Source organism: Streptomyces sp. NPDC057616 (assembly GCF_042800575.1).
Taxonomy (GTDB): domain Bacteria; phylum Actinomycetota; class Actinomycetes; order Streptomycetales; family Streptomycetaceae; genus Streptomyces.
In genome coordinates, this window is sequence record NZ_JBHVGU010000010.1 from 199,909 (window position 1) to 250,308 (window position 50,400).

Below are 50,400 nucleotides of genomic sequence, written 5' to 3' on the forward strand. Positions count from 1 at the left end.
CACGACCATCGACTGGCACAGGTTGTACAGGTCGGCCGAATCGATGCCCGCGATGGCCTCCGGATACGCCTGGGACTTCGACCGGTCCATCCCGACGTACTGGGTGAACCCGGTGCCCTGCAGCCGGTCGGCGGAGATCTTGAGGTTCTGTCCGGAGATCACCATGGACTGTGCGGAGACCGCGAGGGAGACCGGGAGGGCGCCCGCGCTGACCGCCGCCAGGAGTGCCCCGGAGACCAGCAGCGTCGGCACCATCACCCAGCCGAGCCGCGGCCACCGGGTGTGCCCCGCGGGGCGGGATCCGGGTTCAGGGACCGTCATCACTGCCTCCCCGCCTCGAGCGGTGCCGGGCGGGGGCGGGACTGCACCCGCGCCGCCGGCAGCGGCCGTCGGGCCACAGCCTCATTGCACCCCCGGGCATGGGGGTCGGCAACCGGAACATCGTGGGGCGCCCCTGCGGCACGCAGCCGGAGCGGGTCGCGGGACCGTCGCGGGAGGGTGTACGCGGCGCACGGGGCTGTCGGGCGCGCGGGCCTCCGCGCCACCGGGCACTCCGCGCCACCGCGCCTCCGGGACATTGCGCCACCGCGCCACCAGGCCACCGCGCCACCGCGCCTCCGGGACATTGCGCCACCGCGCCACCAGGCAACCGCGCCTCCGGGGCATTGCGCCACAGCGCCGCCGGACCTGCGCTCCTCCGGGCCCGCTAAGCCACCAACGCCGTGTGGATCCAGCCCAGTTGACCCGTCGTCGTCGGCTGAGCCGCCCGCGCCAGCGCCCGTCGGTCGCCGTGGACACCCGGCGCGATGGCCTCCCGTACCTCGACCTCGGCCACGAGCCCGCGTGCCGTCAGCACCCGCCACACCGACGTCAGCAGCGCGTCGTCGCCGATGAACGCGGGCACCGTGCTGGGGGTGCCGCCCTCGATCCGGTAGCGCAGGCGGACCGGCTGGACGGGGACGCCCGCGTCGAGCGCGGCCTGGAAGGCGGCCCGCCGGAAAGTGCCCTGGGCGCGTCCGCACCAGGTGCTGCCCTCGGGGAAGACGCCGACGGCCTGCCCCTGGCGCAGCGCGTCCGCGATCTGGGCGACCGTCTGCGGCAGGGCGCGCAGCCGGTCGCGGTCGATGAACAGCGCACCGCTGCGCGCCGTCAGCCACCCGGCCACGGGCCAGCCGCGGATGTCGGACTTGGCGAGCATGCGGGCGGGCCGGACGGCGGCGAGCAGCGGGATGTCCAGCCAGGAGATGTGGTTGGCGACCAGGAGCAGGCCGCCGGTGGGCGCGGCGGCGCCGGTGATACGGACCTGGACCCCTGCGGCCCGCACGATCCACCGGCACCACCGCCTCACCGTCTCGGCGGGGATCCGCCCGCCGAGCGGCGTCAGTGCGATCCCGACGAGCATCAGGACCACGACTGCCGCCATCCGCAGCACGGCACGCGGTACGGCCGTGGCGGACCCCGTCGCCTCTATGCACGCCCCCGGGGTGCAGGGCGCGCTGGGCTGCCAGGCGCTCATCAGGCCGGCACGAGCGACAGGAAGTGCCGCAGATAGCGCGGGTTGACCCGGCGCATCGACAGCAGCACGTACAGGTCGGCGACCCCGAAGTCCGGGTCGTGGGCGGGCTCGGCGCACACCCAGGCGCCCAGGCGCAGGTAGCCGCGCAGCAGGGCGGGGATCTCGGTGTTCGCGGCAGGGGCGGCGGTGTCCGGCACCCAGGGCAGCAGCGGCCGTACCCGGTACTCCTCCGGGGCCAGGTGCTTGGCGCGCACCCGGTCCCAGGTCGCGGAGGCGAGCCGGCCGCCGTCGGCGAGCGGGATGGAGCAGCAGCCGGCCAGCCACTCGTGGCCGCGGTCCACCATGTAGCGGGCGATGCCGGCCCAGGTCAGGCCGATGACGGCGCCGTCGCGGTGGTCGGGGTGGACGCAGGATCGGCCGACCTCGACCAGGCCGGGGCGGATCGCGTCGAGCGGGGTGAGGTCGAACTCGCCCTCGGAGTACAGCCGTCCGGCGACGGCCGCGCGCTCCGGCGGCAGCAGCCGGTACGTGCCGACGACCTGTCCCGTGACCTCCTCGCGCACCAGCAGGTGGTCGCAGTAGGCGTCGAAGGCGTCGACGTCGTGGCCGGGCTCCGCGGTGGCCAGCAGGGCGCCCATCTCCCCGGCGAAGACGTCGTGCCGCAGCCGCTGGGCGGCACGCACGTCGTCCTCGTCGCGGGCGAGCGAGACGCTGTAGCGGGTGGGCGCCGTGGGCTGCGGGGGACGGTCGAGCGTGGATACGCCGGTCATGGCTCTCTCCTGGTCACGGGCCGGGTCGGCGGGACGGGGGCGGCTGAGCGGTGTCGTGCGATCCGCCGCCCCTGTTCTTCCGATGCCGACTGACCTTCGAGTAACCGGCGCAGAGAGAACGGGTGTGAGCTTGCTGAACGGCTCGGGCCGCCCCTGTCATTTCGCCGGCGCGCCGTGCGCCGGTCACCCGCGGGTCTCCCTCGTAGCACCTGCACCGCGCCACGGTGCGGGTCCGCCGTTCGCGGCCCGGGCTCGTCCCGGACCGCGGGCCGGGCCCGTATGGCCTAGCTGGACACGCGCGCACCGGCCGTCGCGGCGAGAGTGACGTGCATGACCGAATCCGGAGCCGACGAGCGACGGCGCGGCGCGGCCGTCTCCACCAAGCGCCGGCGGACCGTGCGCGGTGCCGGGGAGGCCGCCCGGCGTGCCGCCGAGGAGCTGACGGAGCTGATCCGCCACCGCCTCGAAGGGGTGTCCGCGGTGCGCCGGGGCGAGGACGACGGCTGGATCGTCGACGTCGACGTGCTCGAACTGGCGCGCATCCCCGACACCACCAGCCTGCTCGCGACGTACCGGGTGGAGCTGGATCCGGCGGGCGAGCTGGTGCAGTACCGCCGGATCGCCCGTTACCGGCGCGGCGCCCAGGACCAGTGACCGGGCCGTCGCCCAAGTCTCCCGGAAGGACCGCCGCATGACCGTCTACAGCGACGAGATCGTCTGTGCGCCCCGCGCCGGAACGCTCTACGACGTGCTGGAGCTGATCCTCGACCGCGGCATGGTGATCGACGTCTTCGTGCGCGTCTCGCTGGTCGGCATCGAGATCCTCAAGGTCGACGCGCGGATCGTGGTCGCCAGCGTCGACACCTACCTGCGCTTCGCCGAGGCGTGCAACCGCCTCGACCTCGAGCACGACTCGCGCTCCAAGACCGTGCCCGAACTCTTCGGCGGCGGGCCGGTCGCCAAGACGATCGGCAAGGCGGGCGCCAAGCGCACCGCCCGCTCCCTGACCGACAAGGTGAAGGACGTCCTCACCCCGGACGACGACACGGACGACGACGAGCGGGACGAGCGCGCCGCCGAGCCGGAGCGCAGGCGCCGCAGCCCCGCGAAGAAGACCGCCGGCTCCACGACCCGCCGCAGCACTGACGACGACCGCCCCCGGACCCGGCGCCGCAAGGCCGAGGAGGAATGACCGTGACGGCCACCGCCGCCCCTACCACCGCCGGCACGCTCTACGTCTACGGCATCGCCCCCGCGGGTGTGCTGCCCCCGCGCACCCCCGGAGTGGACGGCGCCGCGGTGCGGCTGCTGACCGAGGAGGGGTTGTGCGCGGCGGTCTCGGACGCCCCGGCTCAGGTCCGGGCCCGCCGACGGGATCTGACGGCCCATCAGGCGGTGCTCGGCGAACTCACCGCGCAGGGCCCCGTCCTGCCCATGCAGTTCGCCGTCCTCACGCCTGCCGCGGAAGACCTGCGCGCCCAACTGCGCAACGACCGCGCCCACTTGACGGCACAGCTCGACAGCGTGCGGGACTGCGTCGAGATGAACGTGAAGGGCATCGTCGTGCCGGGCTGCTTCGCCGACCTCGTCGGCCGGGACGAGAACCTGCGGGCGCTCGCCCGGCAGACCCGGCACCACCCCGGCTACGAGGCGAACGTACGGCTGGGCGAGGCGCTCGCGAAAGCCGTCACCCGTGAGGCCCGCCGTGCGGCACGGGAGGTGCTGGCCTGCCTGGCTCCGCTCGCCGTACGCACGGCGCAGGGACCGGTCGACGACGAGCAGGTGCTGAGCACGTCGTTCCTGGTGCGCTCCGCCGACGAGTCCCGCTTCCGGCAGGCGCTGACCGCCCGGGCCCGCGACGTCGGGGACCGGCTGGCGCTCAGCGTGACCGGTCCGCTGCCGTGCTACAGCTTCGTCGACGCGCGGTCCACCACGGCCGGCCGGTGACGCGATGGGACTCGTGAGCGGGCTCCTGCTGCTGCCGCTGGCCCCGTTGCGCGGCACCCTGTGGGTCGCCGACCACCTGCTCGCGGAGGCCGAACGGCAGCTGGACGACCCGCGTGCGGTGCGGGCACGCCTGGCCGCCCTCAACCGGGCCCTGGAGGAAGGCGCCATCGACGAGGCGGCGTTCGAGCAGGAGGAGGAGCGCCTGCTCCGTCGCCTCGACAGTCCGGTCCGCTTCACCGGCCACAGCGCGGTGGCCGCGACCGGTGCCGGCCAGGGCGGGCGTGTCCCCGTACGGCACCCGCACGACGGGGGCGGCTCATGACCGACCTCGGCACCTGGCCGGCGGGCACCGCGCCGCAGCCCGTGGGACCCCCCGGCGGCAGCCTCGCCGATCTGCTCGAACGGGTCCTGGACAAGGGCATCGTCATCGCGGGCGACATCAAGATCAACCTGCTCGACATCGAGCTGCTCACCATCCGCCTGCGCCTGTTCATCGCCTCGGTCGAAACCGCGAAGAAGGCGGGCATCGACTGGTGGGAGACGGACCCGGCGCTGTCCTCGCGCGCCGCGCGTGACGCGCTCACCGAGGAGAACGCGCGGCTGCGCGCCCGCCTCGAAGCCCTGGAGGAAGCCGGGCCCGACACCGCCGAGGGAGCCACATGACCACGGTCACCTGCCTGTTCGCCGTGACGGACACCCCGCCGCCGGACGAGGTGCTCGCGGTGACGCCGGGCCACGACGGCGGCGGCCCGCTGCGGGTCCTGAGCGCGGGTCCCCTGCATCTGGTCGTGCAGGACGCTCCCGCGGCGGACTTCGGGCAGGCGGCGCTCACGGAACGCCTCAACCGGCCCGAAGAGCTGGAGCGTTGCGTCCGGGCCCATCACCGCGGCGTGGAGACGGCCGCGAGCGCGGGTACGGCCGTGCCGATGCCGATGGCGACGCTGTATCTCGACGACGACAACGCGGTACGGGCCGTGTGCGCCCGGGAGGCGTCCCTGCGTACCCTGCTGGAGCGGCTGCGCGACCGCACCGAGTGGGCGGTGAAGGTGCACGGTCCGTCAACCACGCCCGCCACTGCGGCCGTTGGGGAGGGGCCGGCCGACGGGCGGTCCTATCTGCGCCGGGCCAGCACCCGGCGGCGTACCGAGCGCGAGGCGCGCGAGCATGCCCTCGCGCACGCCCGGGCCGTCGACCGGGAGCTGCGGTCGTTCGCCGTCGCCGCGACGCGGCACCGGCCGCAGAGCGAGCAGCTGACCGGCACGAGCGTCCCGCAACTGCTCAACGCCGCCTATTTGGTGGACGACGCGCGGCGTGCCGAGTTCGTCCGAGCCGCGGACCGGCTGGCGCGTACAGCACGTCGTTCGTCCGTGGAGGTCACCATGTCGGGACCGTGGATTCCGTACTCCTTCGCCCGCACGGACGAGATGGAGTGCGGCGCGCACCAGGAGGTGGGGGCATGACCGTGCCGGCCGTCGGCCGTGCCGACCGTGCGGCGGTGCCCTGGGACACCGCCGAGCCGTACGCGCCCGTCGGGGTGCCGCTGGTCGACCTGCTCGACCGGGTGCTGGCGACCGGCGTCGTGGTCAGCGGTGATCTGGTGCTGACCATCGCCGACGTGCCGCTGGTGCGGATCTCCCTGCACGCCCTGCTGGCGTCGGTCAGCGAGCGCATCCCCGCGCCCTGGGCGGACAGCGGGCCGCTGTGACCGCGCCGCACACGCCGACCCTGGACCTCGATCCCGAGCGGGTCACGAACGACCTGGCTGCCCTGGTCCTGACCGTGGTGGAGCTGCTGCGCCAGCTCATGGAACGCCAGGCGGTGCGCCGTTTCGACGAGGGGACGCTCGGCGCCGAGCAGGAGGACCGGCTCGGTACCGCGCTGATGCTGCTGGACGAGCGCATGGACGAGTTGTGCGCGCAGCACGGCCTGCGGCGCAGTGATCTCAACCTGGACCTCGGCCCGCTGGGACCCCTCCTGGCCGATCCGGACCGGTGACGGCCGATCCGGACCGGCGACGAGTCGGGTCCACGGCACTGCGGGGAGTTCACTTCGCCGGCGCGCAGTGCTCCAGCCATCTGCGGGTCTCCGGCTCGTCGAGGACGCGCTCGAGGACGAGGTCTCCGGTCATGCGGGGGAAGAACCGGCCGGCGGGCCAGCCCCGCTGGTACGGCGGCGGGTCCAGGACGAGCAGGCGTACGCCGTCGACGACGGGGATGTCGGCGGGCGTGCCCTCGTTCCACACCCATTCGCCGCCCGGCGTCACGAGGTTGAAGGAACCGGTCGTCGGCACCTGGCCCGGTGCGTCGCGGCACACCGCGACCTCCTGGGCGGAGGGTGCGTGGCCGGGGACGTGGCCGCCGCCGACCAGGGCGCCGGCCAGCAGGGTGTGCAGCTGGAAGTTGTCGCCGAGGCCGCTCATGCGCATCGCGTAGCCGGTGCCGGTGGGGCGGTGCAGCACCACCAGTGGTTCGTCGTCGAGGACGAGCAGGGCGTAGTGGAGGCACTTGAAGTCGTGCTCGGACGCTTCCTGCACGGGGCGCAGCGCGGCCAGCAACTCGGCGCGCCGGTCGCCGAGTTGGACCCGTACGGCGCCGTGACTGAGCATCGCGACGGAGGCCATCTCCCACTGCGGCAGCGTCGCCCAGCCCACGGCCGCGTCGGAGCCGACGCGTTCGACCAGAGCGTCGTCCATGAAGTCGCTGTCCGGATCGGGCAGGTCTCCCCCGCCGGTCGCCGCCCAGCGCTCGCAGAACTCCCCGGCCGACGTGAGCGCTTCGGCGAGTCCGCCGAAGATGTACGGGGCGCAGGCCGTGGCGTCGGCGCCCCGTTCCACGCATGCTCCGGTCAGTACGGCGACCAGCCCGCGGGGGCCTGGCGGCACGTCCGGCAGCAGGGCCGCCAGCCGCGGGCCCGCCTGCGCGAACTCCCGGTCCGCGGCGTCGCCGTAGCTCTGCTGTATCTCCTGCATCGCGTGCTGGGAACGCTGTCCGTCCCGCTCGCGTACAGCGGTCTCGAAGCCGGCGACGGCCTCGAGAAACCGCTCCCTCCCCTTGCGCCCGAAATTCATGCGGGAACCTTACAGACCCCGCACATACGGGGCGGGGCCGGGGAGCACCACTCCCGGCCCCGCCCGTCCGCCCCCTGTCGGCGGACGTCTCGGCAAGCGCCGCCGCTAGCGCTTGGCCACCTTGCGCGTGGCCCGCAGCCACTCCTTGTTCATGCTGGTGATGGAGACCAGCGGGATGCCCTTGGGGCAGGCGGTGGCGCACTCGCCGGTCAACGTGCAGCCGCCGAAGCCCTCCTCGTCCATCTGGGCCACCATGTCGAGCACGCGGGTCTCGCGCTCGGGCGCGCCCTGCGGGAGCGTGTTGAGGTGGTTGATCTTGGCGGAGGTGAAGAGCATCGCCGCGCCGTTCGGACAGGCGGCCACGCACGCGCCGCAGCCGATGCACTCCGCGTGCTCGAAGGCGAAGTCGGCGTCCGGCTTGGGCACTGGGGTGGCATGGGCCTCGGGTGCGGCGCCGGTGGGGGCGGTGATGTAGCCGCCGGACTGGATGATGCGGTCGAAGGCCGAGCGGTCGACCACGAGGTCCTTGATCACCGGGAAGGCGGAGGCCCGCCAGGGCTCGATGTCGATGGTGTCGCCGTCCTTGAAGGACCGCATGTGCAGCTGGCAGGTGGTGGTGCGCTCCGGGCCGTGCGCGTCGCCGTTGATGACCAGCGAGCAGGCGCCGCAGATGCCCTCGCGGCAGTCGTGGTCGAAGGCGACCGGGTCCTCGCCCTTGAGGATGAGCTCCTCGTTGAGGGTGTCGAGCATCTCCAGGAACGACATGTCGGAGGAGATGCCGTCCACCTCGTACGTGGACATGGTGCCTTCGGCGTCGGCGTTCTTCTGCCGCCAGACGCGCAGGGTGAGCTTCATGCGTAGCTCCGCTGGGTGGGGTGGACGTACTCGAAGACCAGGTCTTCCTTGTGCAGGGTGGGAGCCTCGCCGGTGCCGGTGAACTCCCAGGCGGCCGCGTAGGCGAACTGCTCGTCGTCGCGGGCCGCTTCGCCGTCCGGGGTGTGCGACTCCTCGCGGAAGTGGCCGCCGCAGGACTCGGCGCGGTGCAGCGCGTCGAGGCACATCAGCTCGGCGAGCTCCAGGTAGTCGACGACGCGGTTGGCCTTCTCCAGCGACTGGTTGAACTCCTCGCCGGTGCCGGGGACCTTGATGCGCCGCCAGAACTCCTCGCGGATCTGCGGGATGCGCTCCAGCGCCTTGCGCAGTCCTGTGTCGGTGCGGGCCATGCCGCAGAACTCCCACATGAGTTCGCCGACTTCGCGGTGGAAGGAGTCGGGGGTGCGGTCGCCGTCCACCGCGAGCAGCCTGGCGAGGCGGTCCTCGGTCTCCCGGACGGTGTCGACGGCGGCCGGGTGCGTGGCGTCGACCTCGTCCTTGTGCGGGTTGCGCGCCAGGTAGTCGTTGATCGTCGCCGGAAGCACGAAGTAGCCGTCGGCCAGGCCCTGCATCAGCGCGGAGGCGCCGAGCCGGTTCGCGCCGTGGTCGGAGAAGTTGGCCTCGCCGATCGCGAACAGGCCGGGGATGGTGGTCTGCAGGTCGTAGTCGACCCACAGCCCGCCCATCGTGTAGTGCACGGCCGGGTAGATGCGCATCGGCACCTCGTACGGATCCTCGTCGGTGATCCGCTGGTACATGTCGAAGAGGTTGCCGTACTTGGCCTCGACGGCCTTGCGGCCCATGCGCTTGATGGCGTCGGCGAAGTCGAGGTACACGCCCTGCCCGCCGGGGCCGACGCCGCGGCCCTCGTCGCACACGTTCTTCGCGGCGCGGGAGGCGATGTCGCGCGGCACCAGGTTGCCGAAGGACGGGTAGATGCGCTCCAGGTAGTAGTCGCGCTCGCCCTCGGGGATCTTGTTCGGTGGACGGTCGTCGCCCTGGGCCTTGGGCACCCAGATGCGGCCGTCGTTGCGCAGCGACTCGCTCATCAGCGTCAGCTTGGACTGGTGGTCGCCGGTGCGCGGGATGCAGGTCGGATGGATCTGGGTGAAGCAGGGGTTGGCGAAGTAGGCGCCGCGCCGGTGGGCCCGCCAGATCGCGGTGGCGTTGGAGTTCATGGCGTTCGTCGACAGGTAGAAGACGTTGCCGTAGCCGCCGGACGCCAGGACGACGGCGTCCGCGAAGTACGTGGAGATCTTGCCGGTGATCAGGTCGCGGGCGACGATGCCGCGCGCCTTGCCGTCGACGATGATCAGGTCGAGCATCTCGGTGCGCGGGTGCATCTCGACGTTCCCGGCGGCGATCTGCCGGCTGAGCGCCTGGTACGCGCCGAGCAGCAGCTGCTGGCCCGTCTGGCCGCGGGCGTAGAAGGTGCGGGAGACCTGCACACCGCCGAAGGAGCGGGTGTCGAGCAGTCCGCCGTACTCGCGGGCGAAGGGCACGCCCTGCGCCACGCACTGGTCGATGATCTCCACCGAGATCTGGGCGAGGCGGTGCACGTTGGACTCGCGCGCCCTGAAGTCGCCGCCCTTGACGGTGTCGTAGAACAGGCGGTGCACGGAGTCGCCGTCGTTGCGGTAGTTCTTCGCGGCGTTGATGCCGCCCTGCGCGGCGATGGAGTGGGCGCGGCGCGGGGAGTCCTGGTAGCAGAACTGGACGACGTGGTAGCCCTGTTCGGCGAGCGTGGCGCCCGCGGAGCCGCCGGCCAGACCGGTGCCGACCACGATGACGGTGTGCTTGCGCCGGTTGGCCGGGTTGACCAGCTTGGCCTCGAAACGGCGTGTGTCCCAGCGCTCGTTGACGGGCCCGGCGGGGGCCTTGGTGTCGGCGACGGGCTCGCCGGTCGCGTAATCCACGTACTCAGCAGGCATGTTCAGCTCACCACTCCGGTCATCACGCCCACGGGGACGGCGATGAAGCCGGCCGTGAGCAGCAGTGCGAGGACGTTGGCGCAGGTCTTCAGGGCGCGGTCGCGGGTGCGGCTGCCGACGCCGAGGGTCTGTGCGGCGCTCCAGAAGCCGTGCCGGATGTGCAGACCGAGGGCGAGCATCGCGACGATGTAGATGACGTTGCCGTACCAGGTGGAGAAGGTGTCCACGACGTTCTGGTACGGGTGGCCCTCCTGGAATCCGCCGGGGTGCACGGTGCCGGTGGTCAGGTCGAGGATGTGCCACACGATGAACAGGGCGAGGATGATCCCGCCCCAGCGCATGGTGCGCGTGGCGTAGCTCGCGCCGGCCCTCCTGTGCACGTACTTGCTGGGCCGCGCCTTGATGTCGCGGCGGCTGAGCTGGTAGGCGGAGACCGCGTGCGCGACGACCGCGACGATCAGCACGACGCGGATCAGCCACAGCGTCCACTCGTAGTGCATGAAGGGCTCGCCGACGGTGCGCAGCCAGTGCGCGTAGTGGTTGAACTCCCCCGCTCCGAAGAAGATCTTCAGATTGCCGATCACATGCGCGACCAGGTACAGGAGCATGATCACGCCGCTGACGGCCATCACCGTCTTCTTGCCGACGGAGCTGTCCCACACGGTGCGCGCCATGGACGGTCGTCGGTCCGTCCGCGTTGCCAGAGCCATGAGTCAAGACGCTAGGACGGAACAGGGCGATCGGTCCAAGACATGGTCCGGCTTGATTCGATAGCCGGAAGCTATCGTGACACCATGCAGTTCCAGCAGCTTCAGTATTTCGTCGCCGTCGCGGAGACCCGGCACTTCACCCGCGCCGCGGATCTCGTGCATGTGGCCCAGCCCTCCCTGTCCCAGCAGATCAAGGCGCTGGAGCGGGAGCTGGGGGCCGATCTGTTCCAGCGGGCGCGGGGCAACATCACGCTCACCGACGCGGGCGAGGCACTGCTGCCGCTGGCGCGGCGCATCCTGGCCGACGCGGACACCGCCCGGCACGAGGTGCAGGAGCTGGTGCAGCTGCGCAGCGGCCGGGTCCGGCTGGGCGCGACGCCCAGCGTGTGCACGGGCCTGCTGCCGGACGTGCTGCGCGCCTTCCACGACCGCTATCCCGGCATCCGGCTGCTGATCGAGGAGGGCGGCTCCCACGATCTCGTACGGGAGCTCGCCCGCGGCGCCCTCGACCTCGCCCTGGTCGTCCTGCCGCTGCCGACGCCGTCCCCGGCGCTGACCACGGTGGAGCTGCTGCGCGAGGACCTGGTCGTGGTGTCCTCGCCGGAGGCCCCGGCGCCCGGCGGGCCCGGCCGGCGCACCGTGCGCATCGCCGACCTGGAGGGCGAGCGCCTGGTGATGTTCCGGCACGGCTACGACCTGCGCGAACTGACGGTGGCGGCGTGCCGCGCCGAGGGCTTCGAGCCGGACTTCGCGGTCGAGGGCGGGGAGATGGACGCGGTGCTCGGCTTCGTCCGGGCCGGGCTGGGCCTGGCCGTCGTGCCGCGCATGGTGGCCACCCGCTCGGGGCGCGGCCTGCGGGTGACGCCCCTGGCCAGGCCCGGGCTGCACCGCACGATCGCCCTGGCCCACCGCAGCGACGTGGCACCGCCGCGCGCGGCACGGGAGCTGCAGCGGATGCTGCTGGAGCGCTGAGCGCGGCGCGTGGAGCGCCGCCCCCTTCAGGCAGTCATCTCCAGGCAGTCCCGGCAGTCGCCTCCAGCACCTTGTTTCACCGTACAGCTATCTGCATAATGCAGTTATGCATAAGCGGGTTATGGAATCGGCGGACACCGATGGGTCGCCCGAGGCGCTGATGATCGCCGTGGAGCAACTGGTGCTCTACGTACGCCGCAGCGCCACCACCGGCGGTCTCAGCACCGCGGCCTCGTCCGTGCTCGGCTTCCTGGGCCGGGAGGGCGCGTACCGGCTGACCGACCTGGCGCGCACCCAGCGCGTCTCCCAGCCCAACATGACCCAGCTCGTCACCCGCCTGGAGCGGTCCGGGCTGGTCCGGCGCGTCGCCGACAGCCGGGACGGGCGGGGCGTGCTGGTCGAGGCCACCGACGCGGGCATGGAGGTCTTCCGGCAGCGGCGCACCGAGCGCACCCAGGCGCTGCAGGGCGTCGTCGACCGGCTGACCGGGCCGGAGCAGGAGGCGGTACGGACCGCGCTGCCCGCTCTCGCCCGCGCGATCCACGACCTCGACTGACGTCCGCCACCACCGTGACCCCTCGACTCCCCGGAAGAGAACCGCACATGAGTGCTTCGCACGAGCGGGCCGCAAGCCCCTTCAAGCAGCCGAAGGCCGTCTGGGCCGTCGCGTTCGCCTGCGTGATCTCGTTCATGGGCATCGGTCTGGTCGACCCGATCCTGCCCGCCCTGGCGTCGAGCCTGCACGCCACGCCCAGCCAGGTCTCCCTGCTGTTCAGCAGCTATCTGATCGTGACCGCGGTGGCCATGCTGATCGTCGGCTGGGTCTCCAGCCGGCTCGGCGCCAAGCGCACCCTCGTCGTCGGCCTCGCCGTCATCGTCGTCTTCGCCGCCCTGGCCGGCACCTCCGGCTCCATCAACGGCATCGTCGGCTTCCGCGCGGGCTGGGGCCTGGGCAACGCCCTGTTCATCGCCACCTCCCTGGCCGTCATCGTCGCCTCGGCCAGCGGCGGTTTCGGCGGCGCGATCATCCTCTACGAGACCGCCCTCGGCCTGGGCATCGCCGTCGGGCCGCTGCTGGGCGGCGAGTTGGGCGCCATCAGCTGGCGCGGCCCCTTCTTCGGCGTGGCCGTACTGATGGCGACAGCCCTGGCGGCGACCCTGGCCTTCGTGCCGTCGCTGCCCAAACCCGCCAGGCCCACCTCGCCCCTCGCACCGCTCAAGGCGCTGCGCCACCGCGGCCTGCTGACCATGGGCATCATGGCGCTGCTGTACAACTGGGGCTTCTTCACCATGCTCGGGTACGCGCCCTACCCGATGGAGCTCAGCGCCCACCAGCTCGGCCTGGTCTTCACCGGCTGGGGCCTGCTGGTCGCCCTGTTCAGCGTCTTCTTCGCCCCGCGCCTGCAGGGCCGCTTCGGCACCGCGCCCGTGCTCTACGCCAACCTGCTCGGCCTCGGCATCGTGATGGCCGTCATCGCCGCCGGGGTGAAGACGCCCGCCGTGGTCATCGCCGCCGTCATCGTCAGCGGCGCCTTCATCGGCATCAACAACACCCTGACCACCCAGGCCGTCATGCTCGTCTCGCCCGTCGAGCGGCCGGTCGCCTCCTCCGCGTACGGCTTCCTGCGCTTCATCGGCGGCGGTCTCGCGCCCTACGTCGCCGGCAAACTCGCCGACGCCACCGACCTGAGCGTGCCGTTCTACCTCGGTGCCGCCACCTTCGTGGTCGCCATCCCGGTCCTGGCCAGCGGTCACCAGCTGCTGCGCAGGGCCGAGGAGCGCGCGGAGGAGGGCGAGCAGGTGGACCCGCAGATCGGCCCGCAGGTGGGGCCGACCCTCACGCCGGTCACGGCCCCCGCCGCGCCGGGCACGGCGCCGGTCGTCGTCGCGGTGGGCGCGCACGAGCGGGCCGACGTCATCGTGGACGCGGCCGCCCGGCTGGCCCGCGAGAGCGGCAGCCCGCTGGAGGTCGTGCACGTCCAGCAGACCGCGGTCGTCGAGGACCAGGTGGCCGACACCGAACCCGCCGACACGGCGCGGGACGCGGTCACCCGCCATCTCGACCGGCTGGCCGGGCAGGGCGTCACCGCCACCGGCCAGATCCTGGTCAGCGTCGGCGACCACGCGGCGGCCGGCCGGCTGCTGGCCCGGCACGCGGCCCGGACCGGCGCCCGGGCGGTCGCCGTCGGCCGCTCCCCGCGCGGCCCGCTCGCCCAGTTCACCGACGGCAGCCTCACCATGGCCCTGGCCCACAGCGCCGAGTGCACCGTCGTCCTGGTGGACCCCGAGCACAGCCCCCGCACGCTGACCCGCGACGCGCTCACGGAGCTGCGCGGCAGTGCCGCCTGAGGCGTAGCAACGGCCCTGGCCCCGTCGCTACCTTGTCCACCGGCCCCATCCGGGGCTGCGGCCACAGGGGAGGCGACGGTGCCGGGGCAACGGCGTAGGCGCGGGGCGGCAGTTGTGGCGGGCGTGGCGTTGTGCGGCCTGCTGGCCGCCGGCTGCGCGACACCGGGAGACGGCGGATCCGGGGATGCGTCGTCCTCACCATCGAGGCCTACGCCTACGACGGCGTCGGCGCCCGCCTCCGCGACGGCGAGCCGCGCGGCGGCGCCGTCCCCTGTGTCCGGTCCCTGGCGCTCCTGGGCCACCGGCCTCTCCGCCGGTGAGGCCGCCGGCGCGTGCGGCGCGACGGCCCATCAGGTCGTGTGCGCGACCAACACCGGTGGTCTGGTGGGGCGTTCACGGGCCGACGGACGTGTCTCCTGGAGCGTGGCCGCGCACGACCACGGCAAGAGCGCCGGGCTGGTCGTCGACGCCGCCGGCGAACGGGCCGTCACGGGCGTCGCCGGTGTGCTGCGCGCCGCGAATCTGCGGACGGGGGCGACGGCCTGGACCCACCGCCTGCCCTCCGGCGACACCTCCATCCTCGGCGCTGCGGACGGGGTCGTGTACGCGCTCGGCGTCACCGATGCCACGTCAAGTACCGCCCTCCTGGACGCCGTTCGGGCCTCCGACGGCACGTCCCTGTGGCGCCGGACGGTCTCCTGGGAGCGGGGCGAGCCCCTCGCCGCCTTCCGGGGCCGCGTCTACACCGCCGACGGCACCCAGGTCACCGCCCGCGACGCCCGGACCGGCGCCACCGTGGCGAAGAGCCCCGCGGGAGTGCCGTGCCAGCACCTCGTCTCCGGCGGTCACTACCTGGTCTGCACCGGCAGCCCGTTCTCCGCCGGGGACACCTTCCCGCCCATGCGGCGCCTCGATCCGGCGACGCTGAGGCCGCTGCCCACCCCGAGGAACACGATCGACAAACCCGTGCGCGGGCTGATCTCCGACGACGGGGTCCTGGTGCTGTACGAGGCCGGCGCGGAGGACACCAGCGCGGGCAACTGGAACGCGTACGACCTCGTGGCCGGGCGCAAGCTGTGGAGCACCTACACCACCGAGACGGACGCCGCCATGGCCGGCGGCCGCTTCGTGACCTTCACTCCGGTCAACGACCGCGCCAGGCGGGGACGCGTGCTCACGATCGACCTGCACGGCGGGCCGCAGGCGACCGGAGGCGCCGCACCGGGCATGTCGCTGCCGTACGCGCAGACGAGGGACGGCGAGCACCCGCTGCTCGTCGTCCCGGGCGGCGACGCGCGCCACGTTCTCGTGATGGCGCGCACACACGCGTCGCTGCGCTCGCTCCCCCTGCCCTGAGACCGGCCGCGGTTCAGCCGGTCGCGTCCACCAGGGCCAGCTCGTGCAGCCGGTCCGGCGGGCCCGGCCGGGCGTAGTACCAGCCCTGGGCCGTGTCGCAGCCCAGTATCCTCAACTGCTCCGCCTGGGCCCCGGTCTCCACGCCCTCGACGGTCACCGCGAGGTCGAGGGAGTGGGCGAGCGAGACGATCCCTTCGACGATCTTGAGGTCGACGGGGTCCGCCGGGAACTGCTGCATGCTCTGGGTGAAGGAGCGGTCCAGCTTCAGGATGCTCACCGGCAGGCGGCGCAGGTTCGCCAGGTTCGAGTAGCCGGTGCCGAAGTCGTCCAGCGCGATGTCGACGCCCATCTCGGCCAGCCGGCGCAGCGGTTTGAGCAGGTCGTCGTCGGCGCCGATGAGGGCCGACTCGGTGACCTCCAGGCACAGCGCGTCCGGCGCGACGCCGGTGCGCTCCAGGATGTCGACGGTGTCCTGCACCAGCCCGGGATGCGTGAGCTGGCAGGGCGAGAGGTTGACGTTGATGCGCAACGGGCCCGCGTCGACGTAGCGTTCGCGCCACTCGCGGGCCTGGCGCACCGACTGCTCCAGCACCCAGCGGCCCAACGGCACGATCAGGCCGGTGTGTTCGGCGAGCGGGATGAAGCGGTCCGGGCCGAGCACGCCGTGCTGCGGGTGCAGCCAGCGCACCAGGGCCTCGGCGCCGCGCACGCTGCCGTCGCCGAGGTGCACCAGGGGCTGGTACTCGATGAAGAACTCGCCCCGGTCCAGGGCCGTCGGCAGGGCGGTGGTCAGGCCGTGCCGGGTGATGGCACGGGCGTCGGCCTCCTCGTCGGCGAGCTCGAAGCGGTTGCCGCCCGCCGACTTGGCGCGGTACATCGTGATGTCGGCGCTGCGCAGCACCTCCGCCGGGCCGCGCTCGCCCGCCGGGCCCTCGACGATGCCGATGCTGCCGCGCACGGTCAGTTCACGGCCGTCGATGCGGATCGGGGCGAGCAGCGCGTTCATGATGCGGCCGGCCAGCTCGTCGACCTCGCGCTCGGTGTCGGGGCCGGTGGTCAGCGCCACGAACTCGTCGCCGCCGAGCCGGGCGACCATCTCGCCGGGCGCGGTCGCACAGGCCTGCAGCCGGTCGGCGACCTCCACCAGCAGGCGGTCGCCGGCGGCGTGGCCGAGGCTGTCGTTGACGGTCTTGAAGCCGTCGAGGTCGAGGTAGCACAGGCCGAAGCGCTGGCCCTGCCCGGCGCCCAGCGCCTTCTCCAGGCGCTCGAAGAAGAAGGTCCGGTTGGGCAGGCCGGTGAGCGCGTCGTGGGTGGCCTCGTAGCGCAGCCGGAGGTTGAGCAGCCGGCGCTCGGTGGTGTCCTCCATGAGGGCGAGCTGGTACTGCGGATTGCCGTCCGCGTCGCGCAGCAGGGACACCGTGAGGTTGGTCCACAGGACCGTTCCGTCAGGCCGGTAGAACGCCTTCTCGAGGTGGTAGTGCTCGCGCTCGCCGCGGACGAGCTCGTCGTAGAGCGTCCAGGTCTGGGGCGCGTCCTCGGGGTGGGTCCACGCCTTGACGTTGCGCGCGGGGAAGTTGTGCTCGGTCAGGCCGAACATGCGCAGCAGGGCGCCGTTGACCTGGAGGATGTTGCCCTCGAGGTCGGCGATGCCGATTCCTATGGCCGCGCCCTCGAAGACCGCGCGGAAGCGGGCCTCGGTGGCGTGCAGCGCCTGCGCCACCACGCCCTGCGCCGTCAGCGCGGCCGCGGAGATCGCCTCCTGCTCGGCCAGCGTCCGCTCACGCAGCGCCTGCGCGAACCCGGCGGCCATGGTGTGCTGCAACCGCGCGCAGCGCGCCCGCAGTTCCTCGGGATCGCCGTCGTCGCCGCAGTAGAGCACCAGGTAGGCGTCGACGCAGTCCAGCGTGCGGGTCAGCGCCTCGGGTTCGGTGCAGTGCGCGGTGACCAGGGCGGCACCGACTGCCCGGCCCTCCTCCGCGTCCACCGTGCGGGCGTGCAGCGCGTCGTTCAACCGACGGGCCAGCGGCAGGAGTTGCTCCTCGAACTCCGGCCGGGTCAGCGACGTCGAGGTCACCGGGAAGACCGCCCGGCTCCAGATCGTCGCGAACCTGCGCAGTCTGTCCTCGGGCCCGTCCGGTTCCGCGCTCACGCCGTACGTCCTACGCCGGCGAACCCGGAGAAGGCAAAGGGATCCTCGTCCTCCGGCGCCGTCTGCGGCCGCCAGTGCGGCATCGACACCAGTCCCGGTTCCACCATGTCGTACCCCTCGAAGAACCGCGCGATCTCGTCGCGCGAACGCATGATCAGCGGGTTGCGAATGTCCTTGTACACGTCCACCGTTCCCGCGGCCCGTTCGGCCGGGACCGGGATTCCCTCGTACGAGGCATGGGTGAGGATCAGCAGGCTGCCGGGCGCGAGCGCGTCGCGCAGTTCGGCCACCGCCCCGTACGGGTCGTCCTCGTCTTCCACGAAGTGAAGTATGGCAACGAGAAGCAGCGCCACTGGCCGATTCCGGTCGATCAGTCGCTCCACCTCGGGGCTGGCGAGGATCTCCCGGGGCTTGCGGAGGTCGGCGGCGGTGACGTCCGCGAACTCGTTGCCGTCCAGTACCGCCTGACTGTGCGCGACGGCGACGGGGTCGTGGTCGACGTACACGACACGGGCGTCCGGCCGGGTCGACTGGGCCACCTCGTGGACGTTTCCGAAGGTGGGGATGCCCGAGCCGATGTCCAGGAACTGGTCGATGCCCTCGTCCAGGGCGAAGCGCACGGCGCGGCGCATGAACGCCCGGTTCGCCTGCATGATCTTGGGGAGTCCCGGCATGAACTCCATCGCCTTGCGGGCCGACTCCCGGTCGACCTCGAAATTGTGCGAACCGCCCAGGTAGTAGTCGTAGATCCGCGAGACGCTCGGCACCGAGATGTCGACGCTCCGTGGGGCCCAGGCGGGACGCTCCATCTATCTCTCCAAGGCGTAGGCGATCCGGTGTTCGAGCCGAGGCTACTGATCGCCCGCCAACAGGGCGAGTGGAACCGGAAATTGACCGTCCGTTCCCGGTCACTGCCTGCGGCAATTGCCACATTCGCCCGGTGAAGTACGGCAACACACCAAAGCGGCCCGTCCCCTCCGTGCGGTGCGGAGGGGGCGGGCCGCGGGGGCCGTGCGCGCGTCCGGTGCAATCAACCCTGGGGAGGTGATGCCTACTTCTTCGGCGCGCCGACCGGCTTTCCGTCGGGCGACATGGCGTACCACGTGCCGCCCACGCCCTGGCCGTTGGTGTCCCCGGGCGCCTGGTCGCCCGAGAAGGTGTACGCCGGCCAGCAGTCGACCGTCATCTGCTTGACGCCGTCGGGGCGGGTGAAGCCCATCAGGCCCTTCTTCTCGATGCCCTTGGTGTCGTCGGCCTTCACCGGGGCGACCGCCGGCCACTTCTCCAGGCAGGCGCCGGTGCAGTGGGAGATCGGGTCGGGCCAGGCCACGTCCTTGATGAAGCGGTAGACCGTCATCCCGTTCTTGTCCACGACGATCTTGCCGAGCTTGGGGTCGGTGCGCACCGACAGGCCGGGCAGGCTCGCCAGGGAGGCCTTCTTGCCGTCGGGGGCGAGCGCGTACCACTTGCCGCCCACGCCCTGGCCGGTGGTCTCACCGGCCTTGGCGTCCTTCGCGTAGCGGTACGCCGGCCAGCCGCCGACGGTCAGCTGCTTGGAGCCGTCGGAGCGGGTGACCTCGCCGAGCAGGGCCTTGTCGATACCGGCACCGGCCGTGGCGTCGTCCGCGGGAACAGGGGGCCACGTCTTGGCGCAGTCGCCGTCACAACTCGACTTCGGCGGCTCGGCGGTGTCCTCGTCGAACCGGTACAGCGTCTTGCCGGCGCCGTCGGTCACCACCTTGCCGAGCTCGGCGTTCTGCGTGACGGCCAGCTTGCCCGCTGAGGCGGCCTGGGCCTGCCCGTCCGCGCCGTAGCCGTTGCCGGGGCTGGCGCTCGCGGAACCGCCGGCGCCGACGCTGCCGTAGTCGCCGGCCGCGGCCGTGGCGCCCACGTTCTGGCTGCCCACCGACGGGCTGCTTTCCTGACCGCACGCCGTCGTCAGGGCCAGCACAGCCGCAGCGCACGCCACGAGTGAGGCGCTCCGCCAGGAGGTCTTCATCGTAACTCCCCATAGATACAAGGGTGTTGCAGCGCCCTGCTGCGCCGCCGCACGGCCATGGGTACGAACGGGACCACCTGTTGTGTTCAACCGCCTCACAAATTTCTTTTCGGAACCTGCGCCACCGGGGCGCCATCTCGCACACGCGTGCGCATCGAAGGGCCCCCGCGGGCGACCCGGTCAAACGGCCGCGGGCGCCTGATCCTCCGTTCGTGCCAATTCCGGCGCGCTCCGGCGTGCCGCGCCGCACCAGGGTTCATGATCTTCGTCGTGCATGGACCCGAAACGACCCAAACCACCCTCACCACAAGGGCGTTGGCGCTCGCCCTGCTGACCTGGCTCCTGGTGGGAGTGCCGGCCGGCACGGCGCGGGCGGACGCGTGCGCGTACGCCTCGGCGGGCCCGGACGGCACCCAGGCGGTGGCGGTCGCCGGCGACCTCCCCTGGCCGATGCCACCGGAGTGCACCACACCGCCGCCGACTCCGAAGCCGCCCCCGACACCGACTCCCACGCCGGCACCGCCGAAGCCGAAGCCCACCCCCACGCGCGAGCCCACGCCGAAACCCGAGCCGCCGCCTCCTCCCGCGCCGGCGCCGCGGCCCGCCCCGCCGCGCCCGAGCGCGCGCCCGACTCCCCCGCCACCACCGCCCCCAACCCCAGCGCCGGCCCCGCCGCCCCCGGCCTCCACACCGATGGCCGAGCACGTGCGCCACGCGGCCGCGGCCCCCGTCGTCTACCCGCGCTACCGGGCGCCGGTGCGGGCCAGGCCGTCGCGCGGCAGCACCTCACCGATCGTCTTCGTCCTGCTCATCACGGCGCCCGCCGTGATCGCCGTCGCCGCCCTGCGCGCGCGCTGACTCCTGGAGGAAACTCTTGCCGGAATGGCTTGTTCTCACCCTCGCGATGCTGGCCGCGTGCGCCGTGGTGGTCATCGTCACCCTCGTCCGGCACCGGGCCGCGCCCGACGACGAGGACACGAGCGAGACCCCGGACGTCATCGAGTACATGACGATGTGGATCGGCGTGGTGTACGCCATCGTCCTGGGCCTGGCCATCGCCGGAGTGTGGGAGGGGCGGAGCGCCGCCGAGGACCACGTACAGGCGGAGGCCGTCGCGCTGCACGAGATCTCGGAGCGGGTCCGGGTGTATCCGGCGGACATCCGCGACCAGATTCGGGAGGATGTCAACGCCTATGTCGGACAAGTCGTCCATACGGAGTGGAGGACGATGGCCGACGAGGGACGGCTCACCCCGCGCGGCGACGAGCTCTTCGGCCGCATCCGCGCGGACGTCACCGACTACCAGCCCAGGACCGACTTCGAGGCCCAGGCCTATCAGCCGCTGCTGGACCAGGTCACCGCGGCGGACCAGGCGCGCAGCGCCCGCGCCGACTCCATGGGGGCGACCATGCCGGGCGTGGTGTGGTTCGGGCTGCTCGCCGGCGCCGTGATCACCATCGGTATGGTCTTCGCGCTGCAGATCCGGCGCACCCTGCGCGAACTGGTCCTCGCCGGGCTGTTCTCCGCCCTCATCGCGTTCCTGCTGTTCCTCATCTGGGACTTCGACGCGCCCTACACCCGCGGCATCACCGCTTCGGTCTCCCCCTATCTGAACCTCTTCCCGCACATCTAGCCCGGGCGGCTCCCCGCCCCGGAAACCGCCGGGGGGACGTGCGCCACGCCGCCGCCGTCCCCTGGGTGGCCCACACGCATGCCCCATTCGCACTACACCAATCGCGCACACGCACGCCTGTTCCTAGCGTTTTGCTCATCGAGGTGCATTTCTCCCGAAAGCGGAAATGGTCCGCAGCTGCTCCTCGGGACCGGAGGAACACCATGCGCGCGATACGTGCCGCTTCGGCCGCGCTGCTGGGCGTCGGCGCCCTCGCCCTCTGCGCACCGGCCGCCGTCGCCAGGGACGACGGCCACAACATCACGCCGTTCGCCTTCAGCGTGCTGCCCTCGACCATCGCGGCCGGCGGTCACGTCACCCTGCATGTGAACCGCGACGGCGACTGCAAGGGGCCGGCCACGGTCCGCTCGGCGGTCTTCGACACGGTCGTCATCCCGCCCCGGCAGTCCTGGGGCAGCGCGACCGTGGACTGGGACGCCAAGCCCGGTGCGATGTACAAGGTGAGGTTCACCTGTGACGGCGCGAGCGGGACCACGGACCTGACCATCGCCGGCGGCCATCCGCGCCACCCCACACCCGTACCGGTCGACCCCACGCCGGTGCCGCTCAACCCGCACCGGGGCGTGCAGGCCGGCGAGGGCGGCAGCATCGCCGGGTTCGACCTCAAGGAGATCGGGATGGGCGCGGCGCTCATCGCGGGCTCGGTCGGGGCGGCGTACCACTTCTCGCGCCGCCGTGGCGAGGACGGCGCCTGACGGGACGACTTCGCCCCGGAACCGAGGTCGGTTCCGGGGCGAAGTCGACGTGCGGTGCGATGTTCCCGGATGCGGTGCTCCGGACGTTCCGTGTTCCGGGCGGGGAAGTTCCCGAAGCGACGGGGACGTTCCGGCGGGCGGAGGTCAGATCCGCCGCTCGGACCTGCGTCGCAGCCAGAAGAAGCCGCCGGCCACGACCGCCGCGGCCACGAGCCCGCCGCCGATGGCCATGTCCGTCGGCGTCGCGCCGCTGGAGCTGCTGCCACCGAGGCCGCCCTGGACACCGCCGATGACGGTGAAGGCGGCCGGGTTCGTCAGCGTCTTGCCCCCGCAGTTGACGGTGATGCTGTGCGAGCCGTTGCGCGCGTCCCGGTTGACCGTGGCCGTTCCTCTGGACGTCTGCGTGTGGTCGACCGGGGTGAGCGGCGTGCTCCGGAATGCTTCCGAGGTCGCCGTGCCGCCGGTCGGGCAGCCGTCGACGGTGATGGTCAGCTGACCGCCCCGGGCGATGACGCTGGGCAGGGCGACGATGTTGCTCGGGTTGATGTTCATGCCGTCGGCCTGGGCCGCCGGTGCGGCAAGGCCGAAGGCGGCGACCGCGGCGGCAGAGACCGCCAGGGCACGATGAGTTGTCATGTGATCCTCCGCGAAAGGCACCCCGGGGGCCGTCCCCGGTCTGTCGGCGAGAAAGCGCCTCCCAGAAAGACCCTCAGATGCCGTGGACCCGCCCGCATTTCGGCAACAGCGGGTAATGGTCCGTATCGGTGAGAGGACACGCCGGGCAATTCCCGCGCATTCCGATATCGCCGCAGGTCACGCGAGCATCGGAAATTTCCTGTCCGCGGCAACTCGGATGGCGCACCGAACTCGTGCGGGCCACCCGTTCGCCCCTGCCCCCGTCGCCGGTTGCCCGCGCGGCATTTAGCGTTGCCGTATGCACGAATGACTCGGCGACGGCCGCGTCGAGAGGGGTCACCAATGGAAGCGTCGGAGCTGGCCGAAGCGGCTGCAGAGGAGGAGCGGCGCAGGAAGCGTGCTCCGTGGGGCGTCATAGCGCTGGTGCTGCTGACCGGCCTCGCCCTCATCCGCAACGGCTCGGGCGAGTTCGACGTCGGCCCGCCGCAGCCCGCCACCGCCGCGGCGGCGGACAGCCGCCTCCCCGGCGCCGCAGGCAGCGTCCAGCCGCTGCCCTACGCCCTGCCCGACCGGGTGCGCATCCCCACCATCCGGGTCGACGCGCCCGTGCTGCCGGTCGGACTCGACGCGGACGGCTGGGTCTCGGCGCCGCCCCCCGAGGACCCCAACCTGGCGGGCTGGTTCACCGGTGGGGTCACCCCGGGCGAGAAGGGCACCGCGGTCGTGGTCGGCCACGTCGACAACAAACAGGGCCCCGCCGTGTTCTACAACCTCGGCGCCCTCAAGAAGGGAAATCGCGTCGAAGTCGCCCGCAAGGACGGAAAGACGGCCGTGTTCGAGATCTACGGCATCGAGGTCTTCGACAAGAACAACTTCCCCGGCGATCGCGTCTACGGCTCCAAGGGCGAACCGGAATTGCGGGTCATCACCTGCGGCGGCGGTTTCTCCAAGAAGACCGGCTACGACGGGAATGTCGTCGTCTTCGCCCGCCTGGTCGAGGTGCAGTAGGAGTTTCCCGGCCGGGCGGGCGGAGATACGACGGTGAAGGGCGCCGTCTTCGTCGCGGTTATGCGGGGCGCCGTCTCGGCACGGTGATGTGGTAGCCGGAATCCAGCAGATGCGGCAGCCACTTGTGCAGGGCGCGGACGGTCTGCGAGCGATTGCCCCCGGCGTCGTGCGAGAGCACCACGACACCGGGGGCGGCGCCGTGCTCGACCCGGTGGACGATGGTGCGGGTGCCGGGCCTGGTCCAGTCGAGGGTGTCGACGGTCCAGGCGAGGGGCTCCATGCCCATCTCGGCGCCGAGTTGGAAGGTGGCGCGGTTCCAGGCGCCGTAGGGCGCGCGGAACCACTGCGGCCGCTCCCCGTACGCCTTCTCGATGACGTCGCTGGTGCGCTCCATCTCGGAGCGGATCCGGGAGCGCCGCATCCGGGTCAGCAGCGGGTGGGTCCAGGTGTGGTTGCCGACGAGGTGCCCGTCGTCGGCCATCCGGGCCAGCAGGTCCTGGTTGTCGACGGCCATCTCCCCGCACACGAAGAACATCGCGGGCACCTCGTACTCGGCGAGCGTGTCCAGGATGCGCGGGGTGTAGCGGGGGTCGGGCCCGTCGTCGAAGGTCAGCACCATGGTGCGGCCGTGCCCGGGCAGCCGCAGGAACGGCTCGTGCCGTACGGCGGTCGGGTCGGGCGCGGCGCGCGGCGCCCCGCCGTATCCGGTCAGCGGCTGCAGGCGGTACGTGGACGGGTTGAGCGCGGCGCGCGCCTGGGGCCCGGCGGCCGGAGCGGGGGCGGGCGCGGCCGCCCCCTCCTCCTCTCCCCCGTCCAGCGCCGGCGCGCCGACGCCGCCTGCCGCACCCAGGGCGGCGGCGCCGGCGATCAACACCCGGCGCCGCGTGAGCAACTGATCGTTTTCCATGCCTCATCAGTCGCCCCGCCGGGGCCCGGCGCCGACAGCAACACGGCAGCGGCCCCGGGAAAACACCCACCCGGCGCAAGCAGCCGGCCCAACGACGGCGTGTCGGCGGCGGGTGCGGGCGAACGCGCCGGTCAGGAGCCGTCAGCGGCGGCGGACCAGTGGGAACGGCAGGGTTTCGCGGATCGTCAGGCCCGTGAGGAACATGACCAGGCGGTCCACGCCGATGCCCAGGCCCCCGGTGGGCGGCATCGCGTACTCCAGGGCGTCGAGGAAGTCCTCGTCCAGCTCCATCGCCTCCGGGTCGCCGCCGGCGGCCAGCAGGGACTGGGCGGTCAGCCGCCGGCGCTGCTCGACCGGGTCGGTCAACTCCGAGTAGGCGGTGCCCAGTTCCGTGCCGAAGGCGACCAGGTCCCAGCGTTCGGCCAGGCGCGGGTCGGTGCGGTGCTGGCGGGTCAGCGGGGAGACGTCGGTGGGGAAGTCCTTGTAGAAGGTGGGCAGTTCCGTCCGCTCCTCGACCAGTCGCTCGTACATCTCCAGGACGACGTCGCCGCGTCCGTCGTCGGCGGTGTACGGCACGCCCGCGCGGTCGCACAGCCGCTGCAGCCGCGGCAGGTCGGTGCCGGCCTCGACCTCCTCCCCCAGGGCTTCGGAGATCGCGCCGTGGACCGTCTTGACCGGCCAGGCGCCCGAGATGTCGTACTCCTTGCCCTCCTTGCGGGCGACGGGCGAGCCGAAGGCGGCCGTGGCCGCGCCCTGGATCAGTTCGCGGGTGAGGTCGAGCATCACGTCGTAGTCGGCGAAGGCCTGGTAGGCCTCCAGCATCGTGAACTCGGGGTTGTGCTTGTAGGAGACGCCCTCGTTGCGGAAGGTGCGGCCGAGTTCGAAGACCTTCTCCAGGCCGCCCACGCACAGCCGCTTCAGATACAGCTCGGGGGCGATGCGCAGGTACAGGTCGAGGTCGTAGGCGTTGATGTGGGTGGTGAAGGGGCGGGCGTTGGCGCCGCCGTGGATCTGCTGGAGCATCGGCGTCTCGACCTCGAGGTAGCCGCGCTCCAACAGGCCCTGGCGCAGCGCCTGCACGGCGGTGGAGCGGGCGCGGATCACCGCGCGGGCGTCGGGGCTGGACATCAGGTCGACGTAGCGCATGCGGACCTTGGCCTCGGGGTCGGCGAGGCCGTGGCGTTTGTCGGGCAGCGGGCGCAGGCACTTGCCGATGAGCCGCCAGTCGGTGACGAAGATCGTCGGCTCGCCCTTGTCGCTGACGTCCGCCGTGCCGCTGACGGTGATCTGGTCGCCGATGTCGGTGTCGGCGGTGAAGCGGTCGAGGGCGGGGCCGCAGCGGTCGCGGGTGAGGGCGAGTTGGTGGTCGCCGGACCAGTCGCGCAGCACGACGAAGACGATGCCGCCGAAGTCCCGTACGAGCATGATCCGGCCGGCGACGGTGACCTGGTCGCCCGCCCTGACGTCGGCGAGGGCGTGGGTGCGGCGCGGGATGCCGACCGGGTAGGGGTCGATGCCGTCGGCGCGCAGCCGGTCCAGGGTGCGGTGTCGGATGCGGACCTGTTCGGGCAGGCCGGCGTGGGGATCGCCGGGCCCGGCCTCGTCCCCTCCGGCGAGGCCGAGCGCCGACAGCGACGGCAGGCCCTCGGTGGTCGCGGGCCTGGACGCGCCTCTCGAGTGCCCCTTTCCCCAGAGTTTGCGCAGCGAAGGTACGGAGACGAAGCCCTCGGCGATGCCGGAGGCCAGGCCGATGCGGGCCAGCGAGCCGGTGTCGCCGTAGCAGATGAAGCGCGGGTACCACTGCGGGCGGTACTTGGCGTTGGACCGGTACAGGGCCTCCAGCTGCCACCACCTGGAGAAGAACAGCAGCAGGCGCCGCCACAGCCGCAGGACGGGTCCGGCGCCGATGCGGGCGCCCTCCTCGAAGGCCGAGCGGAAGACGGCGAAGTTCAGCGAGACGCGGCGCACGCCCAACTTCGGGGCGGCGGCGCACAGCTCGGCGACCATGAACTCCATGACGCCGTTGGGCGCCGTGCGGTCACGGCGCATCAGGTCGAGGGAGACGCCGTCGCGGCCCCAGGGCACGAAGGACAGCAGCGCGAGCAGGCGGCCGTCCTCGCTGAGCGCCTCCACGAGCAGGCAGTCGCCGTCGTCCGGGTCGCCGAGGCGGTCCAGGGCCATGGAGAAGCCGCGTTCCGTCTCGGTGTCGCGCCAGGCGTCCGCCTTGTCGACGACCTCCTCCATCTCCTCGTCGGTGAGGGTGGCGTGCCGGCGGATGCGGCAGTGGGCTCCGGTGCGGCGCACCCGGTGCACCGCCTGCCGGGTCACCCTCATGTCGCGGCCGTCGAGGTCGAAGTCGGCGACGTACAGGATCGCCTCGTCGCCGAGCTGGAGCGCGCCGAGTCCGGCGCGTGCGAAGGCGCGGGCGCCGTCCTCCGAGGCGCCCATGGCGGCGGGCGCCCAGGCGTGCCGGCGGGCCACGTCCAGCCAGGCCCCGATGGCGTGCGGCCAGGCCTCGCGGTCGCCGACGGGGTCGCCGCTGGCGAGGCAGACGCCGGCCTCGACGCGGTAGGTGACGGCCGCCTTTCCGCTGGGCGAGAAGACGACGGCCTTGTCCCGGCGGGTGGCGAAGTAGCCGAGGGAGTCCTCCTCGCCGTAGGCCCTGAGCAGGGCGCGGATGCGGGGCTCCTCGTCGCCGTGCAGGGCGGATTCCATGCGCTGCGAACGGAACAGGGTCGCGGCGGCGTTGAGCAGCGCGAGGGCGCCGAACAGGCCGAGCAGGAAGTACAGGCCGCGCGGCGGGCTGCCGTCGAAGGAGCGGCTGGAGACGAGTCCGCCGCAGACGCGGTTGGCGGCCCACAGCAGGCGCTGTCCCTCGGGGAGCGTGCCGGGGAAGAGGGCCACCAGCCCCCAGCCGACGAGGATGCCGACGAGCAGCCCGGCGAGCAGGACGAGCAGGGCGCGGCGGACGGCGGCGCGGCGGGTGGCGGCGTAGAACTCCCGGCGGGCGGCGATGAGCAGGGCCAGCGCGAGGGAGCAGACGACGAGGGAACCGATGGACTCGGCGTACAGGCCGAGCGCCACGCCGAGGACGTCGGTGAGGACCAGCAGGCCGAGGTAGATGACGACCAGCCACCAGGCGATCTTCTTGCGGGCGGCGGTCGCGGCGGCGAGCAGGAAGAGGAAGACGGCGTAGGCGAGGTTGGCGCTGACCGGGACGATGATGAGGTCGAGGAAGCGGACCACGGGCCGCAGCAGGACGCGCAGCGGCCGGATGAGGGCCAGCAGCACGCACAGCAGCCCCAGGGCGCCGAAGAAGGTTCCGAAGGCCTCCGGCACCTTGCTCATCGGCCCGTGTCCGGGCGGCCGTGTCGGGCCCGTCGTCGCCTGGGGCGGGGAGGCCTCCGCGGTGGCACTCATGCTTTCGAGAGTAGGAAGTACCGGGCCGCCTCGCCCGTCGAGCCCGGATATCGGCGCGACCTGCGGCTTCCGATAGCCTCACAGCCGTGACGGAACACCACTCGCATCAGTTCGAGCGGGGCACGGACGGGCCCAAGGTCATCGTGGTCGGGGTGGACGGCTCGGACACCTCCATGCGCGCCGCGGCATATGCCGGTGGCCTGGCCAGGCGCCAGGGCGCGCTGCTCGCCGTCGTCTACGTGCAGCCGGTCATGGCCGCGGGCGCGGCCATGGGGGCGCCGGTCGCCGAGACGACGGACGAGATCGCGGAGGAGCTGATCGCCTACATCCGGGACGCGACGGAGCGGCTGAAGGGGATATTCGAGGTGCGCTGGGAGTTCCACACCTTCCGCGGCGACCCCTACGGCGGCCTGGTGAAGGCGGCGGACGAACTGAAGGCCGACGCGGTGGTGGTGGGCGCCTCCGAGCAGGCCGGCCACCGGATCGTGGGCTCGGTGGCGGTCCGGCTGGTGAAGGCCGGGCGGTGGCCGGTGACGGTCGTGCCGTAGGCCCCGTCCGTCGAGCGGGTGTCTGCGCGGCGTCTTCCCTGCCTCGCGCCCCTGAGCCATCATGATCGGCGGTCAGCCGTTGCCGAACGTGAAGAGGTGGGGCGCATGGCCCGGCTCCGTATGGGCGAAGGGATTCTCCGCCGCAAACCGATCGAGCACATCGAGGACACGGAAGCCGGCGAGGGCCCCCGCCTGGAACGCTCGTTGGGGCTGTGGCAGCTGACCGCGATCGGCGTCGGCGGCATCATCGGCGCCGGCATCTTCACCCTCGCCGGGACGGTCGCCAACGGCACGGCGGGTCCCGCGGTCGTCATCTCCTTCCTCATCGCGGGCGTCGCGAGCGCGGCGGCCGCGCTGTCGTACGCCGAGTTCGCCGGGCTCATCCCGAAGGCCGGTTCGGCCTACACCTACGGCTACGCGGTGCTCGGCGAGTTCGCCGGCTGGTTCATCGGCTGGGACCTGCTGCTGGAGTACACGGCGATCGTGGCCGTCGTCGCGATCGGCATCTCCGGGTACTTCAGCTTCCTCGTCGAGGACATGGGCGCCGAGCTGCCGAAGTGGATGCTGGGCGCCCCGAGCACCGGCGACGGGCACAAGGTCGACCTGTTCGCGGCGGTGCTGTGCCTGCTGATCGCGTATCTGCTCAACCAGGGCATCAAGAACGCCGCCCGCTTCGAGACGTTCGTCGTGGTGCTCAAGGTCCTGGTCGTGCTGCTGGTGATCGGCGTCGGCGTCTTCCACATCGACACCGGCAACTACCACCCGTTCTTCCCCTACGGCATCGGCGGCGCGTTCACGGGTGCGGCGACGGTGTTCTTCGCGGTCTTCGGCTACGACGCCATGTCGACCGCGGCCGAGGAGTCCAAGGACGCGGCACGGCACATGCCGAAGGCGATCATCTACTCGCTGATCATCTCGATGGTCCTGTACGTGGCCGCGTGCCTGGTGCTGACCGGCATGCAGAACTACAAGGACATCGACAAGGAGAGCGGCTTCTCCACGGCGTTCAAGTCGGTGGGGCTCAGCGGGCTCGCGGACGTGATCGCGGTGGGCGCGATCATCGGCATCCTCACCGTGATGTTCACCTTCATGCTGGGCGTGACCCGGGTGTGGTTCTCCATGTCGCGGGACGGGCTGCTGCCCAAGTGGTTCGCCAAGACGCACCCCACCCGGCACGTGCCGACGCGCGTGACGTGGATCGTCGGCGTGGCCTCGGCCCTCATCGCCGGCTTCCTGCCCATCGCCGAGGCGGCCGAACTCACCAACATCGGCATCCTGTTGGCGTTCGTGGTGGTCTGCGCGGCGGTGATCGTCCTGCGCTACCGCCGCCCCGAGCTCCCCCGCTCCTTCCGCACCCCCTGGGTGCCGGTCGTGCCGGCGGTGGGCATCGTCGCCTCCATCTGGCTGATCACATACCTGCAGTGGCAGACCTGGGTCCGGTTCGCCGTGTGGTTCCTGATCGGGGTGGTCATCTACTTCGGCTACTCGTACCGACGCTCGGAGCTGGCCCGGGTGCGGCCGGGGACCGACGCCTAGCGGTACGGGCGTCCGGGGGTGCGGCTCCGGGCTACTCGCCCATCACGAGGCCGGCCTTCGCCGCACCGCGGCTGAGGACCACGTCGCGGATCGCGTCGCGTGCGGCCTTCACGTCGGCACCCTGGCGGAGTGCCTGGTTGAGGTTGACGACCCGGCCCGCGTCGACGTCGAAGAGCTGCGGGACGAACTCCGCCTTCGCGACCTCCCAGCGTCCGCCCGGCTTCGCGGGCGGGCCGAAGGTGAAGCGGCCGAGGGTGGACTCGTTGCCGCGCGGGTCCTTCACGCCCTGGTTGTTGGTCATCTCCCCGGCGATCTGGTCGCCCATGCCGTAGACCACCCAGGTCCCGTTGACCTTCTCGTACGCCTGCGGGACATGGGCGTGGGTGCCGAGGATGAGGTCGATGTCGGGGCGGCCGCCGGTGCGCGCGGCGGTGAGCTGCCGGGCCAGGGTGAGCTGCTGCGCGTCGGGGGCGTCCTGCCATTCGGTGCCCCAGTGCAGGGAGACGACGACCACGTCGGCGCCCGCGCGCCGGGCGGCGCGGGCGTCGGCCACGATCGCGTTCTCGTTCATGAGGTTGACGGCCCAGGGCTGTCCGGCGGGCAGCGGTTTGCCGTTGGTGTCGAAGGTGTAGGCGAGGTGGGCGACCTTCGCGGGGCCCGCGCGCAGCATCGTGACGGTGTGCGCCTCGGCCTCCGTGCGCGCCGAGCCGGCGTGCCGTACGCCCACCGCGTCGAGGGTGTCGAGGGTGCGGCGGATGCCCTGGGCGCCGTCGTCGAGGCTGTGGTCGGAGGCCGTGGAGCAGCCGTCGTAGCCGGTGGCGGCGAGCGCCTGGGCGATCTCGGGCGGCGACTTGAAGTCGGGGGAGCCGGTGTAGTCACCGTTCGCGCCGTAGACGGTCTCCATGTGACACAGCGCCAGGTCGGCACGGGAGACGACGGGTTCGGCGCCGGAGAGCATCGGGCGGAAGTCGTAGGCGGTGCCGCCGCCGTCGAAGCGCGCCCGGTCGATGACGGGGCTGTGCGGCAGGACGTCGCCGGAGGCGACCAGCGTGAATCCGCGCGCGGCGGCGGGTGCCGGCCGTCCCGCACCGGAGGTCGGATGACGGTGCTGGGCCTGACAAGCGGCGCCCGCGGCCAGAACGGCCGTCAGGGCGAGGGCAACCTGTCGTCTGCGTGCAATCATCGGCTCACCCCACTGTGATCCTATTTACGGACAAATAGGTACGAAGTTGGGAGCGCCCCCAAACAACCCCGCTACGCCGATTGGCCCGTACGGCACCTCCGACCGGCGCACGGCGGGTCCGCGCGCGCCGTCCGGAACCGTTCGTCGAACCGTTCGCCGACGCGATCGACCGTCCGCCGCAGATCCGGGTGCTCTCTCTGTCCCGGAAGGGCGGCCTGCGGTGCCATACGGCCATGACGGCCGGACCCACCCTCACGCACGCGACGACCGCCGAGCACGAACTCGCCGCGCTCCAGCGGGAGCACGGACGACCCCTCTTCGCCCTGCTGCTCCGGCTCTGCGACGGCGATCGGCAACGCGCCGAGGACCTCGTGCAGGAGACCCTCGTACGCGCCTGGCAGCACCCCGAGGCGCTGCGCGCCGACGACTTCGACTCCGTACGGCCCTGGCTGATGACCGTGGGGCGGCGGCTCGCCATCGACGCCCGGCGGGCCCGGCAGGCGCGTCCGCCCGAGGTCGGGGACGCGATCCTGGAGCACACCCGGGTGATCGGCGACCACGCCGAGCGGGCCGCCGCGACCCTCGACGTACGCGAGGCTGTGAAGACACTCACTCCGGAGCACCGTGAAGTCCTGGTGCTCGTGTACTTCCAGGGGGCGAGTGTGGCGGAAGCCGCGGAAACCCTGGGGATTCCGCCCGGTACGGTGAAGTCCCGCGCGTACTACGCGTTGCGCGCCCTGCGCCGGGTGCTACCGGGTTATGCGGCCGACCTGCGGTGAAACGGACTGCCAAGTCAAACCTCGGTAAAGCGCCTTGCTGAAGACATGCGTTGAGCAATGGGCTGTCTTCATCCGTGTTCCGGACTGGGGGCCCGGGATCCCGGACGGGATCTCGGGCCGGGCGACGCGCACGCACCGGAGGAAGGCAGGAAGGGATGCTGCACAGAGGTCACAAGAGCACGGACGGAGCCGGCGGCGATGAACTGGTCGTCCCCATGGCCTGGCTGTACGCCGAGTACATCGCCGACGAACTGCTGCGGACGGGCGACCTGATGCCGCCGACGTCCTTCGAGTTCCGGGCCGGTCGCGACGCCCTGGCGCTGACCATCTTCCTGTCGGACACGGACGGCGAGCTCCCGGGCATCCGGGTGGTCTCCCAGCTGGAGAACTGGCTGTCGCTGACGGCCTACGACCAGCCGTGGCAGGACTGGGTGCGCGAGCGGATGGCCCTGCTGGGCGCCGAGGCGGCCGAAGCGGGCGGTCCCGCGCCCGACTTGGAACTGGCCGAGGCGGCCTGGCGCTGGCTGGAGGAGACCGAACTTCTGGCGCCCGATCTGAACGCGGTGCCCGGCGGCGCCGTAGTCGGCGAGGACGACGGACCGAAGGTATGGACGAAGGCGTGGCAACTGGGGCTGCCGCTCGGCCACCTCGCCATCCACCTTTTTTAGATTCGTCCGGTCTCGGACCAATCCGCGTGCCCGGTCGCTCCGAATCCCTTGGTTGCGATTCTGTGGATGCCTTGAGTGATTCGACTGTCTGGTGCGTACCGGTGGGAGCAAGGAGTAACACCCCCCGCACCCAACGGCACGAGGATTCGGCATGTGGTCGTCCCAGGAGAGGCATCGCGACGTCGCCGCGTACGCGCTCGGCGTGCTGGACGAGGCGGACGCCTTCCGCTTCGAGGACCACCTCATGGAGTGCGCGCGCTGCGCCGCCTCCGTGACCGAATACGGGCCCATCACCCGGCAGATGATGCTGTACCGCCGGGCGACGCCACGGTTCGTGAGCCCCCTGACGAAGCCCGGCCCGCAGTTGCTGGACCGGCTGATGGCGGCGGTGGCGGCCCGGCACCGGGCCGGCCGGCGGCGCTTCATCTTCGCCCTGGCGGCGTCCGCGGCGATCGCCGTCGCCGGGCCCGGCATCACCATGGCCGTGGACCACGGCGGCGGTGACAGCACCGTGCGGATCGCGGCGACCGACGCCCACTCGGGCGTCTGGGCGCAGGTCACGTCCCAGGACGCGGAGACGGGCAGCCAGGTCAAGCTGGAGATCAAGGACGGCGCGGGCCCTCGCTCGTGCCGGCTGATCGCCGTCGGCCACGACAACTCCGAGGAGACCGTGACCAGCTGGACCGTCCCCGGCCACGACGCCCGCGCGATCACCATGCGGGGCAGCTCGGCCATGCACACCGGCGAGATCGCCCGCTACGACGTGCGGACGGCCGACGGCGAGCACCTGGTGACCCTTCAGGCCCGCTGACCCCGGGGCGAAGCGGGGCCGCCACTACTTCAGCAGCCGTGACATCCTCCGGTCCGCGAGCGGCTTGCCGCCCGTCTGGCACGTCGGGCAGTACTGCAGCGAGGAGTCGCTGAAGGAGACCTCGCGGATGGTGTCGCCGCACACCGGGCAGGGCTCGCCGGTGCGGCCGTGCACCCGCAGGCCGCTCTTCTTCTCCGCCTTCAGCCGGCCCGCCGCCACGCCCCGGGAGCGCTCGACGGCCTCGGTGAGCGTGCCCCGCAGGGCCGCGTGGAGACGGTCGGTCTCCTCGGGGGTCAGGGACGCGGCCAGCTTGTAGGGGGACATCTTCGCGGCGTGCAGGATCTCGTCGCTGTACGCGTTGCCCACCCCGGCGATCAGGCTCTGGTCGCGCAGGGCGCCCTTGATCCGGCGGCGCTCGGACTTCAGCAGGTCTCCGAGGCGTGCGGCGTCGAAGTCCGGGGCGAGCGGGTCGGGGCCGAGGCGGGCGACGCCCGCGATCTCCTGGGGGTCCTGGACGACGTAGACGGCGAGGCGCTTCTGGGTGCCCGCCTCCGTGAGGTCGAAGCCCTCCCCCGTCTCCAGGGCGACGCGCAGCGCGAGCGGGCCCTTGCCCGGGCGGGGCGGGCCGTCGGGCAGTCGGTCCTTCCACTGCAGCCAGCCCGCGCGGGCCAGATGGGTGACGAGGTGCGGGCCGCCGTCCGTGACGAGGTCGAGGAACTTGCCGTACCGGTGCACGGCGGTGACCTCGTGGCCCTCCAGCGCCGACAGCGGCGGGTCGTACGTCTTCAGGACGCTGATCGCGACGGGCAGCACCCGCACGATCTCGTGACCGACCAGGTGCTCCGTCAGGAAGTCCTTGAGCGCTTCGACCTCGGGCAGTTCCGGCATACGTCCAGAGTGCCACCCGGCACCGACAGTGCCAGGCGGGATGGGTGCGGTCGGTGCCGGGCGGGACCGGCTCGGTCGAGGGGGTTCAGTCTCCGGGCGGGACCTGGAACTCGCACCACACGCACTTGCCGCCGCCACGCGCCTCCACGCCCCACGCGTCCGTGAGCAGGTCGACCAGGAGCAGGCCGCGCCCGGAGACGCCCGACTCACCCGCCTCGCGGCGGCGCGGCAGGGCGCTGGAGGAGTCCTCGACCTCCACGCGCAGCCGGCGTTCGCTGCCCGTGAGCACCCTGAGGGTGACGATCGCGGAGCCCTCGGTGTGCATCAGTGCGTTGGTGATCACCTCGTCGGCGACCAGCTCGATCTCGTCGGCGCGCTCCGCCGCGCCCCAGGCGCGGACCGCGGCGCGGATCATGTGCCGGGCCTGGGTCAGGGCCTCCGGGTCCCCCGGTGCCACGTGCTGCTGGAGCCGGCCGCCGGCCTGGGTGGTGTCCGGTCCGCGGCGGCGCAGCAGGAGCAGGGCCACGTCGTCGTCGCCGCCGCGCTCCTCCGCCACGTCGATCAGGCAGTCCGCGAGGTCCCGTACGTCGTCCGGGCCCGCGGCGATGAGGGCGGTGAGCACCTGCACGCCGTCGTCGAGGTCGGTGCCGGGCTGTTCGACCAGGCCGTCGGTGCACAGCAGCAGGGTGTTGCCGGGGTCGAGCTCCAGGGTGCCGACCGGGTACTCCAGGCGCCCGAACTCCGCCGACAGGCCGAGCGGCAGCCCGCCCGGGACGGGCACCCGGCGGCAGCTGCCGTCGGTGTGCCGGATCAGCGGGTCGATGTGGCCTGCGCGCACCACCTGCACCACGCCGGTGGACAGGTCCGCCTCCGCGTACAGACAGGTCGCGAAGCGGTCGGTGTCGAGTTCGTGCAGGAAGACGGAGGCGCGGGCCATCACGGTGGCGGGGGTGTGGCCCTCGGCCGCGTAGGCGCGCAGGACGATGCGCAGCTGGCCCATGACGGCGGCCGCGTGCGTGTCGTGTCCCTGGACGTCGCCGATGACGGCGCCGACCCGCCCGCCGGGCAGCGGGATGAGGTCGTACCAGTCGCCGCCGATGTCGCGGCCGAGGGAGGCGGAACGGTAGCGCACGGCGACGTCGGCGCCGCGGACGCTGGGGATGGTGCGCGGCAGCATGGCCTGCTGGAGGCCGGAGGCGACGTCCTTCTCCTGCTCGTAGAACATGGCCCGCTGCAGGCTCTGGGCGATGCTGCTGCCGAGGGCGAGCAGGACGTTGCGCTCCTCGGCGGAGAAGCCGCGCCGGTCGTTGTAGAGCAGGCCCATGGCGCCGATCGGCCGGGCCTGGACGATCAGCGGCAGATAGGCGGCGGACGTGATGTTCAGGTCGGTGATGTGCGGCCACAGCACCGGATAGCCCTCGGCGAACTCCTCCGGCGACTCGATGAAGCGCGGCGTCAGGGTCCGTACGACGTCGCTCATCGGGTACGGCTCGTCGATCCGGGTGACGAGGGTGCCGGGGACGAAGCTGCCCGCCGGCCCCTCGGCGATCAGGCGGATGCGGCCGGCCTCGACCAGGCCCATGACCAGGCTGGTGGCGCCGAGGTGGGTGAGGCCGTGGGTGTCCTTGACGACGTCGATGACGTCCTGGACGGTGCGGGCGTGGGCCAGGGCGGCCGTGGTGAGCTGGACGACGTTGGTCTGGTGGCGCCGGGCCGCGTCCTGGGCGTCCCGCTCGTCGCGGGCCTCGCTCTCGCTCAGCTCCTGGGTGGCGTCCCGGACGATGCCGATGATCCGGCGCGGGCGGCCCGTCTCGTCGCGCCGGATGTAGCCCTGGGTGTGGGTCCAGCGCAGGGTGCCGTCGCGGCGGCGGAGGCGGAAGTAGGCGCCGTAGTTCTCGCTGCCGTCCTTCATGGCCTGGGCGACGAGGCTGTCCAGGCGGTAGGCCTCGGCCGTGGGGACGCGCACCGCGAGGCTCTCGGGGTGGTCGTCGTACTCGTCGGGGCGCAGGTCGAAGACCTCGTGGGCCTGGGCGTCCATGTGGAACAGACCGCTGTCCAGGTCCCAGTCGAAACTGCCCATGAGGTTGAGCGCCAGGATCGGGTCCGGGTGGGCGGGCCAGTCGTCCGGGAGAGACAGGGCGCTCGCTCCCCGATCAACCATGGAGCCACCTTGCCAGGATTCGTCCGATACTTCGACCGGGGAGCACACGGGATGTGAGGTATTTCGCGGCTCCCCGGCCGAGGTCGGTGGTCAGCTGTGGAGGATGCCCGTGGGGCTGTCGAAGATGATGCTGGTCGTGGTGTCGTCGGGGATCAGGCCGCCGCCGTCGGGCTGATCGGGGGTGTCCGGCACGGTGTCCGGGCCGGTCTGGTCCGGGTCGGCCGGGGTGGACGCGGTCGACGGGTCGTCCGGGGTGGACGGGGCCGCGGAGGAGTTCTGCGGGTGTCCGGGCATGGTCGTCGCGGGTGCGGTGCCCGTGACGGTCGCCGTCGGGCAGTCGGTGGGCTCGGAGGACGGCGCCGTGGGGGGTACGGCGTCGCCGGACTCGGCGGACGGCGTCGCGGAGGGCGCGGCGTCGGTGGCGTCCGGTGGGACGGTCACCGTCGGGGGCGGGGTCGCGCAGTCGCTGGACGGGGCGGACGGCGACGGGGTCCTGCCGCCCGCACTCTCGCTCGGACCGGTGCCGGAGGCGCTGCCGTCCGGGTCCGGTGTGGGCCGCGGGGTGAGGCTCGCGGGCGGGGGTACGACGCGGTCGTGCTGGACGTCGTGCCCCACGTGCCGCTCGATCCACGTCCGGTGCCCGGCGTCGATGATCGTGATGTCCGTGACGACCTGGGGTGCCGGTGTCACCACGATCACCTGGGCGGGCCGGTAGCCGGGCCAGGCGGAGCCGTTCGTCCGGCCGCCCTGGGTCGTGCCGGCCGCCTTGAGCGGATTGCCGCATGCGCAGCGGACGCGGGGCATGCCCCGGTTGTCGACGAGGACGGCGGTGCCGGCCTGGAGCACGGACGGGAAGGTGGTGGTCCGGCCGGCGCGGTAGCCGTGGTTGGTGACCAGGGTGTCGGCACGCAGCACCACCGGGGCGAGGCCGCGCAGATAGTCCGGCAGGGACGCCGGGGAGACGCCGGCGACCTGGGCGAAGGCGCGGGCCTTGGCCCGGTCCGCGGTCAGTTGGCCGATCTGGCGGTTCACGTCGCAGCTGCCGACGTGCGCGGTGCCCGCGTAGAGCCCGGGCATGGAGCCCGGGATGGCGCGCACCGCCCCCGAACCGTCCGGCTGCGACGAGTCGTCAGGCTGGGACGGGCCGGCGACGGGTGACGCGACGGCCGTGGAACCGGTGAAGGGGTCGGGGCCCTGGTCCGCGACGGGCTGCAGGAAGACCTCCGCGCCCGTCTTCGGGGCCGCCTCGCCACTGCCGCCGCACCCGGCGACGAGGAGCGCCGCCGAGAGCATGCAGGCCGTGGCGAGGGCTCGGGTCGCTCTGCGCACCTCGACCTCCCACCTCATTCCGGACAATTCGCCACTATTGTTTGCTTCACCCTCTTGGGTTACGCAAGCGGAAGACGGATAAGCGGAGAGTGACGCGGGGTTCGGCGCGCGACAGGGCGCCAGGGCGACAATGGGAGCGAGGAGCGCACGGCCGTGGACTGGTTCACCGCACCCGGGTACTGGCTGAGCCGGCTGGTCTTCCAGCGGGCCCTGGCCGGGTTGTACCTGGTGGCCTTCCTGACGGCGGCCCTCCAGTTCCGGGCGCTGATGGGCGAGCGGGGCATGCTGCCCGTCCCCCGGTATCTCCGGCAGGTGCAGTTCCGGCAGGCGCCGAGCCTGTTCCAACTGCACTATTCCGACCGCTTCTTCGCGGCCTGCGCCTGGACGGGCTGCGTGGTCTCGGCGGCGCTGCTCGCCGGGGCGGACTCCCGGCTCCCGCTCTGGGCCGGGATGGTGCTGTGGCTGGTCCCCTGGGTCCTGTACCTCTCGATCGTCAACGTGGGCCAGACCTGGTACGCCTTCGGCTGGGAGTCCCTGCTGCTGGAGGTCGGTTTCCTGGCGGTGTTCCTCGGCAACGACGAGGTGGCCCCGCCCCTCGTGGTCCTCTTCCTGCTGCGCTGGATCCTGTTCCGGGTGGAGTTCGGCGCGGGTCTGATCAAGATGCGCGGCGACGCCTGCTGGCGGAAGCTGACGTGCCTGGACTTCCATCACGAGACGCAGCCCATGCCGGGTCCCCTGAGCTGGTTCTTCCACCATCTCCCGCGGCCCCTGCACCGGGTGGAGGTGGCCGCCAACCACGTCACCCAACTCGTGGTGCCGGTGCTGCTGTTCACCCCTCAGCCGGTCGCCACGGCCGCCGCGTCCCTGATGATCGTCACCCAGCTGTGGCTGGTGCTGTCGGGCAACTTCGCCTGGCTGAACTGGATCACCATCGTGCTCGCCGTCTCCGCGCTGGAACTCCCGTCCGGCGCACCGTCACCCGTCCCGGACACCCCCCTCTGGTACGAGGTCCTGGTCCTCGCCGTCGCCGCCGTGCTGCTCGCCCTCAGCTACCAACCGGTCCGCAACATGATCTCCCGCCGCCAGGTCATGAACCGCTCCTTCGACCCCCTCCACCTGGTCAACACCTACGGGGCGTTCGGCAGCGTCAGCCGGCTGCGCTACGAGGTGGTCATCGAGGGCACGGACGAGCCGGTACCGCGCGAGGACTCCGACTGGCGCGAGTACGAGTTCAAGGGCAAGCCCGGAGACCCGCGCCACTGGCCCCGCCAGTTCGCCCCCTACCACCTGCGCCTGGACTGGCTGATGTGGTTCGCCGCCCTCTCCCCCTCCTACGCCGGCGCCTGGTTCAGCACACTGGTGGAGCGCCTCCTCGAGAACGACCGCGCCACCCTGCGCCTCCTGCGCCGCTCCCCCTTCCCACCCGACGCCCCGCCCCGCTACATCCGCGCCCGCCTCTTCCGCTACGAGTACACGAGCTGGCGCGAGCTCCGGGAGACGGGCGCGTGCTGGGAGCGGACGTTCGTACGCGAGTACCTGCCACCTACGCGGCTGGCGGGGGTGACTCAGAGGTCGTAGACGCGGGTGGCGGTGGCGCCGAAGAGCTGCGTGCGCTCGGCCGGACTGAGGTCGCCCGTCAACTCCCGCGTGATGTCCAGCACTTCCCCGTACGCCGCCCGTTCCGTGCACACCGGCCAGTCCGAGCCGAACATCAGGCGGGACGGGCCGAAGGCCTGCAGGGCCGTGTCCGTGTAGGGGCGCAGGTCGGTGACGGTCCACGTGACGGACGCCTCTGTGAGCAGGCCGGAGAGTTTGGCCGTCGTGTTGGGGAGGGCCGCCAGGGCCTGGAGGCCGGAGGACCAGGGCGCGAGGGTGCCCGAGGCGATGGGGGGCTTCGCCAAGTGGTCCAGGACGAAGGTCAGTTCGGGGAGGGTCGCCGCCGCCTTCGCGCAGGCCGGGAGGTGGTGCGGGAGGACGATGAGGTCGTAGACGAGTCCCGCCGCCGCCACGGCGGCCAGGCCGCGGCGGACGTCCGGGCGCAGCAGCCAGTCGGGGTCCGGTTCGGCCTGGACCTGGTGGCGGATGCCCTTGAGGTGGTGGCCGCCGGGGAGTTCGCGCAGGCGGGCGAGTTCGTCGGCGACGTCCGGGCGGGTGAGGTCGGTCCAGCCGACCACGCCCGCGATCAGGTCGTGCGATGCGGCCAGCGCCAGGAACTCCGGGGTCTCCTCCGGGACGGTGATCGTCTGGACGAGGACCGTGCGGTCGACGCCGGCCGCCCGCGCCTCGGGTTCGAGGTCGGCGAGCGTGAAGTCGCGGCGGATCGGGCTGTGTTCGGGGATCCAGTCCTGGTCGCGGACCGACAGGTCCCAGACGTGGTGGTGGGCGTCGACGGTCACGGCAGCTCCCAGACCACCGGCAGCCCGGCGTCCGCGCCCTCGCCGGAGTAGTCGTGCACCACGTCCAGCAGCTCCGCCATACGGGCCTGCCAGGCGACGTTGACCGGAAGCTTCTCCAGCTCGGCGAGGAGGCGGGCGTAGTCCTCGCAGTCCAGCAGGTGGAAGAGGTCGGTGCCGCTGCGCCAGATCGTCCAGGAGGTGGCGCCGGCCGCGCGGATCGCGGCCGTGAGCTCCTCGGGGACCTCGCGGTGGGCGGCCTCGTACTCGGCGACGCGGTCCGCGCGGACCTTGGTGTGCAGGGCGACTCTCAAGACGGCTCCTCGGTGGGGACGGGGGCGTCGGGGGGCAGGAGGCCGGTGTCGCGCAGCTCCTGCCAGAAGCCGGCCCGGACCGGCGCGGCGAACTGCTCGGCGCAGTCGCGGACCTCGGCCGCCGAGCGGGTGCCGACCAGGACGCTCACGACCGCCGGATGCGCGGCGCAGAAGGCGAGGGCGGCGGCGCGCAGGGTGGTGCCGTGCCGGTCGGCGAGCGTCTTCAGGCGCAGGGCACGGTCCAGCAACTCGGGTGGCGCCTGCGCGTAGTTGTACGTCGCTCCCGGCCTCGGGTCGGCCAGCAGGCCGGAGTTGAAGGCGCCGCCGACCACGACGGAGGTGCCGCGTTCCTGTGCGGCGGGCAGCAGGTCGGTGAGGGCGCGCTGGTCGAGCAGGGTGTAGCGGCCGGCGCACAGCACCATGTCGACGTCGGTGTCGCGGACGAAGCGGGTGAGCATCTCCGCCTGGTTCATGCCGGCTCCGATCGCGCCGACGACGCCTTCCGAGCGCAGCTTCTCCAGCGCCGGATAGCCCTCGTGGAAGGCCTGTTCGGCGTGGTCGTCGGGGTCGTGCAGGTAGACCGCGTCGACGCGGTCGAGGCCGAGCCGGGTCAGGCTCTCCTCCAGGGAGCGGCGTACGCCGTCGGCGCTGAAGTCCCACACCCTGCGGTGCGTGGCGGGCACGGCGAAGCCGTTCGCGAGGTCGTCGCCGCCCGCGCCGGACGGCTCCAGGCGGCGGCCGACCTTGGTGGAGATCGTGTACGCGGTGCGCGGGTGGGCGCGCAGCGCGGCGCCCAGCCGCCGTTCGGACAGGCCGATGCCGTAGTGCGGCGCCGTGTCGAAGTAGCGCATCCCCGCCGACCAGGCGGCGTCGACTGCCGCGTGGGCCTGTGCGTCGCTCACCGCGGTGTAGAGGTTCCCGATGCCGGCCGCGCCGAAGCCCAGCGGGCCGACCTCGACGCCGCTCCTGCCGAGCTTCCTCACTGGCCCACCGGCCTCAGGCGCAGGCCCTGCATGCCGCCGTCCACCGCGAGGGAGGTGCCGGTGGTGGCGCCGGACAGGGGGCTCGCCAAGTAGGCGACGGCGCCCGCGACTTCGTCGGCCGAGACGAGCCGGCCGGTGGGCTGGCGGGCCGCCAGGGCGGTGCGCTCGGCGGCGGGGTCCGGGGCCTTGGCGAGCAGGCGGCCGATCCACGGGGTGTCCACCGTGCCGGGGTTGACGCAGTTGACGCGGATGCCCTCGCGGACGTGGTCGGCGGCCATGGCGAGGGTCAGCGAGTACACGGCGCCCTTGGACGCGCTGTAGAGCGCCCGCTGCGGCAGGCCCGCGGTGGCGGCGATGGAGCAGGTGTTGACGATGGCCGCGTGCCGCGAGGCGCGCAGATGCGGGAGGGCGGCACGGGTGACCCGCACCATGCCGAGCACGTTGACGTCCAGGACGCGGTGCCACTCGGCGTCGTCGTTGTCCTCGACGGTGCCCTGGGCGCCGATGCCCGCGTTGTTGACCAGGACGTCGAGCCCGCCGAGCTCGGCGACCGCGGCGGCCACCGCCTCACGTACGGAGGCGTCGTCGGTGACGTCGGCGCGGTGGGCGAGCAGCGGCTTCTCGACCGAGGAGGGGTCGAGGTCGAGGACGGCGACCTGGGCGCCGCGGGCGGCGAGGAGTTCGGCCGTGGCCCGCCCGATCCCGGACGCCCCGCCCGTCACCAGGGCCTTCAGACCCTCGAAGTCCGTCATGCCGCCCGTCCTTTCTTCGCGTCGCGGTCGGCGACCCAGAAGGCGCCGTCGGGGAAGGAGTACCGCGCGATCGACTCGGGCCGCATGGCGGCCGAGAAGCCCGGCGCGGTGGGTGCCGTGTAGTGAGCGTCGCGGATCACGACCGGATCGAGGAAGTGGTCGTGCAGATGGTCGACGTACTCGATGACCCGGTCCTCGACGGAGCCGGAGATGCCGATGTAGTCGAACATCGAGAGGTGCTGGACGAGTTCGCACAGGCCGACGCCGCCCGCGTGCGGGCAGACGGGCACGCCGAACTTGGCCGCGAGCAGCAGGATGGCGAGGTTCTCGTTGACGCCGCCGACGCGGGCGGCGTCGATCTGGACGATGTCGAGGGAGCCGGCCTGCAGCATCTGCTTGAAGATGATGCGGTTGTGCACGTGCTCGCCGCCGGCGACCTTGACCGGGGCGACGGCCTCGCGGATGACTGCGTGCCCGAGGATGTCGTCGGGGCTGGTCGGCTCCTCGATCCAGTACGGGTCGAACTCGGCGAGCGCCTTCGTCCAGCGGATCGCCTCGGCGACGTCCCAGCGCTGGTTGGCGTCGATGGCCATGCGGATGTCCGGGCCGATGACCGAGCGGGCGACGCGGCAGCGCCGTACGTCGTCCTCCAGGTCCGCGCCGACCTTCAGCTTGATCTGGCGGAAGCCGTCGGCGACGGCCTGGGCGGCGAGCCGGGTGAGTTTCTCGTCGCTGTAGCCGAGCCAGCCCGCGGAGGTGGTGTAGGCGGGGTAGCCGCGCTCCAGCAGCAGGGCGGTCCGCTCGGCGGCGCCCTGCCGGCCGCGGCGCAGGATCTCCAGCGCCTCGGCGGGCGTCAGCGCGTCCGTCAGGTACCTGAAGTCGATCTGCTCGACGAGCCATTCGGGGTCGGCGTCGGCGAGCAGCCGCCACAGGGGCTTCTCGGCGCGCTTGGCCGCGAGGTCCCACACGGCGTTGACGACCGCGCCGATCGCCATGTGCATCACGCCCTTCTCGGGCCCCAGCCAGCGCAGCTGGCTGTCGCCGATCAGGTCCCGGTAGAGGGTTCCCGGGTTGGCGCACACCTCCTCGACGGACCGCCCGACCAGGTGGTGGCGCAGTGCCTGGATCGCGGCGACCTGGACCTCGTTGCCCCGCCCGATGGTGAAGGTGAAGCCGTGTCCCTCCGGCCCGTCCGCGCCCTCCTCGGATTCCGTGCGCAGCACCACGTACGCGGCCGAGTAGTCGGGGTCCGGATTCATCGCGTCGGAGCCGTCGAGCTCGCGCGAGGTCGGGAAACGGATGTCGTGGGTGTCTACCGCGGAGATCCGGCAGGAGGGGCGGGGCGTCGGGGACACGGAGGGCCTTTCGGTCGGGGGCAGGGGGCGGTCAGTCCTGGGCGCGGCCCGTGGTCACCCGGGCGAGGATGAGCGCGAGCAGGATGATTCCGCCGTAGATGGCGTCGATCCAGAACGACGGCACCTGGGCCATGGTGAGCATCGTCTTGACCACGCCCAGCAGGAGGACGCCGGTGAGGGCGCCGAACATGGTGCCCTTGCCGCCGTCGAGGCTGATCCCGCCGATCACCGCGGCGGCGAACACGGTGAAGATCATGTTCTGGCCCTGGTTGGCGCCGATCGCGCCGACGTAACCCGTGTACATCAGGCCGCCGACCGAGGCGAGGACGCCGGCGACGACGTAGACGCCGAGCCGGACGCGGTCGACGCGGATGCCGGCGGCGCGGGCCGCCTCCAGGTTGCCGCCGATCGCGTACAACGAGCGGCCCACACGGTGGTACTTGAGCACCAGTCCGGCCACGGCGAAGGCGGCGGCCGCCACCCACACGGAGATCGGGATGCGCAGGAAGGTGGTGGTGGCCAGCGAGAAGAACGAGTCGGGCATGCCGAACAGCGTCTTGCCCTTGGTGGCACCGACGAGCAGCCCGCGCAGGATGATCAGCATGGCGAGCGTGACGATGAACGCGTTGAGCTTCACCTTCACCACGAGGACGCCGTTGAAGGCACCGATGGCCGCACCCACCAGCGGGATGGCCAACAGGGCGAGTCCGGCGGGGAGTTCGGTGCCCCAGCCGGCCTGGGCTGCCGGCAGGACCAGCAGCGCGGCCACCGCCGGGGCGATGCCGACCACCGACTCCAGCGACAGGTCGAACTTGCCGGTGATCAGCACCAGCGACTCGGCGAGCACCACCATGGCCAGCGACGCCGAAGAGGCCAGGATGGAGATCAGCGTGGCCTCGGTGAAGAAGGAGTCGTTCAGCACCGCACCGAGCAGGAGCAGCAGCAACAGCGCCGGAACCAGGGCGAGTTCGCGGGCGCGCCGCACCAGCACGGCCCGCGCCGACCGGGCGTCCGGCACACTCACCGCCTTCACCGGCGGCGCCTTGGTGTCAGCCATGGTGGTCCACTCCTTCGATGGAGGCGATCAGCTCGTGGTCGCGCCAGCCGGCCGGGTGCTCGGCGACGACGCGGCCGTGGAAGAGGACGAGGACGCGGTCGCAGCGCCGCAGGTCGTCGAGTTCGTCGGAGACGACGAGCACGGCGGTGCCGTCCTCGCGGGCGCTGTCCACGCGGGCCAACAGCGACTCCTTGGACTTCACGTCCACGCCCGCGGTGGGGTTGATCAGGACGAGCAGCCGCGGGTCGGAGGCGAGGGCGCGGGCCATGACGACCTTCTGCGCGTTGCCGCCCGACAGGTCGGACACCGGCTGGCCGGGGCCCTCGGCGTGGATGTCGAGGCGGTCGATCAGCTCGGCGGCGACGCTGCGCCTACGGTCGGTGCCGACGAACCCGAAGCGCCCCAGCCGGTCGAGGACGCTCAGGGTGGCGTTGTCGCCGACGGTCATGCCGGCGATCAGGCCCTGGTCGTGCCGGTCCCGCGGGACGCAGCCGACACCGGCCGCCAGCGCGGCGTGGACGTCGCCGAACGGCAGGTCCCTGCCGTCGAGTCGAGCCGTTCCGCCGGTCGGCGTGCGCAGCCCCGCGAAGGCCTCCGCCAGCTCGATCTTGCCGCTGGCGGAGGAGCCGGCCAGCCCGACGACCTCACCGCGCCGGACCGTGAGGTCGATGTCCTCGTACGTCTCCGAGGTCAGGCCGCGGGCGTCGAGCAGGACGGGCGCGGCGTCGTCGACGATCTTCTCCTGCACGCCCTGCTCGGCGAGGGTCTCGATGGACTCCCCCGCCATGGCCTCGACCAGGGCCGTCCTCGGCAGGTCGGCGACCGGGGCCGTGGTGATCCAGCTGGCGTCGCGCAGCACGGTGACGGTCTGGCAGACCTCGTAGACCTCCTGGAGGTGGTGCGAGATGAACAGGAAGGTGACGCCCGAGTCCTGGAGCGCGCGCATGCGGTCGAAGAGCCGCTCGATCTCGCGGTTGTCGAGCTGGGCGGTGGGCTCGTCGAGGATGATGAAGCGGGCGCCGAAGCTCAACGCCCGTGCGATCTCCACCATTTGGCGGTCCTCGACCTTGAGGTCGGCCGTGCGTGCCTCCGGGTCGACGTGCACGTCCCAGGTGCCGAGGAGCTCGGCCGCCTCGCTCTTCAGGCGGCGCCAGCTGATGAAGCCGCGGTGCAGCGGCTGGCGGTTGATGAAGAGGTTCTCCGCGACCGTCAACTCCGGTACGACCGTGGGGTGCTGGTAGACGCAGGCGACCTTGCGGCGCCAGGCGTCCCGGTCGGCGAGCGGGGGCGCGGGCTCGCCGTCGAAGCGGACCGTGCCCTCGTCCGGCGCCTCCAGGCCGGTGAGGACGCGAACCAGGGTCGACTTGCCGGCGCCGTTGCGGCCGACGAGTGCGTGGGACTCGCCGGCCAGCACGGTGAGCCGGCCGTCCGCGAGGGCGGTGGTGGGGCCGTAGCGCCTGACCACGTCCCGCGCCTCGACGAGCGGCACCAACTGGCTGTCCTGGATGCTCATTTGACCGTGTTGCCCCAGAGCTTGGGGTCGTCGACGTTGGACTTGGTGACCAGCGGGGCGGGCAGCTGGTCCTCGAGGATGCCGCCGGGCAGCTTGACGATCGTCGAGTCGTGGTCGGTCGGGCCGGGCTTGAAGCTCTTCCCCTCCATCGCCGCCTTGATGTAGTACATGCCGTACTTGGCGTAGGCGTCGGCGGGCTGGGAGACGGTCGCGTCGATCTGGCCCTTGCGGATGGCGTCGTACTCCTGCGGGATGCCGTCGTTGGAGACGATGACGATGTGGCCCTTCTGGCCGGCCGTCTTGAGCAGGTTCTTCGACTTCAGGGTCTGCAGGGTGGGGGCGAGGTAGACGCCGCCGGCCTGCATGTAGATGCCCTTGATGTCGGGGTTGGCGTTGAGCAGGGTGTCGAGCTTGGAGGCAGCGGTGTCGGACTCCCACTTGGCGGGGATCTCCAGGACCTTGAGCTTGGGGTACTTCTTCCTCACGCAGGAGCGGAACGCCTCGGAGCGGTCGCGGCCGTTGACCGAGGCGAGGTCGCCCATGATCTGCACGACCTTGCCGCTGGTGACGTGGGCGCCGAGGTAGTCGCAGGCCTTGGTGCCGTAGGCGACGTTGTCGGCGCGTACGACCATGGCGACCTTGCCCTTGTCGGGTGCCACGTCGACGGCGACGACCGGTACGCCCTTGCGGTCGGCCTGGTCGAGGCCGGCCTCGATGGCCGCGCTGTCCAGGGGGGCCACGACCAGGCCCTTCACGCCCTGGTTGAGCTGGTTGTTGATGTCCGTGATCTGCTGCGAGGGGTCGCTGTTGGAGTTGACGGTCTTCAGTGCGTCGACGCCCTCGGACTTGGCCATCTTCGGCACGTAGTCGTTGTACGACTGCCAGAACGGCGAGGTCAGCAGGGGCAGGATGACGCCGACCTTGCCGCTGCCGCCGCCTCCCCCGGCGCTGGCGGAGCCGCCGGTGTCCTTGGTGCTGCCGCAAGCGGCGAGCGCGAGCGAGGCGCAGGCGGCGATGGCCGCCACGCCGAGGATGTTGGACCTGTTCCGTTTCCGCACTGTCCTGCCGGGCATCTTGGCGGCTCCTCGTTGAGCGGGTTCGAGCAGATGACGGCATACTTATCAGACCACTTCCCCGAAACAACACCCCTGTACCCCAGATTTTGCAGCCCCGGACCCATAGTGGTCGGACCACTCGGCTGGTTAGACTGCGGCGGACCCGGTGACTGGAGGCGCGGCGTGGACGAGACAGCTCCACAGAAGGGCACCGTGACGCAGCGGGCCATGGAGCAGATCAAGGCGATGATCGGCGAGGGCCGCCTCGAGCCCGGCCAGCGGCTGCCCACCGAGCGCGACCTCGCGGCCCAACTGGGCATCTCCCGCAGCTCGATGCGCGAGGCGATCCGCGCGCTGACGGTGCTCGGAGTACTGGAGGCCCGGCACGGCTCCGGCATCTACGTCACCCAGCTGGAGGCCGGCGACCTGCTGGAGACCTTCGGCGTGGTCGCCGACCTCTCCCGCGGCCCGCGCCTGGTCGAGCTCCTGGAGGTGCGGCGCATCCTGGAGTCGACGGCGACCGCGCTGGCGGCCGCCCGCATCACGCCCGACCAGCTCGCCGAGGTCGAGAAGCACCTCACGGCGATGAACGCCACCGACGACCCCGAGGAGATCCTCGCCCACGACCTCGCCTTCCACCGCGAGATCGCGATCGCCGCGGGCAACGACACCATGGCGGCCATCCTGGAGGGCCTGTCCTCGCGCACCTTCCGCGCGCGGGTCTGGCGCGGCTACCAGGAGGAGGGCGCCTTCGAGCGCACCCGCCGCGAACACGCGGCCATCCACCGCGCGTTGGTGGCCCACGACCCGGAGGCGGCCCGCGCGGCGGCGGCCGCACACGTGGGTGAGGTCGAGCAGTGGTTGAGGACGCAACTGGGCTCGTGAGCCCGGGACGCAAGAGGAAGGCCGTCTCCTCCTTACGGCACCCCCATTCCGTCGTATTCCCGACACCCCGGTTCTCTGCTTAGCTGCCCATCGACAGCCGCGGAGCATCGGGGGTTGCCCCGCTGTCACTCAGCTACGGGGGTACGGCTGTGAAAGCCTCTCAGAGAACGTGACCCCGCCGAAGACCCGTCGGGCGACCTGCGCACCGCCCAACTCACGCACGGTTCTTGACGGTTCAACGGCTCACTTCACCCGCTTCCACCGTGCGGCGAGGCATGCCCGCGCGGTGTCCCGGACGCGCCCGCGCCCCGCCGGGCCACGACGGCGCTCCGCCCTGCCCTGCCGCCCGCCGCGGCCGGCGGCCCTGGTTCCCCAACGCACCATGCACGAAAGAGGGTTCGACATGCCTGTCCACGACCCGCTCGACCTCGACCACCTCAGGTCGGTACTCGACCAGGCGGGCAATCCGTGGCACATGACCACGACCAGCATGACCGCGCTCACCGAGGAGCAGCGTGTGGTGCGCCTCGGCGTCCCCGTCGAGGAGCGCGACCGCACCGCGATCGAGAACGCGCGGCAGAGCAGTGTCGCGGCCGCACTCGAGGCGACCGCCGACTCGGTGGGCGCACCCGCCGCCTTCGACCTGCGCAACATCGGCGGCGTCAACTACACGACACCGGTGAAGAACCAGGGCGCGTGCGGTTCCTGCGTGGCCTTCGGCACCGTCGGCATGATGGAGCACGTCACCCGGTTCAGCTACCGGGCGCCCCAGCTCCCGGTCGACCTGTCCGAGGCCCAGGCCTTCTACCTCTACGGCCGCCAGGCCGGCGCGAGCTGCGGCTCCGGCTGGCTGCCCGAGCCGCTGGCCGACAAGGCCCGCGACAGCGGCATCACCATCGAGGCCTACTTCCCCTACACGGCGGGCGACCAGGACGCCTCGAAGCTCAACGCCGACTGGCCCAACCGCCTGGTGAAGATCCGCAGTTGGCAGTCGGTCACCAACAACCCGGCGGCGATGAAGGAGAACATCGCCACCTACGGCTCCATCACCGCCTGCTTCCTGGTCTACCAGGACTTCTTCAGCTACTCCAGCGGCGTCTACCGGCACCGCGCCGGCGACCTCGCGGGCGGCCACTGCGTCAACCTGGTCGGCTACGACGACGCCCAGCAGTGCTGGATCGCCAAGAACAGCTGGGGCCCCGGCTGGGGCGAACAGGGCTTCTTCCGCATCGGCTACGGCGAGTGCGGCATCGAGACCTGGCACAACGTGGCCGCGCTCGGCACGGTCATCCACGACTGGCTGCCCGACCAGCGCATCACCGCGCTGTGGAGCAACGAGGCCGACGCCAACGTCTGGGCCTACGGCGAACTGCGCGGCTGGCTCAGCCTGAACGGCTCGGTCGGCGCCACCGACGCGGCGATGCTCGCCGAACTCGCCGCGTCCAAGGCGGCGGGCGCCAAGGTCGGTATCTACGAGGACAACGGCACCGTCCAGCAGATCTACGCCTGGTGAGACCGGGGAGAGGAGAGCAGGAGATGAGCCCGCAGAAGAGCGGCGGTCCCAAGGACCAGCCCCAGCAGCAGCCGCCCAGCACGGACAAGGTCCGCTCCTCGGCCGAGCAGGACGAGGCCGGACGGCCCGTCCTCCTTCCGCCCGGTGTGGACGTCGGCCTCAGCGGCAGCGCCCTCGGCGCGGCCAAGCCGGCCAGCGACGTGATGGTGGCCCGGTTCGAGCAGACGGCGGCCGGTGAGGCCCGGCCGACCATCACGCCCGAACTCCACGGCGACCTCCAGGCGTTCGCGGCGGCCCAGTCGGCCACGGCGATCACCGGCACCTGGACGCAGAACGCGATCGTCGACGCCATGTGGTGCATCAACCAGACCCGCAACGCCTTCCTGCACGTCAAGGGCGGCGCCTGGAAGAAGATCTACAACGGCAGCGACTACGCGTTCACCGCGCTGACGACGCTGGCCTCCCAGGCCCGCCAGACGGCCAAGCCGGTCTCCTTCCGCGAGGAGGCCGACGGCATGGTCCACGAGATCTACCTGTTCTGACGCCCGCCCGAGGGTGAGGGGCCGTGCCCGGTCGACCGGGCACGGCCCCGGACGGTGTCACCGCTCCCGCCGTGTCGATCGAAGGGGAAGCAAAGGGAGGAAGAGTCGGCCACATCGGCGCCCCACGGCCCAGTCAG

General features: G+C 72.1%; 50 protein-coding genes (1 of these 50 only partly in view). 25 read left to right on the forward strand and 25 right to left on the reverse strand.

Going from position 1 to position 50,400, the window contains the following annotated elements:
• The 3 genes from ACFU97_RS15160 to ACFU97_RS15170 all read right to left on the reverse strand — a co-directional run.
• Positions 1-321: the 5' portion of a DUF6230 family protein gene (locus ACFU97_RS15160; protein WP_384255804.1), read on the reverse strand. 309 nt of this gene lie to the left of the window's left edge; only the first 321 of its 630 coding nucleotides appear in the window; its start codon is at positions 319-321; its stop codon lies off the left edge, out of view.
• Positions 322-706: 385 nt separating this feature from the next.
• A complete protein-coding gene (locus ACFU97_RS15165) occupies positions 707-1,516 on the reverse strand; it encodes a lysophospholipid acyltransferase family protein (RefSeq protein ID WP_384255807.1) in 810 nt (269 codons plus the stop codon).
• Positions 1,516-2,286, reverse strand: a complete 771-nt coding sequence (locus ACFU97_RS15170; protein WP_384255809.1) for a GNAT family N-acetyltransferase — start codon at positions 2,284-2,286, stop codon at positions 1,516-1,518. The genes ACFU97_RS15165 and ACFU97_RS15170 overlap by 1 nt, the downstream gene beginning before the upstream one ends.
• Positions 2,287-2,616: 330 nt before the next feature.
• On the opposite strand from ACFU97_RS15170, the gene ACFU97_RS15175 reads away from it, so the two are divergent.
• Genes ACFU97_RS15175 through ACFU97_RS15210 form a run of 8 tightly spaced genes read left to right on the forward strand, consistent with a single transcriptional unit; the run spans position 2,617 to position 6,228 of the window.
• Complete coding sequence (locus tag ACFU97_RS15175; RefSeq protein ID WP_384255812.1) at positions 2,617-2,940, forward strand: gas vesicle protein; 324 nt, start codon at positions 2,617-2,619, stop codon at positions 2,938-2,940.
• A gap of 37 nt (positions 2,941-2,977) precedes the next feature.
• A complete protein-coding gene (locus tag ACFU97_RS15180; RefSeq protein WP_384255815.1) occupies positions 2,978-3,478 on the forward strand; it encodes a gas vesicle structural protein GvpA in 501 nt (166 codons plus the stop codon).
• Positions 3,475-4,233, forward strand: coding sequence for a GvpL/GvpF family gas vesicle protein (locus ACFU97_RS15185; protein ID WP_384255818.1), 759 nt, complete (start codon positions 3,475-3,477; stop codon positions 4,231-4,233). The genes ACFU97_RS15180 and ACFU97_RS15185 overlap by 4 nt, the downstream gene beginning before the upstream one ends.
• A 4-nt stretch (positions 4,234-4,237) precedes the next feature.
• Positions 4,238-4,555: a gas vesicle protein GvpG gene (locus ACFU97_RS15190; RefSeq protein WP_384255821.1), complete on the forward strand. Its 318-nt coding sequence runs from the start codon at positions 4,238-4,240 to the stop codon at positions 4,553-4,555.
• Positions 4,552-4,896, forward strand: a complete 345-nt coding sequence (locus ACFU97_RS15195) for a gas vesicle protein (RefSeq protein WP_384255824.1) — start codon at positions 4,552-4,554, stop codon at positions 4,894-4,896. The genes ACFU97_RS15190 and ACFU97_RS15195 overlap by 4 nt, the downstream gene beginning before the upstream one ends.
• The gene (locus ACFU97_RS15200) at positions 4,893-5,693 is read left to right on the forward strand and encodes a GvpL/GvpF family gas vesicle protein (RefSeq protein WP_384255827.1); all 801 of its coding nucleotides are present in this window, start codon (positions 4,893-4,895) and stop codon (positions 5,691-5,693) included. The genes ACFU97_RS15195 and ACFU97_RS15200 overlap by 4 nt, the downstream gene beginning before the upstream one ends.
• Complete coding sequence (locus ACFU97_RS15205; protein WP_384255829.1) at positions 5,690-5,938, forward strand: gas vesicle protein; 249 nt, start codon at positions 5,690-5,692, stop codon at positions 5,936-5,938. The genes ACFU97_RS15200 and ACFU97_RS15205 overlap by 4 nt, the downstream gene beginning before the upstream one ends.
• Positions 5,935-6,228 (forward strand): gas vesicle protein K, encoded by a 294-nt coding sequence (locus tag ACFU97_RS15210; protein ID WP_384255832.1) that lies wholly within the window; start codon positions 5,935-5,937, stop codon positions 6,226-6,228. Before ACFU97_RS15205 ends, ACFU97_RS15210 begins: the two co-directional genes overlap by 4 nt.
• A 49-nt stretch (positions 6,229-6,277) precedes the next feature.
• Here the strand turns inward: ACFU97_RS15210 and ACFU97_RS15215 are convergent, their stop codons facing one another.
• From ACFU97_RS15215 to ACFU97_RS15230, 4 genes are all read right to left on the reverse strand, one after another.
• Entirely contained in the window at positions 6,278-7,300 is a 1,023-nt protein-coding gene (locus tag ACFU97_RS15215; protein ID WP_384255834.1) for a hypothetical protein, read from the reverse strand.
• A gap of 105 nt (positions 7,301-7,405) precedes the next feature.
• Positions 7,406-8,155 (reverse strand): succinate dehydrogenase/fumarate reductase iron-sulfur subunit, encoded by a 750-nt coding sequence (locus tag ACFU97_RS15220; protein ID WP_384255836.1) that lies wholly within the window; start codon positions 8,153-8,155, stop codon positions 7,406-7,408.
• Entirely contained in the window at positions 8,152-10,104 is a 1,953-nt protein-coding gene (locus ACFU97_RS15225) for a fumarate reductase/succinate dehydrogenase flavoprotein subunit (RefSeq protein ID WP_384255839.1), read from the reverse strand. The genes ACFU97_RS15220 and ACFU97_RS15225 overlap by 4 nt, the downstream gene beginning before the upstream one ends.
• Before the next feature lie 2 nt (positions 10,105-10,106).
• Complete coding sequence (locus ACFU97_RS15230; RefSeq protein ID WP_384255988.1) at positions 10,107-10,778, reverse strand: succinate dehydrogenase; 672 nt, start codon at positions 10,776-10,778, stop codon at positions 10,107-10,109.
• Positions 10,779-10,898: 120 nt separating this feature from the next.
• On the opposite strand from ACFU97_RS15230, the gene ACFU97_RS15235 reads away from it, so the two are divergent.
• The 4 genes from ACFU97_RS15235 (at position 10,899) to ACFU97_RS15250 (ending at position 15,491) form a co-directional block, all read left to right on the forward strand.
• Complete coding sequence (locus ACFU97_RS15235) at positions 10,899-11,786, forward strand: LysR family transcriptional regulator (protein WP_384255842.1); 888 nt, start codon at positions 10,899-10,901, stop codon at positions 11,784-11,786.
• 106 nt (positions 11,787-11,892) lie between these two features.
• On the forward strand, positions 11,893-12,342 hold the full coding sequence (locus tag ACFU97_RS15240) for a MarR family winged helix-turn-helix transcriptional regulator (protein ID WP_384255844.1): 450 nt from the start codon (positions 11,893-11,895) through the stop codon (positions 12,340-12,342).
• Positions 12,343-12,389: 47 nt separating this feature from the next.
• Positions 12,390-14,135: an MFS transporter gene (locus ACFU97_RS15245; RefSeq protein WP_384255847.1), complete on the forward strand. Its 1,746-nt coding sequence runs from the start codon at positions 12,390-12,392 to the stop codon at positions 14,133-14,135.
• Between the two features lie 273 nt (positions 14,136-14,408).
• On the forward strand, positions 14,409-15,491 hold the full coding sequence (locus ACFU97_RS15250; protein WP_384255850.1) for a PQQ-binding-like beta-propeller repeat protein: 1,083 nt from the start codon (positions 14,409-14,411) through the stop codon (positions 15,489-15,491).
• Between the two features lie 13 nt (positions 15,492-15,504).
• On the opposite strand, the gene ACFU97_RS15255 is transcribed toward ACFU97_RS15250, so the two are convergent.
• The 3 genes from ACFU97_RS15255 to ACFU97_RS15265 form a co-directional block, all read right to left on the reverse strand.
• Positions 15,505-17,640, reverse strand: a complete 2,136-nt coding sequence (locus tag ACFU97_RS15255) for a putative bifunctional diguanylate cyclase/phosphodiesterase (RefSeq protein ID WP_384255853.1) — start codon at positions 17,638-17,640, stop codon at positions 15,505-15,507.
• On the reverse strand, positions 17,637-18,449 hold the full coding sequence (locus ACFU97_RS15260; RefSeq protein WP_384255856.1) for an SAM-dependent methyltransferase: 813 nt from the start codon (positions 18,447-18,449) through the stop codon (positions 17,637-17,639). The genes ACFU97_RS15255 and ACFU97_RS15260 overlap by 4 nt, the downstream gene beginning before the upstream one ends.
• Positions 18,450-18,691: 242 nt before the next feature.
• On the reverse strand, positions 18,692-19,639 hold the full coding sequence (locus ACFU97_RS15265) for an SCO0930 family lipoprotein (protein ID WP_384255859.1): 948 nt from the start codon (positions 19,637-19,639) through the stop codon (positions 18,692-18,694).
• A 693-nt stretch (positions 19,640-20,332) separates the two neighbouring features.
• Here ACFU97_RS15265 and ACFU97_RS15270 point away from each other — a divergent pair.
• From ACFU97_RS15270 to ACFU97_RS15280, 3 genes are all read left to right on the forward strand, one after another.
• Positions 20,333-20,497, forward strand: a complete 165-nt coding sequence (locus ACFU97_RS15270) for a hypothetical protein (RefSeq protein ID WP_384255862.1) — start codon at positions 20,333-20,335, stop codon at positions 20,495-20,497.
• Between the two features lie 16 nt (positions 20,498-20,513).
• On the forward strand, positions 20,514-21,272 hold the full coding sequence (locus ACFU97_RS15275) for a hypothetical protein (protein ID WP_384255865.1): 759 nt from the start codon (positions 20,514-20,516) through the stop codon (positions 21,270-21,272).
• A 203-nt stretch (positions 21,273-21,475) separates the two neighbouring features.
• Positions 21,476-22,027: a hypothetical protein gene (locus ACFU97_RS15280; RefSeq protein ID WP_384255868.1), complete on the forward strand. Its 552-nt coding sequence runs from the start codon at positions 21,476-21,478 to the stop codon at positions 22,025-22,027.
• A gap of 144 nt (positions 22,028-22,171) precedes the next feature.
• On the opposite strand, the gene ACFU97_RS15285 is transcribed toward ACFU97_RS15280, so the two are convergent.
• The gene (locus ACFU97_RS15285) at positions 22,172-22,663 is read right to left on the reverse strand and encodes a hypothetical protein (RefSeq protein WP_384255871.1); all 492 of its coding nucleotides are present in this window, start codon (positions 22,661-22,663) and stop codon (positions 22,172-22,174) included.
• A gap of 342 nt (positions 22,664-23,005) precedes the next feature.
• Here ACFU97_RS15285 and ACFU97_RS15290 point away from each other — a divergent pair, with 342 nt between their 5' ends.
• Entirely contained in the window at positions 23,006-23,671 is a 666-nt protein-coding gene (locus ACFU97_RS15290; protein WP_384255874.1) for a class F sortase, read from the forward strand.
• Between the two features lie 58 nt (positions 23,672-23,729).
• Here the strand turns inward: ACFU97_RS15290 and ACFU97_RS15295 are convergent, their stop codons facing one another.
• Positions 23,730-24,578, reverse strand: a complete 849-nt coding sequence (locus ACFU97_RS15295; RefSeq protein ID WP_384255877.1) for a polysaccharide deacetylase family protein — start codon at positions 24,576-24,578, stop codon at positions 23,730-23,732.
• A 141-nt stretch (positions 24,579-24,719) separates the two neighbouring features.
• Positions 24,720-27,998 carry a bifunctional lysylphosphatidylglycerol synthetase/lysine--tRNA ligase LysX gene (lysX, locus tag ACFU97_RS15300; RefSeq protein WP_384255880.1) on the reverse strand — a complete coding sequence of 1,093 codons (3,279 nt, stop codon included), beginning with the start codon at positions 27,996-27,998 and terminating at the stop codon, positions 24,720-24,722.
• A gap of 86 nt (positions 27,999-28,084) precedes the next feature.
• Between lysX and ACFU97_RS15305 the strand changes: the two genes are divergently transcribed.
• Positions 28,085-28,546, forward strand: coding sequence for a universal stress protein (locus ACFU97_RS15305; RefSeq protein ID WP_384255883.1), 462 nt, complete (start codon positions 28,085-28,087; stop codon positions 28,544-28,546).
• 105 nt (positions 28,547-28,651) lie between these two features.
• Entirely contained in the window at positions 28,652-30,082 is a 1,431-nt protein-coding gene (locus tag ACFU97_RS15310) for an amino acid permease (RefSeq protein WP_384255886.1), read from the forward strand.
• Between the two features lie 31 nt (positions 30,083-30,113).
• Here the strand turns inward: ACFU97_RS15310 and ACFU97_RS15315 are convergent, their stop codons facing one another.
• Positions 30,114-31,265, reverse strand: a complete 1,152-nt coding sequence (locus ACFU97_RS15315; RefSeq protein ID WP_384255889.1) for a CapA family protein — start codon at positions 31,263-31,265, stop codon at positions 30,114-30,116.
• Positions 31,266-31,498: 233 nt separating this feature from the next.
• Here ACFU97_RS15315 and ACFU97_RS15320 point away from each other — a divergent pair, with 233 nt between their 5' ends.
• From ACFU97_RS15320 to ACFU97_RS15330, 3 genes are all read left to right on the forward strand, one after another.
• On the forward strand, positions 31,499-32,044 hold the full coding sequence (locus ACFU97_RS15320) for a sigma-70 family RNA polymerase sigma factor (RefSeq protein ID WP_384255891.1): 546 nt from the start codon (positions 31,499-31,501) through the stop codon (positions 32,042-32,044).
• A gap of 155 nt (positions 32,045-32,199) precedes the next feature.
• Positions 32,200-32,712, forward strand: coding sequence for a hypothetical protein (locus ACFU97_RS15325; RefSeq protein WP_384255894.1), 513 nt, complete (start codon positions 32,200-32,202; stop codon positions 32,710-32,712).
• Between the two features lie 151 nt (positions 32,713-32,863).
• On the forward strand, positions 32,864-33,523 hold the full coding sequence (locus ACFU97_RS15330) for a zf-HC2 domain-containing protein (protein WP_384255897.1): 660 nt from the start codon (positions 32,864-32,866) through the stop codon (positions 33,521-33,523).
• 24 nt (positions 33,524-33,547) lie between these two features.
• Here ACFU97_RS15330 and ACFU97_RS15335 read toward each other — a convergent pair whose 3' ends face one another.
• The 3 genes from ACFU97_RS15335 to ACFU97_RS15345 form a co-directional block, all read right to left on the reverse strand.
• Positions 33,548-34,411 carry an Fpg/Nei family DNA glycosylase gene (locus ACFU97_RS15335; RefSeq protein ID WP_384255900.1) on the reverse strand — a complete coding sequence of 288 codons (864 nt, stop codon included), beginning with the start codon at positions 34,409-34,411 and terminating at the stop codon, positions 33,548-33,550.
• A gap of 85 nt (positions 34,412-34,496) precedes the next feature.
• Positions 34,497-36,572, reverse strand: a complete 2,076-nt coding sequence (locus ACFU97_RS15340; protein WP_384255903.1) for a SpoIIE family protein phosphatase — start codon at positions 36,570-36,572, stop codon at positions 34,497-34,499.
• Between the two features lie 90 nt (positions 36,573-36,662).
• Positions 36,663-37,901: a DUF6777 domain-containing protein gene (locus ACFU97_RS15345; RefSeq protein WP_384255906.1), complete on the reverse strand. Its 1,239-nt coding sequence runs from the start codon at positions 37,899-37,901 to the stop codon at positions 36,663-36,665.
• 153 nt (positions 37,902-38,054) lie between these two features.
• On the opposite strand from ACFU97_RS15345, the gene ACFU97_RS15350 reads away from it, so the two are divergent.
• Positions 38,055-39,479 carry a lipase maturation factor family protein gene (locus tag ACFU97_RS15350; protein ID WP_384255909.1) on the forward strand — a complete coding sequence of 475 codons (1,425 nt, stop codon included), beginning with the start codon at positions 38,055-38,057 and terminating at the stop codon, positions 39,477-39,479.
• Here the strand turns inward: ACFU97_RS15350 and ACFU97_RS15355 are convergent.
• The 8 genes from ACFU97_RS15355 to ACFU97_RS15390 are packed head-to-tail and all read right to left on the reverse strand — an operon-like array spanning position 39,467 to position 47,341.
• Positions 39,467-40,297, reverse strand: a complete 831-nt coding sequence (locus ACFU97_RS15355; RefSeq protein ID WP_384255912.1) for an amidohydrolase family protein — start codon at positions 40,295-40,297, stop codon at positions 39,467-39,469. The two genes, ACFU97_RS15350 and ACFU97_RS15355, sit on opposite strands and share 13 nt — an antisense overlap.
• Positions 40,294-40,608: an L-rhamnose mutarotase gene (locus ACFU97_RS15360; protein WP_384255915.1), complete on the reverse strand. Its 315-nt coding sequence runs from the start codon at positions 40,606-40,608 to the stop codon at positions 40,294-40,296. The genes ACFU97_RS15355 and ACFU97_RS15360 overlap by 4 nt, the downstream gene beginning before the upstream one ends.
• Positions 40,605-41,591 carry an aldo/keto reductase gene (locus ACFU97_RS15365; protein ID WP_384255917.1) on the reverse strand — a complete coding sequence of 329 codons (987 nt, stop codon included), beginning with the start codon at positions 41,589-41,591 and terminating at the stop codon, positions 40,605-40,607. The genes ACFU97_RS15360 and ACFU97_RS15365 overlap by 4 nt, the downstream gene beginning before the upstream one ends.
• Complete coding sequence (locus tag ACFU97_RS15370; RefSeq protein WP_384255920.1) at positions 41,588-42,343, reverse strand: SDR family NAD(P)-dependent oxidoreductase; 756 nt, start codon at positions 42,341-42,343, stop codon at positions 41,588-41,590. The genes ACFU97_RS15365 and ACFU97_RS15370 overlap by 4 nt, the downstream gene beginning before the upstream one ends.
• On the reverse strand, positions 42,340-43,698 hold the full coding sequence (locus tag ACFU97_RS15375) for an L-fuconate dehydratase (RefSeq protein WP_384255922.1): 1,359 nt from the start codon (positions 43,696-43,698) through the stop codon (positions 42,340-42,342). The genes ACFU97_RS15370 and ACFU97_RS15375 overlap by 4 nt, the downstream gene beginning before the upstream one ends.
• A gap of 31 nt (positions 43,699-43,729) precedes the next feature.
• On the reverse strand, positions 43,730-44,755 hold the full coding sequence (locus tag ACFU97_RS15380; protein ID WP_384255925.1) for an ABC transporter permease: 1,026 nt from the start codon (positions 44,753-44,755) through the stop codon (positions 43,730-43,732).
• The gene (locus ACFU97_RS15385; protein WP_384255927.1) at positions 44,748-46,268 is read right to left on the reverse strand and encodes a sugar ABC transporter ATP-binding protein; all 1,521 of its coding nucleotides are present in this window, start codon (positions 46,266-46,268) and stop codon (positions 44,748-44,750) included. The genes ACFU97_RS15380 and ACFU97_RS15385 overlap by 8 nt, the downstream gene beginning before the upstream one ends.
• A complete protein-coding gene (locus tag ACFU97_RS15390; protein WP_384255930.1) occupies positions 46,265-47,341 on the reverse strand; it encodes a sugar ABC transporter substrate-binding protein in 1,077 nt (358 codons plus the stop codon). Before ACFU97_RS15390 ends, ACFU97_RS15385 begins: the two co-directional genes overlap by 4 nt.
• Positions 47,342-47,506: 165 nt before the next feature.
• Here ACFU97_RS15390 and ACFU97_RS15395 point away from each other — a divergent pair, with 165 nt between their 5' ends.
• From ACFU97_RS15395 to ACFU97_RS15405, 3 genes are all read left to right on the forward strand, one after another.
• A complete protein-coding gene (locus tag ACFU97_RS15395; RefSeq protein WP_384255932.1) occupies positions 47,507-48,208 on the forward strand; it encodes a FadR/GntR family transcriptional regulator in 702 nt (233 codons plus the stop codon).
• A 403-nt stretch (positions 48,209-48,611) separates the two neighbouring features.
• On the forward strand, positions 48,612-49,721 hold the full coding sequence (locus ACFU97_RS15400) for a C1 family peptidase (protein ID WP_384255934.1): 1,110 nt from the start codon (positions 48,612-48,614) through the stop codon (positions 49,719-49,721).
• 23 nt (positions 49,722-49,744) lie between these two features.
• Complete coding sequence (locus tag ACFU97_RS15405) at positions 49,745-50,263, forward strand: hypothetical protein (RefSeq protein WP_384255937.1); 519 nt, start codon at positions 49,745-49,747, stop codon at positions 50,261-50,263.
• Positions 50,264-50,400: the final 137 nt, after the last annotated feature.

Bases quoted from the DNA above. Each gene is read 5' to 3' on its own strand.
- ACFU97_RS15190 (WP_384255821.1), top strand. From the start codon at position 4,238: ATGGGACTCGTGAGCGGGCTCCTGCTGCTGCCGCTGGCCCCGTTGCGC.
- ACFU97_RS15240 (WP_384255844.1), top strand. From the start codon at position 11,893: ATGCATAAGCGGGTTATGGAATCGGCGGACACCGATGGGTCGCCCGAG.
- ACFU97_RS15220 (WP_384255836.1), bottom strand. From the start codon at position 8,155: ATGAAGCTCACCCTGCGCGTCTGGCGGCAGAAGAACGCCGACGCCGAA.
- ACFU97_RS15330 (WP_384255897.1), top strand. From the start codon at position 32,864: ATGTGGTCGTCCCAGGAGAGGCATCGCGACGTCGCCGCGTACGCGCTC.
- ACFU97_RS15195 (WP_384255824.1), top strand. From the start codon at position 4,552: ATGACCGACCTCGGCACCTGGCCGGCGGGCACCGCGCCGCAGCCCGTG.
- ACFU97_RS15200 (WP_384255827.1), top strand. From the start codon at position 4,893: ATGACCACGGTCACCTGCCTGTTCGCCGTGACGGACACCCCGCCGCCG.
- ACFU97_RS15225 (WP_384255839.1), bottom strand. From the start codon at position 10,104: ATGCCTGCTGAGTACGTGGATTACGCGACCGGCGAGCCCGTCGCCGAC.
- ACFU97_RS15400 (WP_384255934.1), top strand. From the start codon at position 48,612: ATGCCTGTCCACGACCCGCTCGACCTCGACCACCTCAGGTCGGTACTC.
- ACFU97_RS15295 (WP_384255877.1), bottom strand. From the start codon at position 24,578: ATGGAAAACGATCAGTTGCTCACGCGGCGCCGGGTGTTGATCGCCGGC.
- ACFU97_RS15245 (WP_384255847.1), top strand. From the start codon at position 12,390: ATGAGTGCTTCGCACGAGCGGGCCGCAAGCCCCTTCAAGCAGCCGAAG.
- ACFU97_RS15380 (WP_384255925.1), bottom strand. From the start codon at position 44,755: ATGGCTGACACCAAGGCGCCGCCGGTGAAGGCGGTGAGTGTGCCGGAC.
- ACFU97_RS15320 (WP_384255891.1), top strand. From the start codon at position 31,499: ATGACGGCCGGACCCACCCTCACGCACGCGACGACCGCCGAGCACGAA.
- ACFU97_RS15390 (WP_384255930.1), bottom strand. From the start codon at position 47,341: ATGCCCGGCAGGACAGTGCGGAAACGGAACAGGTCCAACATCCTCGGC.
- ACFU97_RS15205 (WP_384255829.1), top strand. From the start codon at position 5,690: ATGACCGTGCCGGCCGTCGGCCGTGCCGACCGTGCGGCGGTGCCCTGG.
- ACFU97_RS15175 (WP_384255812.1), top strand. From the start codon at position 2,617: ATGACCGAATCCGGAGCCGACGAGCGACGGCGCGGCGCGGCCGTCTCC.
- ACFU97_RS15385 (WP_384255927.1), bottom strand. From the start codon at position 46,268: ATGAGCATCCAGGACAGCCAGTTGGTGCCGCTCGTCGAGGCGCGGGAC.
- ACFU97_RS15165 (WP_384255807.1), bottom strand. From the start codon at position 1,516: ATGAGCGCCTGGCAGCCCAGCGCGCCCTGCACCCCGGGGGCGTGCATA.
- ACFU97_RS15340 (WP_384255903.1), bottom strand. From the start codon at position 36,572: ATGGTTGATCGGGGAGCGAGCGCCCTGTCTCTCCCGGACGACTGGCCC.
- ACFU97_RS15310 (WP_384255886.1), top strand. From the start codon at position 28,652: ATGGCCCGGCTCCGTATGGGCGAAGGGATTCTCCGCCGCAAACCGATC.
- ACFU97_RS15285 (WP_384255871.1), bottom strand. From the start codon at position 22,663: ATGACAACTCATCGTGCCCTGGCGGTCTCTGCCGCCGCGGTCGCCGCC.
- ACFU97_RS15185 (WP_384255818.1), top strand. From the start codon at position 3,475: ATGACCGTGACGGCCACCGCCGCCCCTACCACCGCCGGCACGCTCTAC.
- ACFU97_RS15325 (WP_384255894.1), top strand. From the start codon at position 32,200: ATGCTGCACAGAGGTCACAAGAGCACGGACGGAGCCGGCGGCGATGAA.
- ACFU97_RS15280 (WP_384255868.1), top strand. From the start codon at position 21,476: ATGCGCGCGATACGTGCCGCTTCGGCCGCGCTGCTGGGCGTCGGCGCC.
- ACFU97_RS15265 (WP_384255859.1), bottom strand. From the start codon at position 19,639: ATGAAGACCTCCTGGCGGAGCGCCTCACTCGTGGCGTGCGCTGCGGCT.
- ACFU97_RS15370 (WP_384255920.1), bottom strand. From the start codon at position 42,343: ATGACGGACTTCGAGGGTCTGAAGGCCCTGGTGACGGGCGGGGCGTCC.
- ACFU97_RS15315 (WP_384255889.1), bottom strand. From the start codon at position 31,265: ATGATTGCACGCAGACGACAGGTTGCCCTCGCCCTGACGGCCGTTCTG.
- ACFU97_RS15290 (WP_384255874.1), top strand. From the start codon at position 23,006: ATGGAAGCGTCGGAGCTGGCCGAAGCGGCTGCAGAGGAGGAGCGGCGC.
- ACFU97_RS15230 (WP_384255988.1), bottom strand. From the start codon at position 10,778: ATGGCGCGCACCGTGTGGGACAGCTCCGTCGGCAAGAAGACGGTGATG.
- ACFU97_RS15235 (WP_384255842.1), top strand. From the start codon at position 10,899: ATGCAGTTCCAGCAGCTTCAGTATTTCGTCGCCGTCGCGGAGACCCGG.
- ACFU97_RS15335 (WP_384255900.1), bottom strand. From the start codon at position 34,411: ATGCCGGAACTGCCCGAGGTCGAAGCGCTCAAGGACTTCCTGACGGAG.
- ACFU97_RS15170 (WP_384255809.1), bottom strand. From the start codon at position 2,286: ATGACCGGCGTATCCACGCTCGACCGTCCCCCGCAGCCCACGGCGCCC.
- ACFU97_RS15270 (WP_384255862.1), top strand. From the start codon at position 20,333: ATGGCCGAGCACGTGCGCCACGCGGCCGCGGCCCCCGTCGTCTACCCG.
- lysX (WP_384255880.1), bottom strand. From the start codon at position 27,998: ATGAGTGCCACCGCGGAGGCCTCCCCGCCCCAGGCGACGACGGGCCCG.
- ACFU97_RS15405 (WP_384255937.1), top strand. From the start codon at position 49,745: ATGAGCCCGCAGAAGAGCGGCGGTCCCAAGGACCAGCCCCAGCAGCAG.
- ACFU97_RS15215 (WP_384255834.1), bottom strand. From the start codon at position 7,300: ATGAATTTCGGGCGCAAGGGGAGGGAGCGGTTTCTCGAGGCCGTCGCC.
- ACFU97_RS15180 (WP_384255815.1), top strand. From the start codon at position 2,978: ATGACCGTCTACAGCGACGAGATCGTCTGTGCGCCCCGCGCCGGAACG.
- ACFU97_RS15260 (WP_384255856.1), bottom strand. From the start codon at position 18,449: ATGGAGCGTCCCGCCTGGGCCCCACGGAGCGTCGACATCTCGGTGCCG.